Source organism: Bacillus sp. GW821-FHT01G09 (assembly GCF_059422205.1).
Window position 1 is genome coordinate 1 of record NZ_JBWKWL010000007.1, and the last position, 54,819, is coordinate 54,819.

At 42.5% G+C, this 54,819-nt stretch carries 71 protein-coding genes, 1 pseudogene and 2 other annotated features (1 of these 74 only partly in view); of the genes and pseudogenes, 2 read left to right on the top strand and 70 right to left on the bottom strand.

Annotated elements, in window-relative coordinates; translation table 11 throughout:
* Positions 1–401: 401 nt before the first annotated feature.
* A complete protein-coding gene (gene pdaB / locus AC07VD_RS19965) occupies positions 402–1,166 on the top strand; it encodes a polysaccharide deacetylase family sporulation protein PdaB (RefSeq protein ID WP_129092197.1) in 765 nt (254 codons plus the stop codon).
* On the opposite strand, the gene kbaA is transcribed toward pdaB, so the two are convergent.
* Positions 1,167–1,763, bottom strand: a complete 597-nt coding sequence (gene kbaA / locus AC07VD_RS19970; RefSeq protein WP_004399693.1) for a KinB-signaling pathway activation protein — start codon at positions 1,761–1,763, stop codon at positions 1,167–1,169.
* A 109-nt stretch (positions 1,764–1,872) separates the two neighbouring features.
* Between kbaA and gerD the strand changes: the two genes are divergently transcribed.
* Positions 1,873–2,430, top strand: coding sequence for a spore germination lipoprotein GerD (gene gerD / locus AC07VD_RS19975; RefSeq protein WP_003235126.1), 558 nt, complete (start codon positions 1,873–1,875; stop codon positions 2,428–2,430).
* Between the two features lie 35 nt (positions 2,431–2,465).
* Here the strand turns inward: gerD and salA are convergent, their stop codons facing one another.
* The 69 genes and pseudogenes from salA to radA form a co-directional block, all read right to left on the bottom strand.
* Positions 2,466–3,524 carry an iron-sulfur carrier protein/transcriptional regulator SalA gene (gene salA / locus AC07VD_RS19980; protein WP_076458793.1) on the bottom strand — a complete coding sequence of 353 codons (1,059 nt, stop codon included), beginning with the start codon at positions 3,522–3,524 and terminating at the stop codon, positions 2,466–2,468.
* Positions 3,525–3,619: 95 nt separating this feature from the next.
* The gene (gene cwlD / locus AC07VD_RS19985; protein WP_004399672.1) at positions 3,620–4,333 is read right to left on the bottom strand and encodes an N-acetylmuramoyl-L-alanine amidase CwlD; all 714 of its coding nucleotides are present in this window, start codon (positions 4,331–4,333) and stop codon (positions 3,620–3,622) included.
* A 59-nt stretch (positions 4,334–4,392) separates the two neighbouring features.
* Positions 4,393–4,836, bottom strand: coding sequence for a YbaK family protein (locus AC07VD_RS19990; RefSeq protein WP_003235118.1), 444 nt, complete (start codon positions 4,834–4,836; stop codon positions 4,393–4,395).
* Between the two features lie 185 nt (positions 4,837–5,021).
* Positions 5,022–5,789, bottom strand: coding sequence for a class I SAM-dependent methyltransferase (locus AC07VD_RS19995; RefSeq protein ID WP_216996424.1), 768 nt, complete (start codon positions 5,787–5,789; stop codon positions 5,022–5,024).
* A 462-nt stretch (positions 5,790–6,251) separates the two neighbouring features.
* Positions 6,252–6,644, bottom strand: coding sequence for a 30S ribosomal protein S9 (rpsI, locus tag AC07VD_RS20000; RefSeq protein ID WP_004399691.1), 393 nt, complete (start codon positions 6,642–6,644; stop codon positions 6,252–6,254).
* Positions 6,645–6,664: 20 nt separating this feature from the next.
* A complete protein-coding gene (rplM, locus tag AC07VD_RS20005; RefSeq protein WP_003241966.1) occupies positions 6,665–7,102 on the bottom strand; it encodes a 50S ribosomal protein L13 in 438 nt (145 codons plus the stop codon).
* Between the two features lie 161 nt (positions 7,103–7,263).
* On the bottom strand, positions 7,264–8,007 hold the full coding sequence (gene truA, locus AC07VD_RS20010; protein ID WP_342819782.1) for a tRNA pseudouridine(38-40) synthase TruA: 744 nt from the start codon (positions 8,005–8,007) through the stop codon (positions 7,264–7,266).
* 9 nt (positions 8,008–8,016) lie between these two features.
* Positions 8,017–8,814 (bottom strand): energy-coupling factor transporter transmembrane component T family protein, encoded by a 798-nt coding sequence (locus AC07VD_RS20015; protein ID WP_004399656.1) that lies wholly within the window; start codon positions 8,812–8,814, stop codon positions 8,017–8,019.
* Positions 8,811–9,680 (bottom strand): energy-coupling factor ABC transporter ATP-binding protein, encoded by an 870-nt coding sequence (locus AC07VD_RS20020; RefSeq protein ID WP_130573439.1) that lies wholly within the window; start codon positions 9,678–9,680, stop codon positions 8,811–8,813. The genes AC07VD_RS20015 and AC07VD_RS20020 overlap by 4 nt, the downstream gene beginning before the upstream one ends.
* Positions 9,656–10,501 carry an energy-coupling factor ABC transporter ATP-binding protein gene (locus tag AC07VD_RS20025; protein WP_046159978.1) on the bottom strand — a complete coding sequence of 282 codons (846 nt, stop codon included), beginning with the start codon at positions 10,499–10,501 and terminating at the stop codon, positions 9,656–9,658. Before AC07VD_RS20025 ends, AC07VD_RS20020 begins: the two co-directional genes overlap by 25 nt.
* 129 nt (positions 10,502–10,630) lie before the next feature.
* A complete protein-coding gene (gene rplQ, locus AC07VD_RS20030) occupies positions 10,631–10,993 on the bottom strand; it encodes a 50S ribosomal protein L17 (protein WP_003225836.1) in 363 nt (120 codons plus the stop codon).
* 77 nt (positions 10,994–11,070) lie between these two features.
* Positions 11,071–12,015: a DNA-directed RNA polymerase subunit alpha gene (locus AC07VD_RS20035; RefSeq protein WP_003225835.1), complete on the bottom strand. Its 945-nt coding sequence runs from the start codon at positions 12,013–12,015 to the stop codon at positions 11,071–11,073.
* Between the two features lie 176 nt (positions 12,016–12,191).
* Complete coding sequence (gene rpsK / locus AC07VD_RS20040) at positions 12,192–12,587, bottom strand: 30S ribosomal protein S11 (RefSeq protein ID WP_009966385.1); 396 nt, start codon at positions 12,585–12,587, stop codon at positions 12,192–12,194.
* Between the two features lie 20 nt (positions 12,588–12,607).
* Complete coding sequence (rpsM, locus tag AC07VD_RS20045; RefSeq protein WP_003235095.1) at positions 12,608–12,973, bottom strand: 30S ribosomal protein S13; 366 nt, start codon at positions 12,971–12,973, stop codon at positions 12,608–12,610.
* A gap of 22 nt (positions 12,974–12,995) precedes the next feature.
* Complete coding sequence (gene rpmJ / locus AC07VD_RS20050) at positions 12,996–13,109, bottom strand: 50S ribosomal protein L36 (protein ID WP_003156543.1); 114 nt, start codon at positions 13,107–13,109, stop codon at positions 12,996–12,998.
* Positions 13,110–13,142: 33 nt separating this feature from the next.
* Positions 13,143–13,361 (bottom strand): translation initiation factor IF-1, encoded by a 219-nt coding sequence (gene infA, locus AC07VD_RS20055; RefSeq protein ID WP_003156508.1) that lies wholly within the window; start codon positions 13,359–13,361, stop codon positions 13,143–13,145.
* Positions 13,339–13,607 (bottom strand): annotated as a pseudogene (locus AC07VD_RS20060) (ribosome-binding protein ybzG). Before AC07VD_RS20060 ends, infA begins: the two are co-directional and overlap by 23 nt.
* Before the next feature lie 65 nt (positions 13,608–13,672).
* Positions 13,673–14,419: a type I methionyl aminopeptidase gene (gene map, locus AC07VD_RS20065; protein ID WP_003225828.1), complete on the bottom strand. Its 747-nt coding sequence runs from the start codon at positions 14,417–14,419 to the stop codon at positions 13,673–13,675.
* A complete protein-coding gene (locus AC07VD_RS20070) occupies positions 14,416–15,069 on the bottom strand; it encodes an adenylate kinase (RefSeq protein WP_004399686.1) in 654 nt (217 codons plus the stop codon). Before AC07VD_RS20070 ends, map begins: the two co-directional genes overlap by 4 nt.
* Before the next feature lie 54 nt (positions 15,070–15,123).
* Positions 15,124–16,419 carry a preprotein translocase subunit SecY gene (gene secY / locus AC07VD_RS20075; protein WP_024571501.1) on the bottom strand — a complete coding sequence of 432 codons (1,296 nt, stop codon included), beginning with the start codon at positions 16,417–16,419 and terminating at the stop codon, positions 15,124–15,126.
* A 1-nt stretch (position 16,420) separates the two neighbouring features.
* Positions 16,421–16,861, bottom strand: coding sequence for a 50S ribosomal protein L15 (gene rplO, locus AC07VD_RS20080; RefSeq protein WP_003225819.1), 441 nt, complete (start codon positions 16,859–16,861; stop codon positions 16,421–16,423).
* Positions 16,862–16,891: 30 nt separating this feature from the next.
* Positions 16,892–17,071, bottom strand: coding sequence for a 50S ribosomal protein L30 (gene rpmD, locus AC07VD_RS20085; protein WP_003156497.1), 180 nt, complete (start codon positions 17,069–17,071; stop codon positions 16,892–16,894).
* A 13-nt stretch (positions 17,072–17,084) separates the two neighbouring features.
* A complete protein-coding gene (gene rpsE, locus AC07VD_RS20090) occupies positions 17,085–17,585 on the bottom strand; it encodes a 30S ribosomal protein S5 (protein WP_003328273.1) in 501 nt (166 codons plus the stop codon).
* A 24-nt stretch (positions 17,586–17,609) separates the two neighbouring features.
* On the bottom strand, positions 17,610–17,972 hold the full coding sequence (gene rplR / locus AC07VD_RS20095; RefSeq protein WP_003225816.1) for a 50S ribosomal protein L18: 363 nt from the start codon (positions 17,970–17,972) through the stop codon (positions 17,610–17,612).
* Positions 17,973–18,004: 32 nt separating this feature from the next.
* Positions 18,005–18,544 (bottom strand): 50S ribosomal protein L6, encoded by a 540-nt coding sequence (rplF, locus tag AC07VD_RS20100; RefSeq protein WP_004399690.1) that lies wholly within the window; start codon positions 18,542–18,544, stop codon positions 18,005–18,007.
* 29 nt (positions 18,545–18,573) lie between these two features.
* Positions 18,574–18,972 (bottom strand): 30S ribosomal protein S8, encoded by a 399-nt coding sequence (gene rpsH / locus AC07VD_RS20105; protein WP_003241998.1) that lies wholly within the window; start codon positions 18,970–18,972, stop codon positions 18,574–18,576.
* A gap of 31 nt (positions 18,973–19,003) precedes the next feature.
* Complete coding sequence (gene rpsN / locus AC07VD_RS20110; RefSeq protein WP_003156488.1) at positions 19,004–19,189, bottom strand: 30S ribosomal protein S14; 186 nt, start codon at positions 19,187–19,189, stop codon at positions 19,004–19,006.
* A 22-nt stretch (positions 19,190–19,211) separates the two neighbouring features.
* Positions 19,212–19,751: a 50S ribosomal protein L5 gene (gene rplE / locus AC07VD_RS20115; protein ID WP_003225809.1), complete on the bottom strand. Its 540-nt coding sequence runs from the start codon at positions 19,749–19,751 to the stop codon at positions 19,212–19,214.
* 26 nt (positions 19,752–19,777) lie between these two features.
* Positions 19,778–20,089, bottom strand: coding sequence for a 50S ribosomal protein L24 (gene rplX, locus AC07VD_RS20120; protein WP_003156486.1), 312 nt, complete (start codon positions 20,087–20,089; stop codon positions 19,778–19,780).
* A gap of 36 nt (positions 20,090–20,125) precedes the next feature.
* Positions 20,126–20,494, bottom strand: a complete 369-nt coding sequence (gene rplN / locus AC07VD_RS20125; protein WP_003225805.1) for a 50S ribosomal protein L14 — start codon at positions 20,492–20,494, stop codon at positions 20,126–20,128.
* Between the two features lie 40 nt (positions 20,495–20,534).
* Positions 20,535–20,798: a 30S ribosomal protein S17 gene (gene rpsQ / locus AC07VD_RS20130; protein ID WP_003225804.1), complete on the bottom strand. Its 264-nt coding sequence runs from the start codon at positions 20,796–20,798 to the stop codon at positions 20,535–20,537.
* 22 nt (positions 20,799–20,820) lie between these two features.
* Positions 20,821–21,021, bottom strand: coding sequence for a 50S ribosomal protein L29 (gene rpmC, locus AC07VD_RS20135; protein WP_003156482.1), 201 nt, complete (start codon positions 21,019–21,021; stop codon positions 20,821–20,823).
* Complete coding sequence (rplP, locus tag AC07VD_RS20140; RefSeq protein ID WP_003225801.1) at positions 21,011–21,445, bottom strand: 50S ribosomal protein L16; 435 nt, start codon at positions 21,443–21,445, stop codon at positions 21,011–21,013. Before rplP ends, rpmC begins: the two co-directional genes overlap by 11 nt.
* 1 nt (position 21,446) lies before the next feature.
* A complete protein-coding gene (gene rpsC, locus AC07VD_RS20145; RefSeq protein WP_003242001.1) occupies positions 21,447–22,103 on the bottom strand; it encodes a 30S ribosomal protein S3 in 657 nt (218 codons plus the stop codon).
* Between the two features lie 3 nt (positions 22,104–22,106).
* Positions 22,107–22,448, bottom strand: a complete 342-nt coding sequence (rplV, locus tag AC07VD_RS20150) for a 50S ribosomal protein L22 (RefSeq protein WP_003156475.1) — start codon at positions 22,446–22,448, stop codon at positions 22,107–22,109.
* A 16-nt stretch (positions 22,449–22,464) separates the two neighbouring features.
* Positions 22,465–22,743, bottom strand: a complete 279-nt coding sequence (rpsS, locus tag AC07VD_RS20155; RefSeq protein WP_003156472.1) for a 30S ribosomal protein S19 — start codon at positions 22,741–22,743, stop codon at positions 22,465–22,467.
* A 57-nt stretch (positions 22,744–22,800) separates the two neighbouring features.
* Positions 22,801–23,634, bottom strand: coding sequence for a 50S ribosomal protein L2 (rplB, locus tag AC07VD_RS20160; protein WP_003225795.1), 834 nt, complete (start codon positions 23,632–23,634; stop codon positions 22,801–22,803).
* 31 nt (positions 23,635–23,665) lie between these two features.
* Positions 23,666–23,953 carry a 50S ribosomal protein L23 gene (rplW, locus tag AC07VD_RS20165; protein WP_003156467.1) on the bottom strand — a complete coding sequence of 96 codons (288 nt, stop codon included), beginning with the start codon at positions 23,951–23,953 and terminating at the stop codon, positions 23,666–23,668.
* Positions 23,953–24,576, bottom strand: coding sequence for a 50S ribosomal protein L4 (gene rplD, locus AC07VD_RS20170; protein ID WP_004399658.1), 624 nt, complete (start codon positions 24,574–24,576; stop codon positions 23,953–23,955). Before rplD ends, rplW begins: the two co-directional genes overlap by 1 nt.
* A 27-nt stretch (positions 24,577–24,603) precedes the next feature.
* Positions 24,604–25,233: a 50S ribosomal protein L3 gene (gene rplC, locus AC07VD_RS20175; protein ID WP_004399671.1), complete on the bottom strand. Its 630-nt coding sequence runs from the start codon at positions 25,231–25,233 to the stop codon at positions 24,604–24,606.
* A 39-nt stretch (positions 25,234–25,272) separates the two neighbouring features.
* A complete protein-coding gene (rpsJ, locus tag AC07VD_RS20180; RefSeq protein ID WP_003156464.1) occupies positions 25,273–25,581 on the bottom strand; it encodes a 30S ribosomal protein S10 in 309 nt (102 codons plus the stop codon).
* Between the two features lie 236 nt (positions 25,582–25,817).
* Positions 25,818–26,774 carry an alpha/beta fold hydrolase gene (locus tag AC07VD_RS20185; protein ID WP_494721964.1) on the bottom strand — a complete coding sequence of 319 codons (957 nt, stop codon included), beginning with the start codon at positions 26,772–26,774 and terminating at the stop codon, positions 25,818–25,820.
* Positions 26,775–26,872: 98 nt separating this feature from the next.
* Entirely contained in the window at positions 26,873–28,063 is a 1,191-nt protein-coding gene (gene tuf / locus AC07VD_RS20190) for an elongation factor Tu (protein WP_017695827.1), read from the bottom strand.
* Between the two features lie 119 nt (positions 28,064–28,182).
* Entirely contained in the window at positions 28,183–30,261 is a 2,079-nt protein-coding gene (gene fusA / locus AC07VD_RS20195; RefSeq protein WP_003235056.1) for an elongation factor G, read from the bottom strand.
* 53 nt (positions 30,262–30,314) lie between these two features.
* Positions 30,315–30,785 carry a 30S ribosomal protein S7 gene (rpsG, locus tag AC07VD_RS20200; RefSeq protein ID WP_003225784.1) on the bottom strand — a complete coding sequence of 157 codons (471 nt, stop codon included), beginning with the start codon at positions 30,783–30,785 and terminating at the stop codon, positions 30,315–30,317.
* A gap of 41 nt (positions 30,786–30,826) precedes the next feature.
* Positions 30,827–31,243 carry a 30S ribosomal protein S12 gene (gene rpsL / locus AC07VD_RS20205; protein WP_003225781.1) on the bottom strand — a complete coding sequence of 139 codons (417 nt, stop codon included), beginning with the start codon at positions 31,241–31,243 and terminating at the stop codon, positions 30,827–30,829.
* Positions 31,244–31,356: 113 nt separating this feature from the next.
* Positions 31,357–31,605, bottom strand: a complete 249-nt coding sequence (locus AC07VD_RS20210) for a 50S ribosomal protein L7ae-like protein (protein WP_003225778.1) — start codon at positions 31,603–31,605, stop codon at positions 31,357–31,359.
* Positions 31,606–31,783: 178 nt separating this feature from the next.
* Positions 31,784–35,383 carry a DNA-directed RNA polymerase subunit beta' gene (gene rpoC / locus AC07VD_RS20215; protein ID WP_004399688.1) on the bottom strand — a complete coding sequence of 1,200 codons (3,600 nt, stop codon included), beginning with the start codon at positions 35,381–35,383 and terminating at the stop codon, positions 31,784–31,786.
* Between the two features lie 61 nt (positions 35,384–35,444).
* Positions 35,445–39,026, bottom strand: coding sequence for a DNA-directed RNA polymerase subunit beta (gene rpoB / locus AC07VD_RS20220; protein WP_009966326.1), 3,582 nt, complete (start codon positions 39,024–39,026; stop codon positions 35,445–35,447).
* A gap of 245 nt (positions 39,027–39,271) precedes the next feature.
* Complete coding sequence (locus tag AC07VD_RS20225) at positions 39,272–39,877, bottom strand: class I SAM-dependent methyltransferase (RefSeq protein WP_003235045.1); 606 nt, start codon at positions 39,875–39,877, stop codon at positions 39,272–39,274.
* A gap of 89 nt (positions 39,878–39,966) precedes the next feature.
* On the bottom strand, positions 39,967–40,338 hold the full coding sequence (rplL, locus tag AC07VD_RS20230) for a 50S ribosomal protein L7/L12 (protein ID WP_003156436.1): 372 nt from the start codon (positions 40,336–40,338) through the stop codon (positions 39,967–39,969).
* A 45-nt stretch (positions 40,339–40,383) separates the two neighbouring features.
* Positions 40,384–40,884 carry a 50S ribosomal protein L10 gene (gene rplJ, locus AC07VD_RS20235; protein ID WP_003235042.1) on the bottom strand — a complete coding sequence of 167 codons (501 nt, stop codon included), beginning with the start codon at positions 40,882–40,884 and terminating at the stop codon, positions 40,384–40,386.
* Positions 40,885–40,949: 65 nt separating this feature from the next.
* Positions 40,950–41,090, bottom strand: a sequence feature (ribosomal protein L10 leader region).
* 45 nt (positions 41,091–41,135) lie between these two features.
* On the bottom strand, positions 41,136–41,834 hold the full coding sequence (gene rplA / locus AC07VD_RS20240) for a 50S ribosomal protein L1 (RefSeq protein ID WP_003235040.1): 699 nt from the start codon (positions 41,832–41,834) through the stop codon (positions 41,136–41,138).
* Positions 41,835–41,928: 94 nt separating this feature from the next.
* Positions 41,929–42,354: a 50S ribosomal protein L11 gene (gene rplK, locus AC07VD_RS20245; protein WP_003156430.1), complete on the bottom strand. Its 426-nt coding sequence runs from the start codon at positions 42,352–42,354 to the stop codon at positions 41,929–41,931.
* Between the two features lie 167 nt (positions 42,355–42,521).
* Entirely contained in the window at positions 42,522–43,055 is a 534-nt protein-coding gene (gene nusG / locus AC07VD_RS20250) for a transcription termination/antitermination protein NusG (protein ID WP_003225764.1), read from the bottom strand.
* Positions 43,056–43,233: 178 nt separating this feature from the next.
* A complete protein-coding gene (secE, locus tag AC07VD_RS20255) occupies positions 43,234–43,413 on the bottom strand; it encodes a preprotein translocase subunit SecE (RefSeq protein WP_004399676.1) in 180 nt (59 codons plus the stop codon).
* Between the two features lie 33 nt (positions 43,414–43,446).
* Complete coding sequence (rpmG, locus tag AC07VD_RS20260) at positions 43,447–43,596, bottom strand: 50S ribosomal protein L33 (RefSeq protein ID WP_003156421.1); 150 nt, start codon at positions 43,594–43,596, stop codon at positions 43,447–43,449.
* Positions 43,597–43,688: 92 nt separating this feature from the next.
* Positions 43,689–44,345 carry an RNA polymerase sporulation sigma factor SigH gene (gene sigH / locus AC07VD_RS20265; protein WP_003225758.1) on the bottom strand — a complete coding sequence of 219 codons (657 nt, stop codon included), beginning with the start codon at positions 44,343–44,345 and terminating at the stop codon, positions 43,689–43,691.
* A gap of 62 nt (positions 44,346–44,407) precedes the next feature.
* On the bottom strand, positions 44,408–44,920 hold the full coding sequence (gene rae1, locus AC07VD_RS20270; RefSeq protein ID WP_003235032.1) for a ribosome-dependent mRNA decay endonuclease Rae1/YacP: 513 nt from the start codon (positions 44,918–44,920) through the stop codon (positions 44,408–44,410).
* A gap of 6 nt (positions 44,921–44,926) precedes the next feature.
* Positions 44,927–45,676, bottom strand: a complete 750-nt coding sequence (gene rlmB / locus AC07VD_RS20275; protein WP_014478620.1) for a 23S rRNA (guanosine(2251)-2'-O)-methyltransferase RlmB — start codon at positions 45,674–45,676, stop codon at positions 44,927–44,929.
* On the bottom strand, positions 45,660–46,091 hold the full coding sequence (locus tag AC07VD_RS20280; RefSeq protein ID WP_004399685.1) for a mini-ribonuclease 3: 432 nt from the start codon (positions 46,089–46,091) through the stop codon (positions 45,660–45,662). The genes rlmB and AC07VD_RS20280 overlap by 17 nt, the downstream gene beginning before the upstream one ends.
* Positions 46,092–46,094: 3 nt before the next feature.
* Positions 46,095–47,495, bottom strand: coding sequence for a cysteine--tRNA ligase (cysS, locus tag AC07VD_RS20285; protein WP_038427269.1), 1,401 nt, complete (start codon positions 47,493–47,495; stop codon positions 46,095–46,097).
* Complete coding sequence (cysE, locus tag AC07VD_RS20290) at positions 47,492–48,145, bottom strand: serine O-acetyltransferase (protein ID WP_003225749.1); 654 nt, start codon at positions 48,143–48,145, stop codon at positions 47,492–47,494. Before cysE ends, cysS begins: the two co-directional genes overlap by 4 nt.
* Positions 48,146–48,213: 68 nt before the next feature.
* Positions 48,214–48,444: a binding site (T-box leader), on the bottom strand.
* A gap of 2 nt (positions 48,445–48,446) precedes the next feature.
* Positions 48,447–49,898, bottom strand: a complete 1,452-nt coding sequence (gene gltX / locus AC07VD_RS20295; RefSeq protein ID WP_014478617.1) for a glutamate--tRNA ligase — start codon at positions 49,896–49,898, stop codon at positions 48,447–48,449.
* A gap of 90 nt (positions 49,899–49,988) precedes the next feature.
* A complete protein-coding gene (ispF, locus tag AC07VD_RS20300; protein ID WP_003225745.1) occupies positions 49,989–50,465 on the bottom strand; it encodes a 2-C-methyl-D-erythritol 2,4-cyclodiphosphate synthase in 477 nt (158 codons plus the stop codon).
* Positions 50,458–51,156, bottom strand: coding sequence for a 2-C-methyl-D-erythritol 4-phosphate cytidylyltransferase (ispD, locus tag AC07VD_RS20305; RefSeq protein ID WP_124060168.1), 699 nt, complete (start codon positions 51,154–51,156; stop codon positions 50,458–50,460). The genes ispF and ispD overlap by 8 nt, the downstream gene beginning before the upstream one ends.
* 14 nt (positions 51,157–51,170) lie before the next feature.
* Complete coding sequence (locus AC07VD_RS20310) at positions 51,171–52,271, bottom strand: PIN/TRAM domain-containing protein (RefSeq protein ID WP_003235014.1); 1,101 nt, start codon at positions 52,269–52,271, stop codon at positions 51,171–51,173.
* 115 nt (positions 52,272–52,386) lie between these two features.
* Positions 52,387–53,469: a DNA integrity scanning diadenylate cyclase DisA gene (gene disA, locus AC07VD_RS20315; RefSeq protein WP_003225736.1), complete on the bottom strand. Its 1,083-nt coding sequence runs from the start codon at positions 53,467–53,469 to the stop codon at positions 52,387–52,389.
* A 3-nt stretch (positions 53,470–53,472) separates the two neighbouring features.
* Positions 53,473–54,819, bottom strand: partial view of a DNA repair protein RadA gene (gene radA / locus AC07VD_RS20320; protein ID WP_494721965.1) — the 3' portion only. 30 nt of this gene lie beyond the right edge of the window; only the last 1,347 of its 1,377 coding nucleotides appear in the window; its start codon lies off the right edge, out of view; its stop codon occupies positions 53,473–53,475.

A 54,819-nucleotide genomic window follows, 5' to 3' on the forward strand; every position in this document is an offset into this window, starting at 1 on the left:
TTAGGCACGCCGCCAGCGTTCGTCCTGAGCCAGGATCAAACTCTCCGATAAAGTAGTTTGACTGACTACGCACATCGTTGTGCGATTTATAAAAATGAATTAACAGGTACGTTTTGTCTTGTTTAGTTTTCAAAGATCATTACCGCCGCTTAACGAAGCAGCTTTATTACTATAACATTCAGCTTCTTTTAAGTCAACAACTTTTTTCAAAGTACTTAATGAAGCTTTTAGTTGATGTCAGCTGTTTATCAGCGACGAATAATAATATATCACGGATATTATCAAAAGGTCAACACCCAATTTAGGCTGTATGTGAAGAGACATTTTATCGGTTATATTCAATTGTCCATGCTCATAAGATGTAAAACAAGAATGATGGACAAGATAAGGAGGCATCATCAGTGAATCACTTCTATGTGTGGCACATTAAACGGGTGAAACAATTAATTATTATACTTATCGCCGCATTTGCAGCTGCTAGCTTTTTTTATATCCAAAGAGCTGTCCCGCTCCCCGTGTTTTCAACTGACACCGGACCTAAAGCCATTTATAAAGGAGAAACAGACTCTAAAGATATTTCACTTACTTTCGATATCAGCTGGGGTGATGAGAGAGCAGAACCGATACTTAATACTCTGAAAGCAAACGGGATTAAAAATGCAACGTTTTTTCTTTCCGCTTCTTGGGCAGAACGCCATCCCGACACAGTGGCCCGTATCGTAAAGGATGGACATCAAATTGGGAGCATGGGCTACGCTTATAAAAACTATGCCAATTTAGAGAGCAGCGAAATAAAAAAGGACATAAACCGTGCGCAAACAGCCTTTGAAAAGTTAGGGGTCAAAGACATACAGCTATTAAGACCCCCTACCGGCCAATTCAATAAGAATGTTCTAAAGGTCGCAAAGCAATACAATTATACAGTCGTTCATTACAGTGTGAACTCTCAAGACTGGACAAATCCCGGAGTTGAAAAAATCATCGACAATGTGACCAAGCAAGTTTCCGGTGGAGACATTATTCTTTTACATGCCTCCGATTCGGCAAAACAAACAGAAGAAGCATTACCTGATATCATCCATCAGCTGAAAGAAAAAGGATTAAAAAATGTAACCGTGGGTGATCTCATCGCAAATTCTGATGCCAGATCCGCAGAGGTAAAGTAATTACTTTGCTGCAAACTTCGGCAGCATCAGCAATTGGAAGGCATTACATGCCATTAACGGAAAAAGCATTAAATAAAGCCAGTCCTCATCATTTACTCTTAATGCAGGGAACCATTCTAATGCGGTAATCACAACCATCAAAAACAACGATGACACAAATGTTTTCTTAGAGGACTGCTTTTGCTTTATATAAGCTGTAATCACTCCAAAGATCAATAAAAACACCGGTAACCACGCATAGCCAGCCAGCGATTCTCCGCTCTCTCCAAAAAATAAAAAACGCACGTACATTAAATCAAAAGCAACAAACAGGATGAAAAACAACTGCAGCAAATTCCACAAAGAGGAGGACCTTAATATCTCAAGCGCAAACCGATGAACTGTTAAAAACACGAAAAAACCCATTTGGCTGATCACACTGAAAATCATGCCTACACCGATAAACCAAAATAATACAGAGAAAATCTGCCCCGCTTCAAATGTAAGAAACAGCCCTCTATATTCTCCCCATTTTAAAGCAAAACCCACAATACTCGTGATAAGCGCTCCGACAGCTAAAATAGAAAAGAAAAAACGAACTAAACCACGGCTTTTCATTTCTTTATTCATCCCCTCAAAAATCGCGAACAGCGATATTTTGTTATGTATAATTCCAAACAGATGAATCATATTAAAGGTAAGACAAGTATGTGAAAGGAGCTTAAGCATGTCAAAAGCCAAAACGCTATTGATGAGCTGTTTTTTGTTATTATCTGTAACAGCTTGCGCTCCAAAAGACCAAGCAGCGGATATGGACTATGATCAAACCAAAAAAATGGTTGTTGATATATTAAAAACTGATGATGGAAAGAAAGCTATTAAGGAATTATTAAATGATGATGCCATGAATGAAGCGCTGGTGATTGATCAAGATGCAATTAAAGGAACAATAGAAAAAACACTCACATCTAAAAAAGGCGAAGAATTTTGGAAAAACATCTTTGAAGACACTGATTTTGCTGAGGGCTTTGCCAAAACTCTTCAGACAGAGCATGAAAAAGTGATTAAAAAGCTGATGAAGGATCCAGATTACCAGAAGATGCTGATGAGCGTTATGCAGGATCCCGGCATGGATAAAAAGTACAGCCAGCTGGCAAAAAGCCAAGAATTCCGCAGTTATTTAGAAGAGGTTATTAACGAAACACTTTCTAGTCCGCTTTACAAAAAGCAGTTCGAAGATGAGCTGAAAAAAGCAGCAAAAGACACAGCCAAAGAAAGTGAATAAAGGGAAAGCCGGGATCTGAAATCCCGGTTCACCTTTTATACCTGCACTGACATTTTTGCATCTATTTTTTCTGCGATGTCCTGATATATTTCTCCGATTGGATGATTTTCGTCATAAACAGACGGAGCAAATTGGTCCTTATCCCAATCTGGCTGTTTCAATGGGATTCTGCCGAGCAAAGGCACATTTAGTTCCTCAGCCAGTTTATCTCCTCCGCCTTTTCCAAAGACATATTCTCTTTCCCCTGTCTTTGCACTTTCATAATAAGCCATGTTCTCTATGACCCCCACGACCTCATGATCGGTTTTAATCGCCATAGAGCCCGCTCTGGCCGCGACAAAAGCAGCTGTCGGATGCGGCGTAGATACGATGATTTCTTTGCAGCTCGGAAGCATTGTATGTACATCGAGAGCAACATCCCCTGTACCAGGCGGAAGATCAAGAACGATATAGTCTACTTCTCCCCACTCTACTTCATGGAAAAAGTTATTCAGCATTTTGCCGAGCATCGGCCCTCTCCATACGACCGGAGCATTTTCTTCTACGAAAAAGCCCATTGACATGACCTTTACTCCAAAGCGTTCAACAGGAAGAAGTTTCTCTCCTTCAATCGTTGGACGCACAGTGATACCCATCATGTCCGGCACACTGAACCCATAAATATCCGCATCAATTAAACCAACCTTTTTCCCTAGACGAGCCAGAGAAATAGCTAGGTTTACGGACACAGTTGACTTGCCTACGCCGCCTTTTCCGCTTGCTACCGCAAGAAAGACTGGCGGGTTATCCATATTTAATAATGTTTTTTTCTCAGCTGACGGCGCCCGGAATTTAGCAACCGTTTCTTCAGGCAGCTCTTCAAATCGAAGGCCGACTGTCTCAGCTCCTGCCCCTTTTAATACGTTTACGATCTCTTGCTGAATCTGCATTTGTTCTGCAGTTCCTGTTTTTGCAAGAGCGACTTTTACACTGATATGCCGTTTTTCAGGCTTTATTTTAATTTCCTTAACGGCATCCAATTCTCCCAGAGGTCTTTGAAGAAAAGGTTCGCGCATTTCTCCGACTAGTTTTCTTACTTCATCTTCTCTTATCATCGAACCTCACCCTTTTGTGTATTCGTTTACAATTATTATTATATCATACATAAATGGCGGGTGTCTTATGCTTAGAACCACAAGAAAACCCTCCATTACTCCGGAGGGTCTCCTTTTTCTGTGAAATATCGCAAAATGCCTTTATATATGGAAGATGCCACCTTGTCTTGATATTTCGGTTTACCTAGCAACGTTGCTTCACTTGGATTGGATAAAAATCCGACTTCTATAAGCGCCCCCGGTTTGGTGACGTTTTGCATTAAGTAGATACCATGAATCCGCTTTGCTTTCCGGGTTGTGTTTTCCAGATTTCTTCTCAGCTCATCCTGAATGTATTTTGCGACTTTCTCATTTTCCGCATATTTCCCGTAATAAAAGCTTTGGGCTCCGCTCCATTTTTGTGACGGAATCGCATTAAGATGAATGCTGATATAGAGCTCCGCCTCTGAATGGTTTATTAATTTGACTCGTTGTCTTAGATCCTCAGCTTTTCGTCGGCTATAGCCTTTTGTTCCTTCTGGAGCGAGATCAGTATCACTTTCTCTGGTCATGATAACAAGCGCTCCTTGTTCTTGAAGATAATCCCTGACTCTAAAGGCCACTTCCAGGGTAACATCCTTCTCTAACAGCTTTCCGCCGACTGCTCCGCCGTCAGGCCCGCCATGACCTGGATCTAGATAAATGATTTTACCGCTCAAGGGCAGGCTCCACGGCTTCCAAGAGTCGTTATTGCTGAACTGATACTTGAACAGAAATAGTAATATGATGAAGCCTAGCAAAAAACTGAGCCATTTAAGCTTTTTCCTCATCCCTTCCCCTCCCGCTTGTCCGTTATTACATAACTATGGGACAGGGCCGGGAAATATGATTACCGCATGCGAAGCTTACACTGTTTTTCTCTTTGAACAAACCCTGCTGTCCACCAATCTTTAATGAACTTGCGTGCCGCTTCATAAACCGTGTTTTTATCAAATGTTGCGTATTGCTCGTGTATCCAATTATAGAGATAATCAAAAAACTCCATACGAAGCTCTTCTTCTTCTCTTGCAGAGCGGGCACTGATACTCTGCATGGATTCTCCGTAATAGCCGAATATCCCAAAACGCCCGCCTAACAAATAGGCTTCTATAGCAAAATCAATACAGCCTTCGGTAATAATATCTCGTTCATCATGTAAAAATGGAAATAATGGTTCTAAACAATCCTTAACAGACTGGATAATTTGTCTCAGAGAGAGTTCTTTGAGCAAGTTCTTTTCTAATTCAAAATCCTTTTGGCGTTTCACATCCATAAAAGACAGTACTTCTGCCATATAAATTCACTCTCCTTTTACCGATTATTTTGAGGTTTGGATGATGAAACAATGCCCGAATTCGGTTGGAAATTCGCCCAAATGAAGGTGTAAAATCGATAAAAAGTCAGCTTTCCGCAGGATCTGGAACAAATGTTCTGTAAGTAGTTATGAAAAAAGCAGCCCCTCTAACAGGTCGCTGCTTTTCATACTTTCATGCTTCTTGTTGCAGAATATGTATGGATATATTGGTCTAATACAAACCCGCCTTTATCTTCATAAAAACCAGTAACGATAAAACCGGCATCAATTTGGCCTTTGATTTGGTCTTCTAAGGAATGGCCGAATTCCAGAGCCTCATTATTTTCGATCAGTTTTTTCACTTTATGTTTCGGAAGATCTTCTGGGTCAGCGTATGGAATGGAGTGTTTTACTTTTAAAACACCTTGCTGTTCTAATTCTGTATCAAACAGAAATACAACAGGATTGACAAAACCCGAGATTAGAATGCCGTTCCTTTTCAACACACGGTGCGCTTCCTTCCATACCGGGAGGACATTCTCAACAAAAACATTGGCAACAGGATGTACAATGACATCAAATGATTCATCATTAAATACACTTAAATCGTCCATGCTTCCTTTGACAGTGTGTATCGTGAGACCATCTCGCTCAGCAATCATTTTATCCTGATTTAGCTGTTTTTCTGAGTTATCTAGTACGGTGACATCCGCACCTGCGGCTGCCAAAACTGGACCCTGCTGGCCGCCGCCTGATGCTAAACAGAGTACTTTCAGTCCTTTGACAGGCGGAAACCAATCCTTCGGTACATCTTTCATTGGTGTTACCCTTATATCCCAATTGCCTTTTTTTGCTTGTTCGATCACCTGCTGCTCAACAGCAACAGTCCATTCATTGCCTGTTTCTACTTTTTTATCCCAGGCTTTGCTATTATGAGCTACTAACGCATTCATGAATCTTCTCCTTACTTTAATGTATAGAGTATAACAAATATTTCTAGATTGATATCGCTTTCCCTTTGCATATTTAGAAAAAAGTTCATAAAAACGCAAAAAAATCACAAAGGAGATATGTGATTTATATCATCAGATTTACTTTTACTTCGTTACATAAAGCCATTAGCAATGAGAGCTATTGTTTCTCCGGGTTAAGAATCAGCAGTGAACTTTAACGGATGAGATACAGTGGTTAGATGGAGCTGGGCTGATCACATAACGATAATAAACATTGACCGAACTTCCAATTGAATAAGAATGAAAGCTATCATGATTATTACAGTGAGACTGTTTATAAACAAACAATTTGCTTAACCCCGTCAAGCGTCCATTCAGTGTTATTTTTATGCGAAGCTGCCACGTTTTATTGAAAGAAAAAAGCTCCCAACCCAAGGTCGAGAGCTTTTTGAAAACGTAAAATTAACGTTTTGAGAACTGAGGTGCACGACGAGCGCCTTTAAGACCGTATTTTTTACGTTCTTTCATACGAGCGTCACGAGTCAGAAGACCTGCACGTTTAAGAGTTGTACGGTATTCTGGATCTGCTTCAAGCAAAGCACGAGCGATACCGTGACGGATTGCTCCAGCTTGACCAGATAAGCCGCCTCCATGTACGTTTACTAAAACATCATAAGTGCCAGCTGTTTCAGTCAAAGTTAATGGTTGTTTGATATCTTCGATTAAAGCTGCAGATGGGATGTGTTCGCTGATTTCACGATTATTAACGACGATACGGCCTTCTCCTGGAACTAAACGCACACGCGCTACAGAGCTTTTACGACGGCCAGTACCGTAATATTGAACCTGTGCCAAATTGGTAACCTCCTTTTTAATTAACCGCGAAGTTCGTAAACTTCAGGTTTTTGTGCTTCGTGTGGATGCTCAGAACCACGGTATACGTTCAATTTTTTGAACATTTGACGACCTAGAGAACCTTTTGGAAGCATGCCTTTGATAGCAAGCTCAAGCATTTTCTCAGGGTAGTTTGTACGCATTTCAAGAGCAGTTCTTGATTTTAATCCGCCTGGATGTTGAGTGTGACGGTAGTAGATTTTGTCAGTTAACTTTTTACCAGTTAACTCGATTTTTTCAGCGTTGATGATGATCACATGATCTCCAGTATCAACGTGTGGTGTGTAAGTTGGTTTGTGTTTTCCGCGAAGGATAGCTGCAACTTCTGAAGAAAGACGACCTAAAGTCTTGCCAGCAGCATCAACAACTAACCACTTGCGTTCAATAGTACTTGCGTTAGCCATAGGTGTTGTACGCATTGAATTTCCCTCCTAAATGATCTGTCATTTTCAATAAACTTCGATTACGTTCTATTTCACAACACAATAAGTTCCGGGGCTTATCGTGGGGTTGAAATACATACCATATGATATCTTATAACTTTATGCAGACTCTGTCAAGAAAATATTATACACCTGGTTTAGTTGTCATAGTAAACGTTCCATAAATATAGCCCGTGCCCCGGCGCTGTGCGCCCTGCCGCTTCGCGATCCTTCGCTTCCAGCATGGATTTCACCTCATCGGGAGAAATTTTTCCAATACCTGCATCAAGCAAAGTACCCGCAATAATTCTGACCATATTATATAAGAAACCGTTGCCTGTGATCCGCATTTGCAGGCCATCAGCCGTCTCAGTCCAATCAAGTTCGTATATCGTTCTTACCTTGTCCTGCACTTCTGTTTTAGCCGCGCAAAAGCTCGTAAAATCATGTGTCCCTATAAGATGCTTTGCCGCTTCTCTCATGTCCTGCACATTAAGGCGATATGAAAAATGGTAAGCGTAATGCCGTTTAAATACGTCCGGGTGTTTCTCCGTGTATACAAAGTAGCGATATTCTTTTTTGACTGCGCTAAATCGTGCATGGAACCCATCATCCGCAATTTCTGCCTGTTTGACTGCGATATCGTCCGGAAGCAGTGCATTTAAGGCATATGGCCATCTCTCAGCCGGGATAGACAGCGGAGTGTCAAAATGAATCACCTGTCCGGCTGCGTGAACCCCGCTGTCTGTTCTTCCAGACGAAACGACCGGAATTCTGTCTTTTGACTTATGCAGGACAGCCAATGCCTTCTCCAGTTCATCCTGAACCGTTCTTTTGCCCGGCTGAACCTGATAACCGTTAAACAAATGTCCGTCATAAGAAATCGTGCATTTCAGTCTCATACAGCACCTCTAAGCCCTTAAGAAAAATAACAAAGCAGCTAATACAATTAAGCTGACAATGACAGAAGTGTCTTTTCCTGTCCATACAAGCTTTCTATATTTCGTACGTCCTTCTCCGCCTTGATAGCCTCTTGCTTCCATTGCCACCGCAAGCTCTTCGGCGCGTTTAAATGCGCTGACGAAGAGCGGGACAAGAAGCGGGACAATAGCCTTCACTCTTTCTTTGACAGGCCCGCTTGTAAAATCAACGCCTCGCGCCATCTGAGCCTTCATGATCTTATCTGTCTCCTCCATCAGTGTCGGAATAAACCGTAAAGAAATTGACATCATAAGAGCCAGCTCATGAACAGGAAGCTTTAATTTTTTCAATGGGTTCAGCAGCTGCTCCATTCCATCGGTAATCTCAATCGGTGTAGTCGTAAGCGTTAATAAGGTTGTGATTAAAATCAAATAGACGAATCTAAGAGAAATGAATATCCCCTGAACCAGACCGCCCTCATAGACTTTGAAAAAACCTATTTGAAAGATAATCGGTCCTTCATGTGTCATAAGAATGTGAAGAAGGAACGTAAAAAGGACAATCCAGATGATTGGCTTCAGCCCTTTCATTAAAAAAGAGAAAGGAACTCTTGTTAAAGAAACGACGCCAATTGTAAATAAACCAAGCAACGCATATGTCTGAACATTATTGGCTAAGAATACAATGCAGACAAATAAAAAGATCGTGATCAGTTTTGTTCTGGGGTCAAGCCGGTGCACAAGTGAAGTCCCCGGTACATACTTGCCGATAATCATGCTGTCCATCATAAAGTCTTCTCTCCCTGAAAAAGAGCACGGATTTCGGCAGCGGCATCTTCGATTGTGAGCATAGGCTCATTAAATCTCACACCCAGTGCAGCTTCAAGGTGTCTTTGGAATTTTATTGTTTCAGGAAGATCCAGCCCCCAGCCGGCCATCTCTTCACCCTTTAAAAACAGATCACGCGGACTGCCTGATGCTTGTATCGTTCCTTTATGCATAACAATCATTTCATCAGCGTATGCAGCTGCATCCTCCATGCTGTGTGTCACAAGGATCGTCGTCAAGTTCCCACGTTGATGAAGCTCATAAAACATGTCCATAATCTCTTTTCGCCCTCTTGGGTCCAATCCTGCAGTCGGTTCATCCAGAACAAGCACTTCAGGGTCCATTGCAAGTACGCCAGCAATTGCAACTCTGCGCATTTGTCCCCCGCTTAATTCAAAGGGTGACCTGTCCAAAAGCTCTTCTGATAAACCTACAAGCTGCAGCATCTCTCTCGCTTTATGTTCAGCATCCTCTTTTTTAACACCAAAGTTCATCGGTCCGAATGAAATATCTTTAAGAACTGTTTCTTCGAATAATTGATGCTCAGGAAATTGGAAAACGATTCCGACTTTTTTACGAAGTTTTTTCAGATCTTTATTCTTTTTCCCTGCCTGAATGACAGTGCTGCCTAGTGATATCTGTCCCTTCGTCGGCTTCAGGAGACCATTTAGGTGCTGTAGAAGAGTGGACTTGCCAGAGCCTGTATGCCCGATAACGGCTACGTAGCTTCCTTCTTTAATCGATGCATTGATATCATACAGTGCTAGGCGCTCAAACGGCGTCTTCATCTGATAGCGATGCTCTACATCTTTGATTGTAATGTCCACAGCTCTTTCACCAGCCCTTCCTGAGTCAAATGGTTTTCTTCCAAAGCCAGTCCATTTTCTCTTAAAAGCTGGCTAAGCTGGAATGAGAAGGGTAAATCAAGCCCGATTCGAACAAGTTCTTTATTCAATTTAAAAATCTCTTTGGGCGGCCCTTCAGCATATTTTTTACCGCCATTCATGACAATGATCCTGTCTGCTTTTGCTGCCTCATCCAGATCATGTGTAATGGATATGACAGTCGCCATGCCCTGCTCTTTTAAATGTCTTACCGTTTCAAGCACTTCTTCTCGCCCGATCGGATCAAGCATGGATGTTGCTTCATCTAAGATAATAATATCAGGACGTGCGGCAATAACCCCCGCAATCGCAACTCTCTGCTTTTGGCCTCCGGAGAGATGGTGCGGCTCTTGATCGAGAAAATCTTGCATATTCACCTGTTTTACTGCCCAGTCTACTCTCTCAATCATTTCTTCCCGCGGTACACCATTGTTTTCTAAACCAAAAGCCACATCATCGCGAACAGTCGTTCCGACAAATTGGTTATCCGGATTTTGAAAGACCATACCTATCTTCTTACGCACTTCCCAAACAGATTCCTCTGTCAATTGAATCCCGGCAACCTCAATGTCGCCTGATTCAGGAAGAATTAAACCATTCAATGCCCGGGCCAGTGTTGATTTCCCTGAACCGTTATGACCTACGATTGCAAGCCATTCACCCTCATACACCTGCAGGGAGACGCCGTCTAGTGCTCGTCTTTCTGCGTCCTTCCGATATCGAAATACGATATCCTCTACCGATATCAACTGATTTTGATTCATGGAAAACCGGCCTCCTCTCAGCTAATGCTCTGCTTTTCTCTCTATATTAAAAGTTGCAGTATCTAAAAAAAGGGCATAGATCCAGTTAGAAACTGTCCCGCCCTTCTTTAGATACACAAAAATATGTGATTAAACCAATTCGATAATTGCCATTGGTGCTCCGTCACCACGGCGAGGACCAAGCTTCATAATACGTGTGTATCCGCCTTGGCGCTCCTCGTAACGAGTTGCAATGTCAGAGAATAATTTTTGAAGTGCATCTTGGTTATTTTCTTCGTTTGCAACCTCGTTGCGGATGTATGCAGCAGCTTGACGGCGAGCGTGAAGATCACCGCGTTTGCCAAGCGTGATCATTTTTTCAACTACAGAGCGAAGTTCTTTCGCACGTGTTTCAGTTGTTTCGATTCTTTCGTTGATGATCAAATCAGTTGTAAGATCACGAAGCATAGCTTTACGCTGTGCACTCGTACGTCCTAGTTTTCTGTATGACATGTGATGTCCCCTCCTTTATTGGAATGCTGTTTCTGAATAATAAACACACGAAAATCCTAGTTCACAAGGGAAACTAGTCAATCGTCTTTGCGAAGTCCGAGTCCAAGTTCTTCTAGTTTCGCTTTCACTTCTTCAAGTGATTTGCGTCCTAGATTTCGAACTTTCATCATATCTTCTTCCGTCTTGTTCGCAAGCTCTTGAACCGTGTTAATACCCGCACGCTTTAAGCAGTTGTAAGAACGAACAGAAAGATCCAATTCTTCAATTGTCATTTCAAGAACTTTCTCTTTTTGATCTTCTTCTTTTTCAACCATGATTTCAGCATGTTGAGCTTCGTCAGTTAAACCAACGAATATATTAAGGTGTTCAGTTAAAATCTTTGAACCAAGCGCAATTGCTTCTTTCGGTCCAGTGCTTCCATCAGTCCAAACATCAAGTGTAAGTTTATCATAGTTTGCAACTTGGCCTACACGAGTGTTCTCTACCTGATAAGATACACGAGAAACTGGCGTATAGATAGAATCGATCGGAATCACGCCGATTGGCTGATCGTCTCTCTTGTTTGCGTCAGCAGGCGTATACCCACGTCCTCTTTGAGCAGTAAGGCGAACTCGGAAACTCGCATTCTCACCAAGAGTCGCGATATGAAGATCAGGATTTAAGATCTCTACATCACTATCGTGTGTAATATCAGCTGCCGTTACAGTTCCTTCACCCTGTACATCAATTTCTAGCGTCTTCTCTTCATCAGAGTAGATTTTCAATGCAAGCTTTTTAATGTGTAAGATAATCGTTGTAACATCTTCCACAACGCCTTCAATTGTCGAGAATTCGTGCAGTACACCATCTATCTGGATTGATGTTACAGCGGCACCAGGGAGTGAGGATAAGAGGATACGACGTAAGGAGTTACCCAGAGTTGTACCATATCCACGCTCAAGTGGCTCTACGACAAACTTACCAAATTTGGCATCGTCGCTGATTTCAACCGTTTCGATTTTTGGTTTTTCAATCTCGATCATTACTTAAAACCCTCCTTCAAAACGTCGAAACCTCGAATAGAATCATATGAGATTCCATCCGAAATTCCCCATTGTTTAGTCCCGTATGTGCTCAGGCAACGAGTCGGTGCATTCGTTTCATAAATAACTGTATCATAACCCATTATTGACAGGGACACAAAATCTATACAAACAAATTACACGCGGCGACGTTTTGGTGGACGGCATCCGTTATGAGGAACAGGAGTTACGTCTCTGATAGCAGTGACTTCTAGTCCAGCAGCTTGAAGTGCACGGATTGCAGCTTCACGGCCTGAACCAGGTCCTTTAACAGTAACCTCTAGAGTTTTAAGACCATGTTCGATTGAACCTTTAGCAGCTGTTTCTGCAGCCATTTGCGCAGCAAAAGGAGTAGATTTACGAGAACCTCTGAATCCTAAAGCTCCGGCACTAGACCAAGAAATAGCATTACCATGAGTGTCAGTGATCGTAACGATCGTGTTATTGAAAGTTGAACGAATATGAGCAATTCCAGACTCAATATTCTTTTTCACGCGACGTTTACGCGTGTTAGATTTACGAGCAGCAGCCATTGTTTAAGAACCTCCCTTACTTATTTTTTCTTGTTAGCTACAGTACGACGCGGACCTTTACGAGTACGCGCGTTGTTTTTAGAGTTTTGTCCGCGAACAGGTAATCCTCTGCGATGACGGATTCCGCGGTAGCTTCCGATTTCGATCAGACGTTTGATATTAAGAGAAACTTCACGGCGAAGGTCACCTTCTACTTTCAGTTTGTCAATAATATCACGGATTTTACCAAGTTCTTCTTCAGTAAGATCGCGCACACGAGTATCTTCTGAAACTCCAGCTTCTTTTAAGACTTGCTGAGCCGTTGTGCGGCCAATTCCGAAGATGTATGTTAAAGAAATAACAACACGTTTGTCACGTGGGATATCTACACCAGCAATACGAGCCATTCTCTGGGCACCTCCTTATAAATTATCCTTGTTTTTGTTTATGCTTTGGATTTTCACAGATCACCATTACTTTTCCTTTTCTGCGAATAACTTTACATTTTTCGCAGATTGGTTTAACTGATGGTCTCACTTTCATGTGTTTCCAACCTCCTTCAGTTTCCGGAGTGCTTTATTTGTAACGGTACGTAATCCTGCCACGAGTTAAGTCATATGGAGATAATTCTACCGTAACTTTGTCTCCAGGTAAAATGCGAATGAAGTGCATGCGGATTTTACCAGATACATGAGCCAAAACAGTGTGGCCATTTTCAAGTTCAACTTTGAACATCGCGTTTGGCAGTGTTTCGACTATAGTACCTTCCACTTCAATTACATCGTCTTTCGCCATTCAAGTGTTCTCCCTTCTTCAAATCAGTAACTTGCTTTCTGACAAATTTCAAAAGAAGTTTGTCACACGCCCTGTTTCGTTTATACTGTTCTGAACTTCCGGAGATACGCAATCATAAAGGGTTAAATGATTGATATTCTTTTTCTTAGGAGAATGAAATGTACGCTTTTCTCCGTCTGCTGTTAGTACATTGATGATGGTTAAAATTCCAACGACAAGCAGCAAGATGAATTCGGTCTTGCCAATGTTCACCCAAGCTTTCTGCCCTATCAAGCTTGAAAAACATCTGTCTTCGGAATTATTTTCATCATCTAGACTCTCGTCAGTATATCAAAACCCGTTTCCGTAATCGCAATCGTATGTTCAAAATGAGCACACTTTTTCCCATCTACCGTTACAACCGTCCAGTTATCAGCCAATGTTTTCACGTAGCGGCTGCCAGCGTTCACCATAGGTTCAATAGCGAGAACCATGCCAGGTTTAAGCCGTGGTCCTTTGTTGGGCGGACCGTAATGAGGAATTTGCGGGTCCTCATGCAAGTCTTGACCAACACCATGTCCGACATACTCCCTAACAACTGAAAACTGCTCATTTTCGACATACGTTTGTATTGCGTGGGAAATATTCGACAAACGTTCACCTGGTTTTGCTTCCTGCAAGCCTTTATATAAAGACTCCTCTGTCACTTCCAGAAGTTTTTTGTCATCATCGCTGATGTTTCCTACCGGATATGTCCATGCAGAGTCACCATGATAACCATTTAATTTAGCACCGATATCAATACTGATGATGTCACCGTCCTTCAGCACCCTGCTGCCAGGTATGCCGTGAACGAGTTCTTCATTAACTGATACGCAAATGCTCCCGCGAAACCCATTATACCCCTTAAAAGATGGGATTGCACCCTGCTTCTTAATAAAACGTTCGGCAATTTGATCCAATTCTTTTGTCGAGATTCCTGGTTTAATGTGCTTTTTTAACTCTTCATGAGTTAAAGCCACGATTCGCCCTGCTTCCCGCATGATACCAAGTTCACGTGGGGTTTTACAGATAATCATTTTTTTAATCCTCCAAGAAGATCCTTCACATCTGCATACACGTCTTGAATGTCCTGTTGGCCATTCACGTTTGCAAGATAACCTTTCTCTGAATAGAAATCGAGTAAAGGCTGAGTTTGCTTCATGTTTACCTCAAGCCGTTTAGAGACTGTTTCCTCATTATCATCTGCCCGTTGATAGAGTTCGCCTCCGTCTTTATCACAAATACCCGGCGTTTTCGGCGGATTAAAGACTAAATGATAGGTTGTGCCGCAAACACTGCAAATTCTGCGTCCAGTCAGACGTTCCATCAGAACATCTTTGTCGACTTCAATGTTAATGACATAATCAATCGGCTTGCCGTATTCCTCAAGAATTTCTTCAAGAGCTTCGGCTTGAGCGACTGTTCGCGGAAATCCGTCCAGAAGAAAACCTCTTTCACAATCATCTTTGCCAAGTCTCTCTTTTACAATTCCGATTGTGACTTCGTCAGGTACGAGCTCTCCCTTATCAATATAAGATTTTGCTTCGAGTCCGAGTGGTGTTTCTTCTTTCATAGCAGCACGGAACATATCTCCTGTTGAGATATGAGGAATCCCATAATCCTCAACAATTCGTTCGCCCTGTGTGCCTTTACCGGCACCAGGAAGCCCCATTAAGACTAAGTTCATTCGGATTTCCCCCGTCCTCTCTTTATTAAGAGGGAATGGATAAATCCATTTCCTCTAGTTTTTCATAAATCCACGGTAGTTTCGTTTCACCAACTGGCTTTCTAGTTGTTTCATTGTCTCCAAGGCTACCCCGACAACAATTAACAAAGATGTTCCGCCAATTTGTGCACTTTGAGGCAATCCAGCGAATTGAATGAAAAAGATAGGAAGAATGGAAATCACGGCTAAGAATATAGAACCCACAAACGTAAGTCGATACAAAATGCTCGTAATTCTATCTTGAGTCATTTTCCCTGGACGAACCCCCGGGATATAGCCACCCTGTTTTTTAAGGTTATCAGCCATTTGTTCAGGGTTTACCTGTACAAAAGCATAAAAGTACGTAAAGGCAATAATCAACGCAACATATATCGCCATACCCACCGGATGCGTATTATCAAAGTTGTTTTGAATCCACTTTGTCACATCGTTTGTTCCAAAGAATGACGCGATCGTCCGCGGCGTTATCAAAAACGCAACCGCAAAGATTACCGGAATAACCCCTGCAGGATTCACTTTCAATGGAAGGTGTGTAGACTGACCTCCGCCAGCAGGTGAACGACCTGTGCCTTTAGCATATTGAATCGCAATTTTCCGTACGGCTTGCTGAATGAAAATAACTCCAACAATAACTGCTAAAATCGCAATCACAAGAAGTGCGATTTTCACAATATGAATAAACAACTGATCGTTGCTACCGACAAATTGAGTCTCATATATTTGCCCAATTGTTTTTGGAATACTAGACACAATCCCCGCGAAGATAATGATCGATATTCCGTTGCCTACTCCATGAGAAGTAATTTGTTCCCCAAGCCACATTAAAAAGGCAGTTCCGCCAGTGAGTACTAAAGCAATGATAAGATATGTCGATACACCGGATTTTTCGATCAGCATACCGTTTGCCAGATTGTTAAATCCATATGACATACCTAATGCTTGGATGAAACCAAGCACAATCGTAAAGTACCTTGTGAACTGAGCTAATTTACGGCGGCCAACTTCACCTTGCTTAGACCACTCGGTAAACTTCGGTACAACATCCATCTGAAGCAGCTGAATGATGATCGAAGCCGTGATATAAGGAGTAATTCCCATTGCGAAAATGGAAAATTGGTAAAGCGCACCGCCGCCAAATGTATTAAGGAGATCAAAAACACCCATTTGAGACTGCGCCTGTAACGCTTCAGCGTTAACGTAAGGCACAGGAATAAACGCACCTATGCGAAAGACGATAAGCATGAGTAAAGTGAATATGATTTTATTCCTGATATCACTCACACGCATAAAGTTGGAGATTGTTTTAAACAAGTTAGATCACCTCAGCTGTACCGCCAGCAGCTTCAACAGCTTCTTTCGCAGAAGCAGAGAATTTATTGGCTTTTACAGTTAATTTTTTCTCTAATTTACCGTTGCCAAGAATCTTTACTCCTGCATTAAGTTTGCTAATAACACCAGTCTCTAGAAGAAGTTCAGGAGTGACTTCCGTTCCTTCTGCAAAACCGTTCAATTTGTCTAGGTTGACTACAGCGTATTCCTTGCGGTTGATGTTAGTGAAACCGCGTTTAGGAAGACGTTGGAATAAAGGCATTTGTCCCCCCTCGAATCCAGGGCGTACACCGCCGCCAGAACGAGCGTTTTGACCTTTGTGACCTTTACCAGCTGTTTTACCGTTGCCAGAACCAATACCACGACCTACGCGATTACGCGTTTTGCGTGAACCTTCTGAAGGTTTTAATTCATGAAGTTTCATTAGGACACCTCCTTATCCGATCAAATATTTTTATTGTTCTTTAACAGAAACTAAATGAGATACTTTATTAATCATACCACGGATCGCAGCGTTGTCTTCATGAACAACAGTTTGGTTTGTTTTCTTTAAACCAAGTGTTCTTACAGTGACGCGTTGGTCTTCCGGGCGACCGATTACACTTCGTTTGAGGGTAATTTCTAATTTAGCCATTAATGTTCCCTCCTTATCCTAACAGTTCTTCTACAGATTTTCCACGAAGCTTCGCAACGTCTTCAGCACGTTTAAGTTCACTTAAACCTTGAAGTGTTGCACGAATCATGTTGATCGGTGTGTTAGAACCTAAAGACTTAGAAAGGATATCAGCTACACCAGCTAGCTCAAGTACCGCACGTACAGGGCCTCCAGCGATAACTCCAGTACCTTCAGAAGCAGGTTTTAACAAGATGTTACCTGCACCGAAACGTCCGATGATTTCGTGTGGAATTGTAGTTCCAACCATTGGTACTTCAATCAAATTCTTTTTCGCATCTTCAACAGCTTTGCGGATCGCTTCTGGTACTTCTTGTGCTTTACCAGTACCGAATCCTACGTGTCCGTTTTTGTCACCGACAACGACTAGAGCTGCGAAGCGGAAACGACGACCACCTTTAACAACTTTCGCTACGCGGTTAACCGTAACTAAGCGTTCTTCTAACTCTAATTTGCTTGGGTCAATACGACGCATAATCATGTGTCCCTCCTTCTTTTATTAAAATTTAAGTCCAGCTTCACGAGCGGCATCAGCCAAAGCTTTTACACGTCCATGGTATAAGTATCCGCCACGGTCAAATACTACGTCAGAAATGCCTTTTTCAGCAGCGCGTTTTGCAACTAATTCTCCAACTTTAGTAGCAGCAGAAGTATCTCCAGTGCTTTCAACGTTCAAGTCTTTATCGAGAGTAGATGCACTAGCAAGTGTTACACCATTTACATCATCGATGATTTGAGCGTAAATGTGCTTGTTAGAACGGAAAACGTTCAGGCGCGGTCTTTCAGCAGTACCGGAAAGTTTAGCGCGAACACGAGCGTGTCTTTTAAGACGAGCAGCATTTTTGCTAGTTTTCGTAATCATCTAGGTCACTCCTTTCTTCACTTTAAGCGATCTTACTTAGCAGATTTACCTTCTTTACGGCGAACAACTTCACCTTCGTAGCGGATTCCTTTACCTTTGTAAGGCTCTGGAGAACGTACAGCGCGGATGTTAGCAGCAATAGCTCCTACGCGTTCTTTGTCTGTACCTTTTACAACTACTTTTGTTTGAGAAGGAACTTCGATTTCGATGCCTTCTTCAGGAACGATCTCAACAGGATGAGAGTATCCAACGTTTAAAACAAGTTTATTTCCGGATTTAGAAGCACGGTAACCGACACCGACTAATTCCAAACCTCTTTCAAATCCTTTAGATACACCTTCAACCATGTTGCCAAGCAGACTACGAGTCGTACCATGCAGGGCACGGTGCTCTTTTTGATCAGAAGGACGAGCGACTGTAAGCACATTGTCCTCTACTTTAATCTCCATATCAGGGTGAAACGTACGAGTTAATTCTCCTTTTGGTCCTTTCACAGCTACAGTGTTGTTATCATTTAACGTTACTGTAACATCAGAAGGAATCTCAAGTAGCTTCTTACCTACACGAGACATACCAAACACCTCCATTCATGTTAAACTTCTTACCAAACGTATGCTAGAACTTCTCCACCAGCTTGTTTTGCACGGGCTTCTTTGTCCGTTAAAACACCTTGTGATGTAGAAATAATCGCGATTCCAAGACCGTTAAGTACGCGAGGTACTTCATTAGATTTAGCATAAACACGCAAACCAGGCTTGCTGATTCTTTTAAGACCAGTGATAACGCGCTCGTTGTTTTGTCCGTATTTCAAGAAAACGCGGATGATACCTTGTTTGCTGTCTTCTACGAACTCAACGTCACGAATGAAACCTTCACGCTTTAAAATTTCAGCAATTTCTCTTTTCAATTTAGAAGCAGGAATTTCAAGCTTCTCATGACGTACCATGTTTGCATTGCGAATACGAGTTAGCATATCTGCAATTGGATCTGTCATAACCATTATATAATTACCTCCTTCCCTTTCTTGGGGATTACCAGCTGGCTTTTTTCACGCCAGGAATTTGTCCTTTATATGCAAGCTCACGGAAACAAATACGGCAAAGTTTAAATTTACGAATGACTGAATGCGGACGTCCGCAGCGTTCACAGCGTGTGTACTCTTGTACTTTAAACTTTGGTGTACGTTGTTGTTTCGCAATCATAGACTTTTTAGCCACGATTTCGCCTCCCTTTCATTGATTATTTCTGGAACGGCATACCTACTTGAGTTAATAGCTCACGAGCTTCTTCGTCAGTATTAGCTGTTGTTACGATAACGATGTCCATTCCGCGAACCTTTGTTACTTTATCGTAGTCAATTTCAGGGAAGATTAACTGTTCTTTGATACCAAGTGTGTAGTTGCCGCGACCGTCGAAAGATTTTTTAGAAACCCCGCGGAAGTCACGTACACGCGGTAAAGATACAGAAATAAGTTTATCAAGGAAATCATACATGCGCTCTCCGCGAAGAGTTACTTTCGCACCGATAGGCATTCCCTCACGAAGACGGAATCCAGCAATTGATTTCTTCGCACGAGTAACGACAGGTTTTTGACCTGCGATAAACGTTAATTCTTCAACAGCACTGTCGATTGCTTTGGCGTTTTGAACAGCGTCACCAACACCCATGTTGATTACGATTTTTTCGATTTTAGGCACTTGCATGACTGAATCATAATTGAACTTAGTCATTAAAGCAGGTGCAATTTCTTTATTGTACTTTTCTTTAAGGCGGTTCATGAGATAGACCTCCCTTCCTTTTAATACTATTTATCTAGAACTTGCCCAGATTTTTTTGCTACACGAACTTTTTTGCCATCTTCCACTTTGTATCCTACGCGAGTCACTTCACCTGTTTTAGGATCGAGCGGCATAACGTTTGATACATGAATTGGCGCCTCTTGATTAGAAATACCGCCTTGAGGGTTAGCTTGAGTTGGTTTAGAGTGTTTCTTTACCATGTTAACACCTTCAACTAAAACGCGGTCCTTTTTAGGGAAAGCAGCAAGGATTGTTCCTTGTTTGCCTTTATCTTTACCAGAGATAACCATAACTTTATCGCCTTTTTTTACATGCATCCTGATCGCACCTCCTTGAGTAAGGCATTTATTTCATTAGATAACTTCTGGAGCTAGAGAAACAATTTTCATAAAGTTGTTTTCACGCAATTCACGAGCAACTGGTCCGAAGATACGAGTTCCGCGTGGGCTCTTGTCGTCACGGATGATAACACATGCATTCTCATCGAAGCTGATGTATGAACCGTCACTTCTGCGCGCTCCGCTTTTAGTGCGAACGATAACAGCTTTTACGACTTCACCTTTTTTGACAACGCCTCCTGGTGTTGCTTGTTTAACCGTGCAAACAATTACATCACCAATGTTAGCTGTTTTACGTCCAGAACCACCAAGAACTTTAATAGTAAGTACTTCACGTGCGCCAGAGTTGTCAGCTACTTTTAAACGAGTCTCTTGTTGAATCATTATTTGTTACCTCCCTTCGGAAAAAGAATTCCGAACTTTATTAGATAATAACAGCTTCTTCGACAACTTCAACTAGACGGAAACGCTTAGTTGCAGACAAAGGACGAGTTTCCATAATCTTAACGATGTCACCGATTTTAGCTTGATTATTTTCATCATGTGCTTTGAATTTTTTTGAGTATTTTACGCGTTTACCGTAAAGTGTATGTTTTTTGTATGTCTCAACAACAACAGTAATGGTTTTATCCATTTTGTCAGAAACAACACGGCCTTGGTAAACTTTGCGTTGGTTACGTTCGCTCATGCTCACGACCTCCCCTCAGTGATTATTTATTAGCAGCAATTTCTCTTTCACGAATCACAGTTTTCATGCGCGCGATAGCTTTGCGCACTTCACGAATGCGAGCAGTATTTTCAAGTTGTCCTGTCGCTAATTGAAAGCGAAGATTGAAAAGTTCTTCTTTAAGAGACTTTACTTTTTGTTCAATTTCAGCAGTGGTAAGGTCACGAATTTCATTAGCTTTCATTTGATTCACCACCAATTTCTTCACGTTTTACGAACTTCGTTTTAATTGGCAATTTGTGAGATGCAAGGCGAAGCGCTTCACGAGCAACCTCTTCAGACACACCAGAAATTTCAAATAAAACTTTGCCCGGTTTTACAACAGCTACCCAACCTTCTGGAGCCCCTTTACCGGATCCCATACGTACCTCAAGTGGTTTAGCAGTGTAAGGTTTAGAAGGGAAAATTTTGATCCAAACTTTACCGCCACGTTTCATGTAACGAGTCATCGCAATACGTGCAGCTTCGATTTGACGGTTAGTAATCCAAGAAGCTTCAAGAGCTTGGATACCGAATTCTCCGAAATGTACTTCAGTACCGCCTTTCGCACGGCCACGCATTTTTCCGCGATGCTCTCTGCGATATTTAACGCGTTTTGGTAATAACATATTATTTTCCTCCTTCCTCAGTTTTCTTCTTAGTAGGAAGAACCTCTCCACGATAGATCCAGACTTTTACACCAAGCTTACCGTAAGTAGTATCAGCTTCAGATGTTGCATAGTCAATGTCCGCACGCAATGTGTGCAATGGAACAGTTCCTTCACTGTAGTATTCAGAACGAGCGATATCTGCACCGCCAAGACGACCAGAAACCATTGTTTTCACACCTTGTGCTCCAGCACGCATAGTACGTTGGATTTGTTGTTTCTGCGCACGGCGGAAAGAAACACGGTTTTCTAATTGACGAGCGATGTTGTCAGCAACTAACTGTGCATCAAGATCTGCTCTTTTGATTTCAAGAATGTTAATGTGTACACGCTTGCCAGTAAGGCTGTTAAGGGCTTTGCGAAGTGCTTCGACTTCAGAACCGCCTTTACCGATAACCATACCAGGCTTAGCTGTGTGGATCGTAATGTTAACGCGGTTTGCTGCACGCTCGATTTCTACTTTAGAAACAGAAGCGTCAGAAAGGCGTTTGCTAATGTATTCACGAATTTTTAAATCTTCGTGCAGGAAGTCAGCGTAATCTTTACCAGCGTACCACTTAGATTCCCAATCACGAATGACTCCGATACGAAGACCGACTGGATTTACCTTTTGACCCACTACTTATCCCTCCTTCTTTTCTGATACAACGATTGTAATGTGGCTCGTACGTTTGTTGATTTGGCTCGCACGTCCCATAGCACGTGGGCGGAATCTTTTTAACGTAGGGCCTTCGTCAACGAATGCTTGAGATATAACCAGGTTGTTAGCGTCCATTTCATAGTTATGCTCAGCATTTGCAATAGCGGATTTTAATACTTTCTCGATAATTGGAGAAGCAGCTCTTGGTGTAAGGTTCAAGATTGATACTGCCTCACCTACTTGCTTGCCTCGAATCAGGTCCATTACTAGACGTGCTTTACGAGGAGCAATACGGACTGTTCTTGCAACAGCTTTAGCTTGCATTTAAAAGCCTCCTCTCTTAGCGTCTTGTTTTTTTGTCATCACTTGCATGACCTTTGTACGTACGAGTTGGAGCGAATTCACCCAACTTGTGCCCTACCATATCTTCAGAGATGAATACAGGCACGTGTTTACGTCCGTCATAGACTGCGATTGTGTGACCAATAAACTGTGGGAAAATAGTAGAACGACGAGACCAAGTTTTTACGACTTGTTTCTTGTCAGTTTCATTTAATTTCTCGATTTTAGTCATCAAGTGTCCATCGACAAATGGTCCTTTTTTTAAGCTGCGAGCCATTTTGGAACCTCCCTTCGTGATTGCACTACGGTCCGAAAAGAACCGTAGACAACCCCGTTATTTATTTTTACGACGACGTACGATAAATTTATCGGATTTGTTCTTTTTCTTACGAGTCTTGAATCCAAGAGTTGGTTTGCCCCATGGAGACATTGGTGATTTACGTCCGATTGGCGCACGTCCTTCACCACCACCGTGTGGGTGATCGTTAGGGTTCATTACAGAACCACGAACTGTAGGACGGATGCCTTTCCAGCGAGAACGTCCAGCTTTACCAATGTTGATAAGTTCGTGCTGTTCGTTACCTACTTGACCGATAGAAGCACGGCAAGCAGAAAGGATCATGCGAACTTCACCAGAGTTAAGACGTACAAGAACGTATTTACCTTCTTTACCAAGAACCTGAGCAGATGTACCAGCTGAACGTACAAGCTGTCCGCCTTTACCAGGTTTTAATTCAATGTTATGCACAACTGTACCAACAGGGATGTTGATAAGTGGAAGTGCATTACCTACTTTAATGTCAGCTTCAGGACCTGACATGATTTCAGTACCTACTTGAATTCCTTTAGGAGCAAGAATGTAACGTTTTTCTCCGTCTGCATAGTTGATTAGAGCGATGTTAGCTGAACGGTTTGGATCGTATTCAACTGTAGCAACGCGTCCAGGTATACCATCTTTATCGCGTTTGAAGTCGATAACACGGTATTGGCGTTTATGTCCGCCACCTTGGTGACGTACAGTCAATTTACCTTGGTTGTTACGTCCGCCTTTTTTGTGAAGGGGAGCAAGCAAGGATTTTTCCGGCTTGTCAGTCGTGATTTCAGCAAAATCTGAAGTTGTCATGCCACGACGTCCATTAGAGGTCGGTTTATACTTTTTAATCGCCATTTTGAATTTCCCTCCTTCTTTTTACAGATAATTAAGCTTCAAAAATTTCGATTTCTTTGCTGTCTGCAGTAAGTTTTACGATCGCTTTTCTGCGACGGCTAGTCATACCAGTGTAGCGTCCGACACGTTTTGATTTGCCTTTGTAGTTCATGATGTTGACTTTGTCAACTTTCACTCCAAAGATGCTTTCAACCGCGTCTTTCACTTCTGTTTTGTTAGCTCTTACATCAACTTCAAAAGTATATTTCTTTTCAGTCATTAAATCGGCAGAACGTTCAGTAATGACGGGGCGCTTTAGAACATCACGAGGATCTTTCATTATGCAAGCACCTCCTCTACTTTTTCAACCGCTGCTTTTGTAATCAGAAGCTTCTCGTGGTTGACAACGTCTAAAACGTTGATTCCGTTAGCTTCAACAACAGTAACTCCAGGAATGTTGCGAGCAGATAATGCTACTGCTTCGTTTGCATCCGCAGTTACGATTAAAGCTTTTTTCTCAACAGATAATCCTTTAAGGATAGCTGCCATTTCTTTTGTTTTAGCCGTATCAAGAGTAAGATCTTCAAGAACGATGATGTTGTTGTCGATCACTTTAGAAGACAATACTGATTTGATTGCCAAGCGGCGAACTTTTTTAGGTAATTTATAAGAATAGCTGCGTGGTGTTGGGCCGAATACGACACCACCTCCGCGCCATTGCGGTGAACGGATTGAACCTTGACGGGCACGTCCAGTACCTTTTTGACGCCATGGTTTACGACCTCCGCCGCGTACTTCAGAACGATTTTTTACTTTGTGAGTTCCTTGACGTAAGGAAGCTCTTTGCATAAGAATAGCGTCGAATACAACACTCTCATTTGGTTCGATACCAAATACAGAAGCGTTTAATTCGATGTCACCAGCAGTAGAACCGTTTTGGTTGTATAATGCTACTTTTGGCATAATCAATTTCCTCCTTTCCTAAGAGAATTATTTAGATTTAACAGCACTTTTAACAGTGATTAAAGATTTCTTCGCACCAGGTACGTTACCTTTGATCAAAAGAAGATTGCGTTCTGCATCAACTTTTACGATTTCAAGGTTTTGAACAGTGATTTGCTCTCCGCCCATACGTCCAGGTAATAATTTACCTTTGAATACACGGTTAGGATCTACAGGTCCCATTGAACCAGGACGACGGTGGTAGCGTGAACCGTGAGACATAGGTCCGCGAGATTGTCCGTGGCGCTTGATCGCACCTTGGAAACCTTTACCTTTAGATACTCCTGTTACATCTACGATTTCTCCAGCAGAGAAAATTTCAACCTTGACTTCCTGACCAACTTCATACGCATCCATTTCCACTCCGCGTAATTCTTTAACGAAGCGCTTAGGAGCAGTTTCCGCTTTTGCAACGTGCCCTTTTTCAGGTTTGTTAGAAAGCTTTTCACGCTTGTCGTCAAAACCAAGCTGGATTGCTTCGTAACCGTCGTTTTCAGCTGTTTTCTTTTGAAGAACAACGTTTGGAGCAGCCTCGATAACAGTTACCGGAATAAGATCACCATTCTCAGCGAATACTTGCGTCATACCAATTTTTCTTCCTAAGATTCCTTTGGTCATTCGTCACACCTCCTATTAAGATCATTCTATATTTTAGAATTAAAGTTTAATTTCGATATCGACACCAGATGGTAAGTCTAATCGCATAAGAGCATCAACAGTTTGTGGTGTTGGGTTCACAATGTCGATTAAACGTTTATGTGTACGCATTTCAAATTGCTCACGAGAATCTTTGTATTTGTGCACCGCACGAAGGATTGTGTAAACTGATTTTTCAGTTGGCAACGGAATCGGACCAGATACGCTGGCACCAGAACGTTTTGCCGTTTCAACAATCTTCTCTGCAGATTGATCAAGGATTCTATGATCATATGCTTTCAAACGAATACGAATTTTTTGTTTTGCCATTATTTTCCCTCCTTTTCGCCTACATCACGTTAGACAGTTCTCCGTGAGAAAAACCTGAACACCTTGCCATGGCAAAGCGGCCGGGTGTGTCAGCAACCTCTCACTTCATCGCAGTCAAAGACCAACATACACCATTATACAGAAAATAGGCGCATGTTGCAAGACTTATTTAAAATATGCATGGTTTGCACACTTTTTTTATTATACAGGGGTTTTTCTTATTTATCAAGGATCTATCATAAATGGTGTCGTGCATGCCGACTTAATGTGTTCGCGAATAATGATGGCTCCTCAATATGCGGGGTGTGAGCTGAATTCTCAAATTGAAACCAGCGCTTTTCAGGTGCCTCAAGTTCTTGATAATACTGTTTCGATATTTCTGCAGGAACAATTAAGTCATGTTTCCCTGAAATGAAAACACACGGTACTTTAATAGAAGGAACTGATGTAAAAGCATTAAACCGGTACAACTCATCAGTTAAATGTTTTTTACTGAAGCGCAATCCATTAAGGAAGCTGTGCATGTTCCGCACTCCATACTCATTACCAGTAAGCATTTGAAATAATACAGCTAGAGATTGACGATGACGGTGAGTGAATCCTCCCCTGGTTAGCTCAACACAAAACCGATAGATAAGGTGCTGGATATCCTGCTTCCAAGGCGGAGCACCAATGAAACGTGTGAGGAAAGATAATATGCTGGCTTTTTTTGATTCGGAAATTTCACGAATATGTTGATAAGCAGTTGATTCTTCATCTTGCGGGTTAACAACCTGGCTGATTCCATAATACGTGTAAAATAAATCAGGACGCTGCTGCAGCACATGAAGCGCCAGTATTGATCCCCAAGAATGACCGGCTAGGTAAAGTTTTGATTTTGAAAAATGAGCTAAAAGCCATTGAGTGACTTGGATTGTATCTTTAATGAAGTGATTTATTGTCATAGAGTGATGCGAAATTCGCTTAGAATAAGAAAGCCCCGATCCTCTCTGATCCCAATGAACTACTGTAAAATACTGTTCCAGCTCTTTTTGATAATGTCTAACATATCCGATTTGCGACGTTCCCGGCCCGCCATGTAAAAAAAGCAGCAATGGATTTTTCACGTCAACTCCATTAATCATCAGCATTTGCTTTGTATTTCCAATGCTTAGTTCTTTCATGATTGCGATTGATTTCTTTTCAGGAATCATAAATATTAACCCCTCGAATATGATAGATCCTATTATACAAGAAAAAGATAAGCAAACAAAAAACGAGACCCGCAGGGGTCTCGTTTAAAATCATACTATTACTCAGTGATTGTAGAAACAACGCCTGAACCAACAGTACGTCCGCCTTCACGAATAGAGAAACGAGTTCCTTCTTCGATAGCGATTGTAGAAATAAGTTCAACGTTCATTTCAGTGTTATCTCCAGGCATAACCATTTCTACGCCTTCTGGAAGATGGATGATACCAGTTACGTCAGTTGTACGGAAGTAGAACTGAGGACGGTAGTTAGAGAAGAATGGAGTATGACGTCCACCCTCTTCTTTAGAAAGAACGTAAACTTCAGCTTTGAATTTGCTGTGTGGAGTGATTGTACCTGGTTTAGCAAGTACTTGACCACGTTGGATTTCTTCACGAGATACACCGCGAAGAAGGGCACCAATGTTGTCACCAGCTTCAGCGTAATCAAGAAGCTTACGGAACATTTCAACACCTGTAACAGTTGTTTTCTTGTTCTCATCTTGAAGACCGATGATTTCAACTTCGTCACCGACTTTAACTTGTCCGCGTTCTACACGGCCAGTAGCAACTGTACCACGACCAGTGATTGAGAATACGTCCTCAACTGGCATCATGAATGGTTTTTCAGTGTCGCGTTCTGGAGTTGGGATGTACTCATCAACCGCATCCATAAGTTCGAAGATTTTCGCTTCGTACTCAGCGTCACCTTCAAGAGCTTTAAGAGCAGAACCTTTGATTACTGGTACATCATCACCAGGGAAGTCGTATTCGCTAAGAAGATCGCGAACTTCCATTTCAACTAGTTCAAGAAGCTCTTCGTCGTCTACCATGTCGCATTTGTTTAAGAATACAACGATGTATGGTACACCAACGTTTTTAGAAAGAAGGATGTGCTCACGAGTTTGTGGCATTGGGCCATCAGCAGCAGATACTACAAGGATAGCTCCGTCCATTTGCGCAGCACCAGTGATCATGTTTTTAACATAGTCAGCGTGTCCTGGGCAGTCAACGTGTGCATAGTGACGAGTTTCAGTTTCGTACTCAACGTGTGCAGTAGAGATTGTGATACCGCGCTCACGTTCTTCTGGAGCACCATCAATTTGATCGTACGCCATAGCTGTACCTTTACCAGATTTCTTATGAAGTACTGTTGTGATAGCAGCAGTTAAAGTTGTTTTACCATGGTCAACGTGTCCAATTGTACCAATATTGGCATGTGATTTGGAACGGTCGAATTTTTCTTTAGCCATTCTAAAATCCTCCTTAAGAGCTTTTAATTAGTAATGTATAGAGTGATAGGAAGTGAAAGAAAGCTTTCACTTCCTCATCTTACAATAGTAGTTATACTTGAGTTAAGAGGCAAAATCAATTATTCGCCTTTATTTTTTTTGATAATTTCTTCTGCGACGCTCTTCGGCACTTCTTCGTAGTGATCCATGTGCATAGTGAACGTACCGCGACCTTGCGTATTAGAACGAAGTGCAGTAGCGTAACCGAACATTTCAGCAAGAGGAACCATAGCGCGAACAACTTGAGCGTTACCGCGTGCTTCCATACCTTCTACGCGTCCGCGACGTGAAGTGATATCACCCATGATATCTCCCATGTATTCTTCTGGAATAACCACTTCTACTTTCATGATTGGTTCAAGAAGAACTGGGTTACATTTGCTGACTGCATTTTTCAATGCCATAGAAGCAGCAACTTTAAATGCCATTTCGTTTGAGTCAACATCATGGTAAGAACCGTCGAAAAGTTTAGCTTTAATGTCGATAAGCGGGAAGCCTGCTAGTACACCATTTTCAAGTGCATCTTCCAGACCTGCTTGAACAGCTGGGATATATTCACGAGGAACGACCCCACCGACAATCGCATTTTCAAATTCAAAGCCAGCGCCTTCTTCGTTTGGTTCGAATTCGATCCAAACGTGTCCGAACTGACCGCGTCCACCAGACTGACGTACGAATTTACCTTCAACTTTTGCACCGGTACGGAATGTTTCACGGTACGCAACTTGAGGAGCACCAACATTGGCTTCTACTTTAAATTCGCGTTTCATACGGTCAACAATGATATCAAGGTGAAGTTCACCCATACCAGAGATGATCGTTTGGCCAGTTTCTGGGTTTGTTTGAGTACGGAATGTAGGATCTTCTTCAGCAAGTTTCGCTAAAGCGATACCCATTTTATCTTGGTCAGCTTTTGATTTAGGCTCAATAGCAACGTCGATAACTGGTTCTGGGAATTCCATTGACTCAAGGATAACAAGATCCTTCTCATCACATAGAGTATCTCCAGTAGTTGTATCTTTTAGACCTACAGCAGCTGCGATATCCCCTGCGTATACAGTAGAGATTTCTTCACGGCTGTTAGCGTGCATTTGAAGAATACGTCCAACACGCTCACGTTTGCCTTTAGTAGAGTTTTTCACGTATGAACCAGAATCAAGTGTTCCAGAGTACACACGGAAGAACGTCAACTTACCAACGTAAGGGTCAGTCATAACTTTAAATGCTAATGCAGAGAATGGCTCTTCGTCAGAAGAATGACGCTCAATCTCTTCATTTGTATCAGGACGTGTACCTTTGATTGCAGCAACGTCAGTTGGTGCAGGAAGGTAGTCAAGAACAGCATCAAGTACTAGTTGAACACCTTTGTTTTTGAAGGCAGAACCAACAAGAACAGGGTAGAATTCAACATTTAATGTACCTTTACGAATTCCTGCTTTTAACTCGTCAATTGTGATTTCTTCACCCTCAAGGTACTTATCCATAAGCTCTTCATCAAGCTCACATACAGCTTCAATAAGGCTGTTGCGAAGCTCTTCAGCTTGCTCTTTGTACTCTTCAGGGATCTCTTTTGCATCAGAACGAGTTCCGAGGTCATCTTCGTAGAAATACGCAACGTTTTCTACAAGGTCGATGATACCTTCGAAGTTATCTTCAGCACCGATCGGCAATTGAATTGCATGAGCGTTTGCTTGAAGACGGTCTCTTAAAGTTCCTACAGAGTAAAGGAAGTCTGCACCGATTTTGTCCATTTTGTTAACAAAAACGATACGCGGTACTCCATAAGTTGTTGCCTGACGCCAAACAGTTTCTGTTTGAGGCTCAACGCCTGATTGCGCGTCAAGTACAGCAACAGCACCATCAAGTACACGAAGAGAACGTTCAACTTCAACTGTGAAGTCTACGTGTCCTGGAGTGTCGATGATGTTTACGCGGTATCCTTTCCACTGTGCAGTTGTCGCAGCGGAAGTGATTGTGATACCACGTTCTTGTTCCTGCTCCATCCAGTCCATTTGTGAAGCTCCTTCATGAGTTTCACCAATTTTGTGGATACGACCAGTATAGAACAAGATACGTTCTGTAGTAGTCGTTTTACCGGCATCGATGTGAGCCATGATACCGATATTACGAGTTTTTTCTAAGGAGAACTCTCTTGCCATTGGGTAATTTCTCCTTCCTTATTAGGAAATTGTGTTTTGTTAATCTATAAATCCTACCAGCGATAGTGAGCAAATGCTTTGTTTGCTTCAGCCATCTTATGAGTGTCTTCACGTTTCTTAACAGCAGCACCAGTGTTGTTAGCTGCGTCAAGGATTTCGTTAGCTAAACGCTCTTCCATCGTTTTTTCTCCGCGAAGACGAGCGTAGTTAACTAACCAGCGAAGTCCAAGAGTCGTACGACGTTCAGGACGAACTTCTACAGGAACTTGGTAGTTCGCACCACCTACACGGCGTGCTTTTACTTCAAGTACAGGCATGATGTTTTTCAATGCTTGTTCGAAAACCTCCATTGCATCATTGCCAGTACGTTCTTTAATGATATCGAATGACTTGTATAGGATTGTTTGAGACTTACCTTTTTTACCATCGATCATCATTTTGTTGATTAAACGAGATACAAGCTTAGAGTTGTAAATCGGATCAGGTAAAACATCTCTTTTTGCTACAGGACCTTTACGTGGCATCTGAATATCCTCCCTTCATCAATTATGCGTATTTTCGTATATTATTTTGCTTTAGGTTTTTTCGTACCGTATTTAGAACGGCCTTGTGCACGATTTTCAACTCCAGCAGTATCAAGCGCACCACGAACGATGTGGTAACGTACCCCTGGTAAGTCTTTTACACGTCCGCCGCGGATAAGTACAACACTGTGCTCTTGCAGGTTGTGACCGATACCAGGAATGTAAGCAGTAACCTCGATTCCGTTAGTCAAACGAACACGAGCATATTTACGAAGTGCTGAGTTCGGTTTTTTCGGTGTCATTGTACCAACACGAGTACATACCCCGCGTTTTTGTGGAGAAGATACGTTAGTGTGCTCTTTTTTAAAGCTGTTGTATCCTTTGTTAAGTGCAGGAGACTTTGAGTTTTCTACTTTACTCACGCGTCCTTTGCGAATTAGCTGATTAATTGTAGGCATGAATTTTTCCTCCCTTCATTACGTTTTATAACCCACATACCCAGGTGGTTCATCAAAAGGCAAAAAACAATGTCTTTACACAAGATGGAAACTTACGCAAAAACAAAAGTACGTTATAAAATAATGGCAACAGCGGCTGCTCCTACCTCAATTCCGCAGGCTTTGCCGAGCTTTTTCATGGATTCAACCATTGAGACAGAGATACCTTGATCTTCAGCAAGTGAAACAACACTTGACGTGAGTATCGGATCTGCGTCTTTTGCAACGACTACTTCCTTTACTGAACCTCGCTTTAGAGCTTTCACTGTTTGCTTCGTACCAATAATAATTGATTTGGCCTGTGATACTTTATCATAAGACATAAACATATCCTCCAAAGTAACAGGTTTATTTCGAGCACCTTGGTTATATTATCATTCTAGGAGACGAATGTCAACAAGGTATGACATTTTTTAGATTCGTTCTTCTCATAGAGTGACTTTTTCATAAATATATCTGCTGAAAGACTGTTTTTGCAGTCTTTCAGCAGAGTTAAATCAGTTATTCAACCGGGACCATATCGTCAGTCGGCTGAACATTTGATACTGGTTTTACTTTACGGTATTTCATCATTCCTGTACCAGCTGGAACAAGCTTACCGATGATAACATTCTCTTTCAAGCCGAGAAGCTCGTCACGCTTACCTTTGATCGCTGCATCTGTAAGGACACGTGTTGTTTCCTGGAAGGAAGCAGCAGATAAGAATGAATCAGTTTCAAGAGATGCTTTTGTAATACCGAGTAAGACAGGACGGCCTGTAGCAGGTCGATTGCCTTCAAGCAATACCTTTTTGTTCGCTTCAGTAAATTGGTGAATATCAAGCAATGTACCTGGAAGTACATCAGTGTCACCGGCATCAATCACGCGTACTTTGCGAAGCATCTGGCGAACCATTACTTCTACGTGTTTATCACCGATTTCAACACCCTGCATACGGTAAACCTTTTGAACCTCATGGAGAAGATACTCTTGAACAGTTGTCAGGTCAGTTACTTTAAGAAGTTCTTTCGGATCGATTGAACCTTCTGTCAGTACTTGGCCTCGAGTAATTTTATCTCCTTCCGCTACTTTCAGGCGGGAGTTGTAAGGTGCCGTATAAGAACGTGTTTCCACTGCGCCTTGAACCACAATTTCCTGTTGCTTATCACGAACTTCATTGATTTCAACGACTGTACCGTCGATTTCTGTAATTGTTGCCTGACCTTTCGGATTACGCGCTTCGAAAAGCTCTTGGATACGCGGAAGACCCTGTGTGATATCGTCTCCGGCAACCCCGCCTGTATGGAATGTACGCATTGTTAACTGTGTACCAGGCTCACCGATTGATTGGGCAGCAATGATTCCGACAGCTTCACCGACTTCAACATCGGAGCCAGTTGCAAGATTTCGGCCATAGCATCGTTTACATACACCATGAGGCGTATTACATGTGAAGGCAGACCGGATCCATACTTCTTCAATGCCGGCTTCGACAATCTCCAGTGCTTTATCTTCATCGATCAGTTCGTTTTCATTCACAAGCACTTCACCTGTTTCAGGGTGCTTCACTTGTTTTCTTGCAAAACGTCCGATTAAGCGTTCTTCTAAGCGCTCAATTGTTTCGGTTCCTTCTTTAAGAGGCTTAGCAAGAATGCCTCGGTCAGTTCCGCAATCAGTTTCACGGATGATAACATCCTGCGCAACGTCAACGAGACGGCGTGTAAGGTAACCTGAGTCAGCAGTTTTAAGAGCGGTATCGGCAAGACCTTTACGCGCACCATGTGTGGAGATAAAGTACTCCAATACTGTCAGACCTTCACGGAAACTTGATTTGATCGGCAACTCAATGATACGTCCAGCCGGGTTGGCCATCAGGCCGCGCATTCCGGCAAGCTGCGTAAAGTTAGATGCGTTACCACGGGCACCAGAGTCACTCATCATGTAGATCGGGTTGAGTTCATCAAGTGATTTCATCAGTTTGCCTTGGATAACGTCTTTTGCAGCACTCCAGATAGAGATGACTCTCTCATAGCGTTCTTCTTCAGTGATAAGACCGCGGCGGAACTGCTTCATAACGTTGTCAACTTTGCTTTGCGCTTCTTCAAGAATTTCTTGTTTATCATCGAGTACGACGATGTCAGAAACCCCAACTGTAATACCAGCTTTTGTTGAATATTTGAAACCTAGGTTTTTCATGCGGTCAAGCATTTTAGACGTTTCCGTAATATGGAATCGTTTAAAGATTTCCGCGATGATTTTACCCAGAATGCCTTTTTTAAACGGCGCATTGATTGGCTGCTGTGCGATAACAGCTTTAACGTCAGCACCTTTTTCTAAGAAGAAACGGTCAGGTGTTTTCTCTTCAATGTTGCTCTTCGTTGGTTCATTCATGTAAGGGAATGATTCCGGAAGAATTTCATTGAAGACAAGCTTACCGACAGTTGTAATTAACAATTTTGAGCGCTGTTCTTCGGTAAATGTCACATTCTTAAGTGAGTTAGCTGCAACAGCTACTCTCGTATGAAGGTGAACATATCCGTTTTGATAAGCAAGAAGCGCTTCGTCTGTATTCTTGAAGACCATGCCTTCACCGACAGCACCAGCACGCTCAAGTGTCAGGTAATAGTTACCTAGTACCATATCCTGAGACGGTGTTACAACCGGTTTACCATCTTTAGGGTTCAAGATGTTTTGAGCAGCAAGCATCAAGATGCGTGCTTCAGCTTGTGCTTCAGCAGATAATGGTACGTGAACCGCCATTTGGTCACCGTCAAAGTCAGCGTTGTAAGCTGTACATACGAGCGGGTGAAGACGGATTGCGCGTCCTTCAACAAGCGTTGGTTCAAACGCCTGGATACCTAATCTGTGAAGAGTAGGGGCACGGTTCAGCAGTACCGGGTGCTCCTTAATAACTGATTCTAGTACATCCCAAACTTCAGGCTGTACGCGCTCAATTTTGCGTTTCGCACTCTTAATGTTGTGAGCAAGACCTTTTTCAACAAGTTCTTTCATAACGAAAGGTTTGAAAAGTTCAAGTGCCATTTCCTTCGGTAATCCGCATTGGTACATTTTCAAATGAGGACCAACAACGATTACAGAACGTCCGGAGTAATCGACACGTTTACCAAGAAGGTTTTGACGGAAACGTCCTTGCTTCCCTTTCAGCATGTGAGAAAGAGATTTTAACGGTCTGTTACCAGGACCTGTTACAGGGCGTCCGCGGCGGCCGTTGTCAATTAGGGCATCGACAGCCTCTTGAAGCATACGCTTTTCGTTTTGAACAATGATGCTAGGCGCACCAAGGTCCAAAAGGCGTTTCAAACGATTGTTACGGTTGATGACACGACGATAAAGGTCATTCAAATCAGAAGTCGCAAAACGTCCGCCATCTAGCTGAACCATCGGTCTAAGCTCCGGAGGAATAACAGGAAGCACATCAAGGATCATCCAAGAAGGCTTGTTTCCTGAGTTACGGAAGGCTTCTAAAACTTCAAGACGTTTGATCGCACGAGTACGGCGTTGTCCTTGTGAAGTTTTCAGCTCTTCTTTTAACATATCAACTTCTTTTACAAGATCGATATCTTGAAGAAGTTTATGAATTGCTTCAGCACCCATAGATGCTTGGAATTTATTACCGTATTTATCAAGATAAGCACGATATTCTTTCTCAGACAGAAGCTGTTTCTTTTCAAGCGGTGTATTCGCCGGATCAGTTACAACGTAAGAAGCAAAGTAAATGACTTCTTCTAAAGCACGAGGTGACATATCCAGCACAAGACCCATACGACTTGGAATACCTTTGAAATACCAAATGTGGGAAACTGGGGCAGCCAGTTCAATGTGCCCCATTCTCTCACGACGGACTTTAGCCCGTGTTACTTCGACTCCGCAGCGGTCACAAACTACGCCTTTATAACGAACTCGCTTGTACTTCCCGCAATGACATTCCCAGTCCTTAGTCGGTCCGAAAATGCGTTCGCAGAATAGACCGTCCTTTTCAGGTTTTAACGTACGATAGTTTATCGTTTCAGGCTTTTTCACTTCACCAAAAGACCATGAACGGATTTTATCTGGTGAAGCAAGACCGATGTTCATATACTCAAAATTGTTCACATCTAGCAAGGGGCCTACCTCCCTTTTTATCTTCGGATTAACCGATGTCACTTGCCTTTATAACTAGAGATTATTCTTTTGTTACTACATCGCGTTCAACGTCTGCAGATGCTGTTTCTTCCGGCTCTTCATCACCTGATAATGCCAGGCCGTCAGCTTGTTTCGCATCTTCTTCGTCTTCTAAATCTCTCATTTCTATTTCTTCTTCATCACCAGAAAGGATTTTGACATCCATACCTAAGCTTTGAAGTTCTTTGATTAATACTTTGAATGATTCCGGAACACCTGGTTCAGGAACATTGTCGCCTTTAACGATGGCTTCGTATGTTTTCACACGTCCAACCACGTCATCAGACTTAACAGTCAGAATTTCTTGAAGAGTGTAAGCCGCACCGTAAGCTTCAAGTGCCCAAACCTCCATCTCACCAAAACGCTGTCCGCCAAATTGCGCTTTACCGCCAAGAGGCTGCTGCGTAACAAGTGAGTAAGGGCCTGTAGAGCGTGCATGAAGTTTATCGTCAACCATGTGAGCTAGTTTGATCATGTACATGATACCGACAGATACACGGTTATCAAACGGCTCTCCAGTACGTCCGTCGTAAAGCACTGTTTTGGCGTCACGAGACATGCCGGCTTCTTCAAGTGTTTCCCAGACATCCTCTTCTCGCGCTCCGTCAAATACAGGAGATGCAATGTGAATGCCAAGGTAACGAGCGGCCATACCCATGTGAAGTTCCAATACCTGCCCGATGTTCATACGTGATGGTACGCCCAGCGGGTTAAGCATGATATCAATTGGTGTGCCGTCAGGAAGGTAAGGCATATCCTCTTCAGGAAGAATCTTAGAGATAACACCTTTGTTACCGTGACGACCGGCCATTTTATCCCCTTCAGAAATCTTACGTTTCTGAACGATATATACGCGTACTAACTGGTTAACACCTGGAGGAAGTTCGTCTCCGTCTTCACGGTTGAAGACTTTAACGTCATGGATAATTCCGCCGCCGCCATGAGGCACACGAAGAGAAGTATCACGAACCTCGCGGGCTTTCTCGCCAAAGATGGCGTGAAGAAGGCGTTCTTCTGCAGTCAGTTCAGTTACGCCTTTAGGCGTTACTTTACCAACAAGAAGATCTCCGTCTTTTACTTCTGCCCCAATACGGATGATTCCGCGGTCATCAAGATTGCGAAGCGCATCTTCACCGACGTTTGGAATATCGCGAGTGATTTCTTCAGGTCCAAGTTTCGTATCACGTGCTTCTGATTCGTATTCTTCAATGTGGATAGATGTATAAACATCATCCTTCACTAGGCGTTCACTCATGATGATGGCATCCTCATAGTTGTAGCCATCCCATGTCATGAAGCCGACCATTACGTTACGGCCAAGTGCAAGTTCACCAAGCTCCATAGAAGGACCGTCAGCAAGGATTTCTCCTTTTACCACTTCATCGCCGACACTTACGATCGGACGCTGGTTGTAGCACGTACCTTGGTTAGAGCGGACAAATTTCAGCAGGCTGTATTTATCCAGGTTTCCTTTTACTTTTTGACCGTCTACTTCTTCATAACGGCGAACCCAAACGTTTTTCGCTTCTACGCGTTCAACGATACCAGGGTGTTTACAAATAACAGCGGCACCAGAGTCTTTTCCTGATACGTATTCCATACCAGTTCCAACAAATGGCGCTTCCGGCTGCATCAAAGGCACAGCCTGACGCTGCATGTTCGCTCCCATGAGGGCACGGTTGGAGTCATCGTTTTCTAAGAACGGGATACATGCTGTCGCAGCAGATACAACCTGCTTAGGCGATACATCCATGTAGTCTACACGATTTCTGGAAACAACGGTGTTCTCCCCGCGGAAACGAGCTACGATGCTGTCATCAATAAAGGCGCCTTCGTCATCAAGACGAGCATTCGCTTGAGCGACAACATAGTTATCCTCTTCATCAGCAGTTAAGTAATCGATTCTGCCCGTTACCTTCCCTGTTTCAGGGTCAACGCGGCGATATGGCGTTTCAATAAAGCCAAAACGGTTTACTTTTGCATAAGATGATAGTGAGTTGATCAAACCGATGTTCGGGCCCTCAGGCGTTTCAATCGGACACATACGGCCATAGTGGGAGTAGTGAACGTCACGCACTTCCATTCCGGCACGCTCACGTGTCAATCCGCCCGGTCCTAATGCTGACAGACGACGCTTGTGCGTTAATTCAGCAAGCGGGTTCGTCTGATCCATGAATTGAGAAAGCTGTGAGCTTCCAAAGAACTCTTTAATGGACGCAATAACAGGACGAATATTGATCAGCTGCTGAGGCGTAATTGTATTCGTATCTTGAATTGACATTCTCTCACGAACCACACGCTCCATACGGCTTAAACCGATACGGAATTGGTTCTGGAGAAGCTCACCTACAGAACGTAAACGGCGGTTTCCAAGATGATCGATATCATCTGTGTCGCCTACTCCGTGCAGCAGGTTGAAGAAGTAGCTGATTGAAGAAATAATATCAGCAGGCGTGATGTTTTTAATCTCTTCTTCGATGTAAGCATTGCCGATTACATTAATAACCTGTTCTCCTTCTTGATCAGTCGGAGCAAAGATTTTAATTGATTGAAGAGTCACTTCATCTTCAACAACGCCGCCATTCGGATACAGCTTTCTGAAACCGATTCCGTTTTCTAAGTATGGCAGTACTTTATCAAGTGTTCTTCTATCAAGAATCTGACCTTTTTCAGCAAGGATTTCTCCTGTTTCAGGATCAACAAGCGTTTCAGCAAGTCTCTGATTGAAGAGGCGATTCTTAATATGAAGTTTTTTATTAATTTTATAGCGTCCTACATTGGCAAGATCGTATCGTTTCGGATCAAAGAAACGAGAATCAAGCAAGCTTTTCGCATTTTCTACTGTAGGCGGCTCTCCAGGACGGAGACGCTCGTAAATTTCCAGCAACGCTTTGTCGCTGTTTTCTGTGTTATCTTTATCAAGCGTATTTCGCAGGTATTCGTTTTCTCCTATGAGATCAAGAATCTCTTGATCGGAGCCGAAGCCGAGAGCACGCAAAAGAACCGTAACCGGCAACTTACGTGTGCGATCAATGCGGACATAAACAACATCTTTCGCATCAGTTTCGTATTCTAACCATGCGCCACGGTTTGGAATGACAGTTGCGGTAAAACCTTTTTTACCGTTTTTGTCTACTTTACCACTGAAATATACACTTGGAGACCGAACAAGCTGGGAAACGATAACGCGTTCCGCACCGTTAATGATAAAAGTACCTGTATCTGTCATAATAGGGAAATCACCCATGAAGACATCTTGGTCTTTTACCTCTCCAGTTTCTTTGTTAATTAAACGAACCTTCACTCTTAGCGGAGCTGAGTAAGTCACATCACGTTCTTTTGATTCCTCTACAGGATATTTAGGCTCACCTAAACTATAATCAATGAACTCAAGAGAGAGGTTACCAGTGAAATCCTCAATTGGTGATATGTCTTGAAACATCTCTCTAAGACCCTCATCAAGAAACCACTGATAAGAAGAGGTTTGAATTTCAATGAGATTTGGTAATTCTAACACTTCGCTAATGCGAGCATAGCTTCTGCGCTGGCGGTGTCGTCCATACTGAACTAGTTGACCTGTCAACTGATTCACCCCTCAAATCATGCGTATTATATGTGTAATAAGCATTTCTTCCAAAGAAAGAAAATACTTTTACAAGACAAAAGAAAAAAGGGTTTCTAATTAAGAAAACCACATCCAAAAACAAATACCGATTTTATTAGCATTTCCATACTTGTATAATTTATACATAGATATTGACAATTCATCATATCAAGCAAAATATATACATTGGCATTTTACAATATTAACATAGTTAAAATACCGAGTCAAACTTTTTTTGCTTTTATGATATAATAGCCTTTCTTTTTTTGAACGACAGAAACTTCATCAAACAGTTCCTCGAGCTTTTCAATGGCCGAAGGCGCGCCTTGCTTTTTCTGTATGACGATCCACAACTCACCTGAAGCTTTTAAGTGTTCAGCGCTTTTCTCAAAGATAGCATGGACAACTTTTTTTCCGGCTCGGATTGGGGGATTTGTAAGAATAGAAGCAAATGTTTGAGCAGAATCAACGTTTGAAAACAAATCGCTTTGATAAATCTTAACGTTTGTTATTCCGTTTTGTTCCGCATTTTCATTTGATAGTTCTACGGCTCTCTCATTAACGTCAATCATGTGGATAGTCCGGTCTTTAAAGTCGCTGGCGAGCGATAAACCAATCGGGCCGTATCCGCAGCCTACATCCAAAATGCCGCCCTCAACCTCAGGCTCTTCAAAAGAATCAATCAGCAGGCGGGAGCCGAAATCAACTTCTTTTTTAGAAAAAACCCCGCTGTCGCTGGTAAACGTGAAATCTTTATTCCGAAGCCTAAAAGACCAGGTTTGCTTGTTGCTTTTCACTGAAGGTTTTTCTGAATAATAGTGCTCACTCATTATTAGAACCTCCTTTTTTCACGGCTTAAAGAATGGCAAAGAAAAAGCTCGCCTCATAAAAGCGAGCTTCCCCTACAGGTAAGTGAAGATTACTTAACTTCTACAGAAGCGCCAACTTCTTCAAGTTTAGCTTTAAGCTCTTCAGCTTCTTCTTTAGCAATACCTTCTTTAAGTGGTTTTGGAGTGTTGTCAACAAGTTCTTTAGCTTCTTTCAAGCCAAGACCAGTGATTTCACGTACAACTTTGATAACTTTGATTTTTTGAGATCCTGCACCAGCAAGGATAAGATCGAATTCGCTTTGCTCTTCAGCAGCTCCGCCTGCAGCAGCTCCGCCAGCTACAGCTACAGGAGCAGCAGCAGTTACGCCAAATTCTTCTTCGATTGCTTTTACTAGGTCGTTCAATTCAAGTACAGTTGCTTCTTTAACGGAAGCAATGATTTCTTCAATATTTAAAGCCATTTGTAATTCCTCCATTTTGTTTTAATTTATGAAAAACTGATTAGATTAAGCGCCTTGTTCTTCCTTTTGTTCTGCCACAGCTTTTGCAGCAAGAGCAAGGTTGCGAACTGGAGCTTGAAGTACGCTAAGCAACATAGAAAGCAAGCCTTCGCGTGATGGAAGTTCAGCAAGAGCTTTCACTTCTTCAACAGTAGAAACTTTACCTTCGATAACGCCAGCTTTGATTTCAAGAGCTTCGTGATTTTTAGCGAAGTCATTAAGAACTTTAGCCGGAGCGACAACATCTTCAGTGCTGAATGCGATCGCGTTCGGTCCAGTTAAGAAATCATTCAAACCATTAAGCTCAGCTTGTTCAACCGCACGGCGAGTCATCGTATTTTTGTAAACTTTGAACTCAACGTTAGCTTCGCGAAGCTGTTTACGAAGTTCAGTTACTTCAGAAACGTTAAGTCCGCGATAGTCAACGATGATCGTTGATTTACTTTCTTTCAGTTTAGAAGCAATTTCTTCAACAACAACTTTTTTTGTTTCAATTGCGCTGCTCATGGTTACACCTCCTGTAGATTCTTGTGTAACACTTATACCGTTAGGTGATCACGACTGAGACGACGGATTCCATATAAAAAGCCTCCATGAGACATGGAGGCTGTATATACAAGCATACGTAACGTAATAGCTGTGATAATATACACCTCGGTAGGATAATTAAGCGGTTAGGCCCCTACTGTCTACGGTATAAATGATATTCTATTTTACAACATTTTGAATAATATCAGAATGTTGATGTCATGTCAATATTATTTTACGTTAAAAGTTGAAGAGTCTACTTTGACACCAGGTCCCATAGTAGAAGTTACAGCAACGTTTTTCACGTAAACGCCTTTAGCTGCAGCAGGTTTAGCTTTAAGGATTGTATCGTACATTGTTGTGAAGTTCTCAACAAGTTTTTCATCCTCGAAAGAAACTTTACCGATAGGCACATGAATGTTTCCAGCTTTATCAACGCGGTATTCAACTTTACCAGCTTTGATTTCGCCGATCGCTTTTTCAACTTCGAAAGTAACTGTACCAGTTTTAGGGTTTGGCATTAAACCTTTTGGTCCAAGTACACGACCGATTTTACCAACTTCACCCATCATGTCAGGTGTAGCTACGATTACATCGAAATCGAACCAGCCTTGTTGAATTTTGTTGATGTAGTCAGTATCGCCTACGAAATCTGCACCAGCAGCTTCAGCTTCTTTCGCTTTTTCGCCTTTTGCGAAAACGAGAACGCGCTGAGTTTTACCAGTTCCGTTTGGAAGCACAACTGCTCCACGGATTTGCTGGTCGTTTTTACGAGGGTCAACCCCTAAACGGAAAGCCACTTCAACTGTAGCGTCGAATTTAGCTGTGTTTGTTTTTTTAACGAGAGCTACTGCTTCAGAGACGTCGTAAGCTTTAGAACGGTCTACAAGCTTAGCAGCTTCAACGTACTTTTTACCTTTTTTAGCCATTTTAAAATTTCCTCCTTATGTGGTTATAGCGGAATAACCTCCCACGAATAAGGGTTGCGAACTTGTTAAAACTCGCAACCCGACAAGAAACAAATTAATCCTCGATTACAATACCCATACTGCGGGCAGTACCTTCAACCATGCGCATTGCCGCTTCAACGTCTGCTGCGTTTAAGTCAGGCATTTTCGTTTCAGCGATTTCGCGTACTTTATCGCGCTTAACGGTTGCCACTTTATTACGGTTTGGTTCACCAGAACCAGACTCAATTCCAGCTGCTTTTTTAAGCAATACTGCAGCAGGTGGAGTTTTTGTAATAAATGTAAATGAACGGTCTTCGTAAACCGAAATTTCAACAGGAATGATTAAACCAGCTTGGTCAGCTGTACGAGCGTTAAACTCCTTACAGAATCCCATGATGTTAACACCGGCTTGACCAAGTGCAGGTCCAACTGGTGGTGCTGGGTTAGCTTTTCCAGCAGGAATTTGCAATTTTACAACTTTAACTACTTTTTTAGCCACGAGACACACCTCCTTAAGTCCGTGATGTGGTAATAGGGTAAACCCTCCCACTCAAGGTTTCATTCTTTATATGAATGACGAAATATCATGCTAGTTGCCTTGGATAAGTCCAAGACGTACCTTTGCTATATTATCATTTATATATAGCAATTTCAAGTTTTTTCACATTACAATTTATCGATTTGGGTAAATTCCAGCTCAACCGGCGTTTCACGGCCGAACATATTAACGAAAACTTTGACCTTGCTTTTATCATAATCAATCTCTTCAATTGATCCTGTAAAGTTAGCAAAAGGTCCGTCTATTACTTTCACTGTCTCTTTCAGTTCAAAGTCAATATCAGTTTTGCGTTCATCCATGCCCATTCTCTTCAGAATGGTTTCTGCTTCGCCCGGAAGAAGCGGCGTCGGTTTTGAACCTGACCCGGCAGATCCTACGAATCCAGTAACGCCCGGCGTGTTTCGGACAACATACCAAGAGTCGTCTGTCATTACAATTTCAACAAGCACATAACCAGGGAACACTTTCTTTTTCACGACTTTTTTCTTGCCGTTTTTGATATCCGTTTCTTCTTCTTCGGGTACGACTACACGGAAAATTTTATCCTGCATCCCCATTGATTCAACACGTTTTTCCAAGTTGGCTTTTACTTTATTCTCATAACCAGAGTACGTGTGAACAACATACCAATTCTTTTCCATTCTATTCAGGACTGTCCAGTCCTTCCCTCCCCGCATTTGGTTTTAGTGAATTACCATAACGCTTCAAAAAATAGGCGGCAAGCCTATGATAACTATCATTTTAAGCCACAATAAAAAACCCGCTGAACGGGTTTTGGCAAGTAATATTATGATCTATTATAGCACGTATTGCTGATCATTATTCAACTATTAAACGAATTAATTGAGAAATTCCTGTGTCAAGGAGGGCAAAAAAGATAACAAAAAAGATAACTGTTGAAATTACCGTAATGGTATAACGCGTTAACTCTTTTCCTTTAGGCCAGCTTACCTTTTTCATTTCTTTCCCAACATCTTTAAAGAATTTCATAATACGCATGTAAAAGACCTCCACAATTTAAAAGCGCAAAAACTATTTTGTTTCAAGATGAGCTGTATGTGAATTGCAAGTACTGCAGTATTTCTTTACTTCTAATCGCTCAGCCGCTGATGCAGAGCTCTTCATTGTCGTATAATTACGGTTTCCGCATGTCTTGCATGCTAACGTAATCTTTTTTCTCATGTCATTACACCTTTTTCTAAATAGACATTAGTTCTTATCTTTAGTAACATATCATAGTCAGAAAAATACTGTCAATATAGCATAAATTCCTATTACAAACTGATTTCGCGAATTTCCAAGTACTTCTCCAGCTTGCGTTTCACACGCTGAAGGGCATTGTCGATCGATTTCACATGTCGGTTCAGTTCATCAGAAATCTCTTGGTAACTTCTCCCATCGAGATATAAGACGAGTACTTTTCTCTCTAAATCACTTAATAGTTCTCCCATTTTCATTTCAATATCATCAAATTCTTCCTGATTAATGATCATTTCCTCAGGATTTAAGGTTTTCGCTCCTGAAATGACATCCAGCAGCGTTCGGTCTGATTCTTCATCAAAAATCGGTTTATCTAATGAGACGTAGGAATTCAAAGGAATGTGTTTCTGGCGAGTAGCTGTCTTTATTGCGGTAATAATTTGGCGGGTAATACATAATTCTGCGAAAGCTTTGAATGAGGTAAGCTTGTCCTCTTTGAAGTCACGAATAGACTTATAGAGGCCTATCATGCCTTCCTGAACAATATCCTCTCTGTCCGCCCCTATTAAGAAATAGGATCTTGCTTTTGCCCGAACAAAGTTTCGGTACTTCGTAATCAAGTAATCTAACGCATCACTGTCCCCAACATGAACCTTTTCAATGACCTGCTCGTCCTCCAACTGGCAAAACTGCTCTTTGTTGAATTTTCCCTTGTTGTTCTGTAGATTCACTCCGATCCCCCCGGCGCACGTAGATAGAAATATTATACAGTATTGGGCAAAAAAGCGTCAACTTAATCTAAGTCTCCCCGCCTCCACTTTTCAAACGTTTTCAAAACCTCTTCCGATAAAGCAATTTTACCCGCCGGCTTTTCGGAAGTGATTTTTCTTACCCGTCTCTCTATTCGCCTTTCAATCGTTTCTACCTCTCTCAAAAGCTCCCGGGCCGATTTCCGCAATGCCCCCTGTCCGAAAATCGCCCACTGCTCAGTATAGTCAGAGGTCGCAACGTGAATTTGAGTCGCAATATTATTCAAAGCCTGAGCGAGCTTTTCTATCCGCTCATCAGCCGTCTCATTTTCTTTTGTAAAAATTACTTCAACTCTATGGTTGGTCTGTTTTTTCTCAAGCCCTTTTACGAGATGCGCGTCAAAAACAACAATAACCCTGTTTCCTGTATACGATTGATATTCCGCCATTTTCTGAATCAGTACGTCTCTCGCCTCTTCAAAACTGTTCGCTTTTAAATCCTTCAGCTGCGGCCAGGCTCCAATCATGTTGTACCCGTCTACTAACAGGATATCCATGGGTCTTTATTCTCCCACAGGGTTTCGTTTCCGGTAGACTTCATACATCAAAAGACCAGCCGCGACAGATGCATTTAGTGAAGTTACCTTTCCGGCCATCGGGAGTTTAATGAGAAAATCGCACTTTTCCTTCACAAGGCGGCCCATCCCTTTTCCTTCACTTCCGATGACTAGAGCCAAAGGCATATTGCCGTCCATATTACGGTAATCCTCACGCGCGGACGCATCCGTTCCGACAACCCAGATTCCCCGCTCTTTCATCTCTTCTAACGTCCGTGCCAAATTGGTGACTCTTGCTACAGGAATGTGCTCAATTGCTCCTGTTGAAGCTTTTGCCACTGTTGTTGTCAGCCCGACAGCTCTCCGTTTTGGAATGACGATGCCATGAGCGCCGACCGCATCTGCTGTCCTCATAATGGAACCAAGATTATGAGGGTCTTCAAGCTCGTCCAGAATGAGGAAGAAAGGCTGTTCATTTTTTTCTTCGGCTGCTTTATATAAATCGTCCAGTTCTGCATATTCATACGCTGCAACCTGTGCCACTACGCCCTGATGCTGTCCTGTCACCATTTGATCGAGTTTTTTTCTCGGGACGTATTGAATCGTGATTCCCTGCTTTTTGGCAAGCTCAATCACTTGCTGTGCTTGTCCCTTTACGGTGTTTTCCGCCATCCACAGCTTATACAGCTTCCGATCAGATTTTAACGTCTCGATCACTGCATTTTTCCCTATGACGTAATCATGTTGCTGACTCATTTGTTTTCCTCCCTGACGTCCCGAATTGTATAGCTTCGGCTACGAGCTGACTAAGTCGTTCCTCTTTTTTCTCTAGAAAAAGGTAGCCCAGAAGCGCTTCAAATGCTGTACTGTAGCGGTACGTCTGAACATCTGTATTTTTAGGTGTTGTCCCTGACTTGGCATTTCTACCTCTTTTCAGCACCGCTTCCTCTTCTTCCGTAAAAAATGATTGATTCTGCAGAAAAAATAGGATCTCAGCCTGTGACTTTGCTGAAACAATCCGGCTTGATTTCTTATGAAGATCATTTGGTTTGGTAAAGCCCTGCTTAAGCAGGTGATGCCTGACATACACTTCAAAAATGGCATCACCTATATAAGCAAGCGCAAGACCGTTAAGCTGCTTAGAATCTTTTATCGTATCAAATTCAAGCATCTGTTATTCTCCCCGTTTCCAGCGAGTGCCTTGAGCCGTATCTTCAAGAATGATATTCATGCTTTTCAGCTGGTCGCGGATCTGGTCTGACAATGCAAAATCGCGATTCCGGCGCGCTTCATTTCGCTTTTCGATTAAGTCTTCAATCTCTTGATCGAGAAGTTCCTGCTCACCCAACGAAAAACCGAGGACAGAAACAATGCGGTCAAACATCTCAATAAACGCCGTAATCACATGATCAGCCGTATGATCTTTCTGAAGATAATAATTGGCGTGTTTCGCTAAGTCAAACAAGACTGAAATGGCATTCGCCGTATTAAAATCATCGTCCATCGCTTCTTCGAATGCATTGCGGTGTTCTTCAACTTTTTCAAGCCATTGATCGTCATCTTCGGTTAAATTCGTACTGCTGTTCAGACGGTGCTGAAGATTGCTGTACGCTGTTTTTAAACGGTTGAACGCGCTTTTCGTATTCTCCAGAAGCTCTTCTGAATAGTTAATCGGGTGGCGATAATGAACAGATAGCATAAAGAATCTCAAAAGCTGCGGATCATGCTGTTTAATGATGTCATGGACAAGCACAAAGTTGCCTAGTGATTTTGACATTTTTTCATTATCAATATTGATATAACCATTATGAAGCCAGTACTTCGCAAACGTTTTGCCTGTTAGCGCCTCAGATTGCGCAATTTCGTTTTCATGGTGAGGGAATGTTAAATCCTGTCCGCCCGCATGGATATCAATCTGGTCACCGAGATACTTTTTCACCATTGCTGAGCACTCAATGTGCCAGCCCGGACGTCCTTTCCCCCAAGGGCTATCCCAAGAGATTTCTCCTTCTTTTGCCGCTTTCCACAGTGCGAAATCAAGAGCATCTTCTTTTTTCTCGCCGACTCGGATGCGTGCACCTGATCTAAGTTCATCGATTGATTGCTGAGAAAGCTTTCCGTACCCTTCAAACGCTCTGGTTTTGAAATATACGTCACCTTCTGATTCATATGCGTAGCCCTTTTTCACGAGCTGATCTACGAATTCGATAATGGCATCCATGTTCTCCATTACTCGCGGATGAAGGTCGGCTTTTCGGCAGCCGAGCGCACCTACGTCTTCAAAGTATGCTTTAATAAAACGCTCTGAAATGGTGGGTACATCCTCACCGAGTTCATTTGCCGCTTTAATTAATTTATCGTCTACGTCTGTGAAGTTAGAGACATACTGCACATCATAGCCTTTATACTCTAAATAGTTTCGAACCGTATCGTAAACGATTGCCGGACGCGCGTTCCCGATATGAATGTAATTGTAAACCGTGGGTCCGCATACATACATTTTCACTTTTCCCTCTTCAAGAGGAACGAATGTTTCCTTCTGTCTAGTCAATGTATTATAAAGTGTGATTGTCATTTTTGATTGATCCTTTCTTTTCTGTCTTCAAGTTCTGCCTTCAGCTCTAAAATCTGCTGTTCCAAAGACTTAAAGCGGTCAGCAACTGGATCGGGCAAATCCTGATGGTTTAAATCGCGTCTTACTTTCTTGCCATTTTGTACAACGACCCGTCCAGGGATACCGACAACTGTTGAAAAATCAGGAACATCATGCAGCACTACTGAACCAGCGCCAATCTTTGAGCCTTCACCGACCGTAATAGAACCGAGCACTTTAGCACCTGTGGCTATCAATGCGTCATCTTTAATCGTTGGGTGCCTTTTTCCCTTTTCTTTCCCCGTTCCCCCGAGGGTAACCCCCTGAAAAACGGTTACGTTATTGCCGATTTCACATGTCTCCCCAATGACAACCCCCATGCCGTGGTCTATGAAAAATCTTCTCCCGATTGTAGCGCCGGGGTGGATTTCTATCCCGGTAAAAAATCGGCTTACTTGAGATATAAGGCGTGCAAGGAAATAAAATTTTCGTTTATATAAAGCATGTGCAATCCGATGCGCCCATATAGCATGTAAACCGGAATAAGTTAAAATCACTTCAAAATAGCTTCTTGCTGCGGGATCTTGATCGAACACAGTATCAATGTCTTCTTTGAGCATTCTAAAAAACACATGCTTCCCCCCGTTTCTCTATCTGATTTCCTCTACCCAATAAAAAAAGCGTCTCTGCATGTAAACATGACAGAGACGCTTTAACCGCGCGGTTCCACTCTGTTTGAAAAGCAGACTTCTGCTCTCCCAACTTCAGCCTGTAACGGCGGCGGCCGCCTTTGAATACTGATTTCAAAAAACGTTCTTCAAAGGTCTTAAGGGCGCACTTCTAAAACCCGGCTCATGGATCTCTCTCAGCCAATGAAGATCCTTTCTGTAATGGCCTAAAGCTTTATACTCTTCCCTGTCAACAATCATTTATTTAGATATTCTTTAAACGCTGAATTGCAGTCTCTTTACCGATCAATTCAATTGATTGCGGCAGTTCCGGACCGTGAGTTTGCCCTGTTACAGCAACACGAATCGGCATAAACAGTTTTTTCCCTTTATGGCCAGTTTCTTTCTGCACTGCTTTGATTGATGCTTTGATATTATCCGGAGTGAACTCCTCAAGCTCTTCAAGCTTCGCTGCGAATGTGCTGAGCACTTCAGGAACCTGTTCTTCTTCCAGAACAGCTTTCGCTTCTTGATTATACTCGATCTCATCCGTAAAGAACAAATCAGTCAGCTCAACGATTTCCGCACCGTAGCTTAATTGCTCATGATACAGGGAAATCAGTTTACGAACCCACTCTTGTTCTTCAGCAGAAAGCTCAGTGCCAACTTTGCCCGCTTTTTGCAAATGCGGAAGCGTCAGTTCAACAACCTGATCAAGATCCAGCTTCTTCACATATTGGTTGTTAACCCATTTTAGCTTATGCATATCAAACAAAGCTGGTGATTTAGATAAACGATTTACATCAAAAATTTCAATAAACTGCTCTTTTGTGAAAAGCTCTTCTTCTCCAACCGGTGACCAGCCTAGCAGTCCGATAAAGTTGAACAGCGCTTCTGGCAGGTAGCCAAGCTCTTTGTACTGCTCGATGAATTGAATAATGGATTCATCACGTTTGCTGAGCTTTTTACGGCTTTCGTTTACAATCAGCGTCATGTGTCCGAACTGAGGAATATCCCACCCGAATGCTTGATAGATCATAATCTGTTTCGGTGTGTTAGAAATATGATCCTCACCGCGCAGCACGTGTGTCATTTTCATTAAGTAGTCATCAATAGCTACCGCGAAGTTATAAGTAGGCGTTCCGTCCTTTTTCACAATAACGAAGTCGCCGATGCCATCTGATTCAAAAGAAATTTCACCTTTTACGATATCATTAAAGGCGATGATTTTTCCTTCCGGCACGCGGAAACGAATACTTGGTTTTCTGCCTTCGGCGATAAATTTCTCCTGTTCTTCCTGAGTCAGGTCTCTGTGTTTTCCGGAATAACGAGGCATTTCTCCGCGGGCAATCTGTTCTTCACGCTCTTTTTCAAGCTCTTCTTCCGTACAGTAACATTTATAAGCAAGCCCTTTTTCAAGAAGCTCTTCATAGTACACTTTATAGATATCGTTACGCTCGGACTGACGGTATGGGCCGTACTCTCCTCCGACATCCACACTCTCATCCCAGTCAATACCTAGCCACTTCAGATAATTCAGCTGGCTTTGTTCTCCGCCCTCAATATTGCGCTTTTTATCAGTATCCTCAACTCGAATGATAAACTTACCGCCTTGATTGCGGGCAAATAAATAATTAAAAAGCGCCGTTCTGGCATTTCCAATATGCAAATGTCCGGTTGGACTCGGTGCATAACGGACGCGTACTTCGTTTCCCATTTTCAAATACTTCCTTTCATGTCATGTATGGCCTCAGGCAAAAATGTATGAATCTATTCTACCACCAAATAGACCCGGCATCAAAACAAGTTAGCCTTTTTGTATCAGTACTGTCGCCTGAGCCGCTATTCCTTCCGCCCGGCCTGTAAATCCAAGCTTTTCTGTCGTTGTTGCTTTTACATTTACTTGAGAAACATCTGCCTCAAGGCCTTCAGCAATTCTTTTTCTCATATCTTCTATGTACGGCAGCATCTTCGGCTTTTGCGCTATGATGGTGCAATCAATGTTCCCAAGGACATACCCCTTCTGTTTCACGATTCCCCAGACATGCTGAAGTAATTTGAAAGAATCTGCGTCCTTGAACTCGGGATCTGTGTCAGGAAAATGCTTGCCGATGTCTCCTTCACCCACAGCTCCCAGGCAGGCGTCAGCGACGGTATGCAGCAAAACGTCTGCATCAGAGTGGCCAAGCAGCCCTTTTTCGTACGGGATTTCAATTCCGCCAATAATGAGAGGACGGCCCTCCACTAATTGATGCACATCAAATCCTTGTCCAATTCTAAACATGTTTATTCCCACTTTCTGATTCCATGATAGCTTCAGCTGACGTCAAATCGTCTGGCGTCGTCAGCTTAATATTTGTATAGCTGCCTTCTACAACACGGACCGAACCGCCCTCCATCTGTTCAACGAGGCTGGCGTCATCCGTCCCTAAAAATCCCTTGCGCTCGGCCTCAGCGTGAGCCTTCATCAATAAAGAAAGACGAAAAGCTTGTGGCGTTTGGACAGCCCACAAGCTTGAACGTTCAATCGTCTCACTGACTTGTAAATCTTGAACGCGTTTAATCGTATCTTTTACCGGAACAGCAAGGATGGCCGCTCCTGTCTGTTCCGCCTCTGCGATCAGTTCGTCAATTTGTTCATGTTTTATAAATGGGCGGGCACCGTCATGTACAAGGACAATCTTTTCCCGCTTTACGGCTTTCAGCCCCTTATACACACTGTGCTGACGCTCATCTCCGCCTGCAACAAGCTCAATTGAAGTTTGAAACGGGTAATCGGACAGCAAGTGTTGAAAGTGCTCCCGCTCCTGATCGTTAATCACCAAAATGATTTTATCGCACTGCCGGTGGCTGTCAAACACTCTTAACGTGTGTATGATCACCGGGTCTCCCTTCAGCTCAATGAACAGTTTATTTCTCCCTGCCTTCATCCGCTTTCCCTGTCCGGCTGCAGGAATCACCACATCATAACTCATTGTTTCTTCTCCCTTTACAGCGCCTTCTCCAACAGCTTAGGCTTCGCAAAAATCATTCGTCCCGCTGCTGTCTGCAGCACACTTGTGACGAGTACATCAATATGCTTGCCGATATAATTCCGTCCTTCTTCAACGACAATCATCGTACCGTCATCCAAGTAGGCAACTCCCTGATTATGCTCTTTCCCGTCCTTAATGACCTGAACATTCATTTCCTCGCCAGGAAGCACAACAGGCTTGACCGCATTGGCTAGGTCATTAATGTTTAATACTGCTACCTTCTGAAGCTCGCACACTTTATTTAAATTAAAATCATTCGTCACAACGACCCCGGATGTCAGCTTAGCAAGTTTGACGAGCTTGCTGTCAACCTCCTGAATATCTTCAAAGTCGCCTTCGTAAATTTCAACTTCAATGTCTAATTCTTTCTGAATGCGGTTCAGGATATCAAGACCGCGGCGTCCTCTGTTTCGTTTTAAAACATCTGAAGAGTCTGCAATATGCTGCAATTCCTCAAGGACAAACTGCGGAATCACGATAACTCCCTCTAAAAAACCAGTCTGACAAATATCTGCTATTCTCCCATCAATAATAACACTAGTGTCCAAAATTTTCAGCTTCTTGTCTTGAACCTCATGTTCTTCATCAGCTGTTCCTTTTTTCTTTTGCATTCTGGCGGAAATGGAAAACAGGCTGATCAATTCATCCTTTTTCTTAAAGCCCACCTGGAAGCCGAGATAACCGAGGAAGAAAGCCAAAAATACAGGAATTATTGTGCTGAATATGCGGTAAGGTATATTGTCTAAAGGAATAACATTTACGATAAGATAAGCAATTATAAGTCCAAAAACTAAGCCAAGACTTCCAAATAACAAATCTGGAACCGGCGCTTTTAACAATGAATCCTCTATCCACTTCACCCAGTTCACAACGTATTCTGTACCCCATATACTGATGAGAAAAAAGATAATTGCTCCTATTGCCGCAGACGTATATGCGTTTGTTATTAAAGGTATGTCCTGTATATTTAACAGTACAAACAATTCAGGTATCAAAAATATACCAACAACGCCGCCAAAAATAATGAAGAACGCCTGAACTATTCGTTTTAACATACCCCCACCTCCTTTTTTAACATTTTAATTTCACAAAGTCTTATGCATCCTACGAATATCAGAATAAACAAAAACCAACATTAATATACCCGTATTCATAAGGTTTTAACCGAAATCACAGTTGTCTGTCTAAATAATGCTTCTCTTGCAGGCGTTTTAATCCTTTTTTGATTTTTTGGGCTCGTACTTCACCGATTCCCTCTACTTCATCTAATTCTTCTGCACTCGCCTCAATAATCCTTGGTAGGACTCCAAATGCTTCTACAACATTTTCAACAATCGGCATCGGAAGACGCGGTATCTTATTTAACAGCCTGTATCCTCTCGGCAATACATAATCATCAAGATTAGTAGAAGCAGGGTAACCGAGAAGCTTATACACAATGGAATCATCCAGCAGATCATAACTGGACATATCCTGCAGCTCCTTCAAGAGAACAAACGGATCTTTAATCTTTTCTTTTACATAGTCCTTAATAAATAAAGCGGCCTCTTCTTCCATATCCGTAATCAATTCAATGACTTGCAGTTTGATCAGATGCCCTTCTGTCCCCAGCTCTTTGATATACATATTAATTTCGTTTTTGATTCTCAGTACCATTTCATAACGATGCATGACAGACAAGACATCACTGAAGGTAACAAGTTCCTCAAACTCTAACGCGTTCAGTGCATTAATCGTTTTATCGAGGATTGTCTTATATTTTTCAAGTGTTTGAATGGCTTGGTTCGCCTTGGTTAAAATAAATCCTATGTCTTTTAGTGTATACTTCATGTTTTCCTGATATAACGTTATGACATTTCTTCTTTCAGAAATAGCGATTACAAGACAGCCAGTTTGCTTAGCTACTCTTTCGGCAGTTCTGTGCCGCATTCCTGTTTCTGATGAAGAAATTGTGGCATCTGGCATCAGCTGAGTATTCGCGTAGAGGATCTTTTGACCAGAATCACTTAAAATGATCGCTCCATCCATTTTAGCCAGCTCATATAAATGCGCCGGAGAAAAAGCCGTGTTTATGTGAAAGCCGCCGTCCACCACTTCTTTTACTTTATCATTATATCCAACAACAATCAGACCGCCTGTATTTGCTCTCAAGACGTTTTCCATCCCCGCTCTGAGCGGTGTACCCGGAGCAACAAACTGCAATATAGATGACAGGTCTAACTCGTGTTTCGCCCCTTTTTTCTCTTTTTCCATCTATTATCCTCCTAATGAAGTACGAAGCGCTTCTGCAACATTTGCTACTCCGATAACCTCAATCCCTTTTGGTTTTGTCCATCCATCCAGATTTGCCGCGGGTATGATCATGCGTTTAAAACCAAGCTTTGCCGCTTCTTTCACACGCTGTTCAATTCTTGAAACCCGCCGGACTTCTCCGGTTAATCCCACTTCTCCAATAAAACAATCTGCAGGATTTGGAGGTGTGTCTCTAAAGCTTGATGCGATACTAATCGCAATGGCAAGATCAATTGCCGGTTCATCAAGCTTAACGCCGCCAGCCACTTTCAAATAAGCATCCTGATTTTGCAGCAGCAGTCCAACTCTTTTTTCTAACACAGCCATTAACAGAGAGACCCTGTTATGGTCTATTCCCGTTGCCATACGCCTTGGGTTGCCAAAGCTTGTTGGCGAGATGAGCGCCTGAATTTCAACGAGAATCGGTCTAGTGCCCTCCATAGAGGCAGTGATACTCGAGCCTGCGGAACCAGCAGAGCGTTCTTCTAAGAAAATTTCCGAAGGATTCAAAACCTCAGTGAGCCCCTCTTCCCGCATTTCGAAAATGCCCATTTCGTTTGTAGATCCGAAACGGTTTTTTACAGCCCGCAAAATACGGAAAGTATGGTGGCGTTCTCCTTCAAAATATAAAACAGTGTCAACCATATGCTCCAACAGTCTCGGACCTGCAATAGACCCTTCTTTCGTCACGTGCCCTACGATAAAAATCGGAATACCTTTTGTTTTTGCAATTTTCATCAGCTCAGCGGTACACTCTCTGACCTGCGACACACTGCCTGGAGCCGATGTAATATCGCTTTGGTAAACCGTTTGAATAGAGTCAACAACGACAAACGCTGGATTCATCTCTTGTATAGCAGACGAAATATACTCCATATCGGTTTCAGATAAAACATGCAGTGACGGATTATTAATGCCGAGACGGTCTGCTCGCAGCTTCGTTTGCTTTACAGATTCTTCTCCCGAAATATACAGGACACTGTTTGATGAGCCTGATAATTGAGCGGAAACCTGCAGTAATAGCGTTGACTTTCCGATACCAGGATCACCGCCAATTAAAACGAGGGAGCCTTTAACGACACCTCCGCCGAGTACTCTGTTAAACTCGCCAAGCTGGGTTTTGACGCGGGGTTCTTCTGATGTTTCGATTGATGTAATAGGTGAAGGTTTCTGTACAGTTTGAACAGAATGAGAAAAAGCCGCTCTCCGATTGGCCGATGCTTTTTTAATCATTTCTTCCACCATTGTATTCCAAGCACCGCAGCCCGGACATTTCCCCATCCATTTTGGAGACTCGTAGCCGCAGGATTG

What these genes read in the sequence shown, in the direction of transcription:
- kbaA (WP_004399693.1), bottom strand. Translation starts at nt 1,763, where the DNA reads ATGAAAAGCCGTGGTTTAGTTCGTTTTTTCTTTTCTATTTTAGCTGTC.
- gerD (WP_003235126.1), top strand. Translation starts at nt 1,873, where the DNA reads ATGTCAAAAGCCAAAACGCTATTGATGAGCTGTTTTTTGTTATTATCT.
- salA (WP_076458793.1), bottom strand. Translation starts at nt 3,524, where the DNA reads ATGATAAGAGAAGATGAAGTAAGAAAACTAGTCGGAGAAATGCGCGAA.
- cwlD (WP_004399672.1), bottom strand. Translation starts at nt 4,333, where the DNA reads ATGAGGAAAAAGCTTAAATGGCTCAGTTTTTTGCTAGGCTTCATCATA.
- AC07VD_RS19990 (WP_003235118.1), bottom strand. Translation starts at nt 4,836, where the DNA reads ATGGCAGAAGTACTGTCTTTTATGGATGTGAAACGCCAAAAGGATTTT.
- AC07VD_RS19995 (WP_216996424.1), bottom strand. Translation starts at nt 5,789, where the DNA reads ATGAATGCGTTAGTAGCTCATAATAGCAAAGCCTGGGATAAAAAAGTA.
- rplM (WP_003241966.1), bottom strand. Translation starts at nt 7,102, where the DNA reads ATGCGTACAACACCTATGGCTAACGCAAGTACTATTGAACGCAAGTGG.
- truA (WP_342819782.1), bottom strand. Translation starts at nt 8,007, where the DNA reads ATGAGACTGAAATGCACGATTTCTTATGACGGACATTTGTTTAACGGT.
- AC07VD_RS20015 (WP_004399656.1), bottom strand. Translation starts at nt 8,814, where the DNA reads ATGATGGACAGCATGATTATCGGCAAGTATGTACCGGGGACTTCACTT.
- AC07VD_RS20025 (WP_046159978.1), bottom strand. Translation starts at nt 10,501, where the DNA reads ATGAATCAAAATCAGTTGATATCGGTAGAGGATATCGTATTTCGATAT.
- rplQ (WP_003225836.1), bottom strand. Translation starts at nt 10,993, where the DNA reads ATGTCATACAGAAAACTAGGACGTACGAGTGCACAGCGTAAAGCTATG.
- AC07VD_RS20035 (WP_003225835.1), bottom strand. Translation starts at nt 12,015, where the DNA reads ATGATCGAGATTGAAAAACCAAAAATCGAAACGGTTGAAATCAGCGAC.
- rpsK (WP_009966385.1), bottom strand. Translation starts at nt 12,587, where the DNA reads ATGGCTGCTGCTCGTAAATCTAACACGCGTAAACGTCGCGTGAAAAAG.
- rpsM (WP_003235095.1), bottom strand. Translation starts at nt 12,973, where the DNA reads ATGGCTCGTATTGCTGGTGTAGATATCCCACGTGACAAACGTGTTGTT.
- rpmJ (WP_003156543.1), bottom strand. Translation starts at nt 13,109, where the DNA reads ATGAAAGTGAGACCATCAGTTAAACCAATCTGCGAAAAATGTAAAGTT.
- infA (WP_003156508.1), bottom strand. Translation starts at nt 13,361, where the DNA reads ATGGCGAAAGACGATGTAATTGAAGTGGAAGGTACTATAGTCGAAACA.
- map (WP_003225828.1), bottom strand. Translation starts at nt 14,419, where the DNA reads ATGATTATCTGTAAAACCCCACGTGAACTTGGTATCATGCGGGAAGCA.
- AC07VD_RS20070 (WP_004399686.1), bottom strand. Translation starts at nt 15,069, where the DNA reads ATGAACTTAGTCTTAATGGGGCTTCCTGGTGCCGGTAAAGGCACACAG.
- rplO (WP_003225819.1), bottom strand. Translation starts at nt 16,861, where the DNA reads ATGAAACTTCATGAATTAAAACCTTCAGAAGGTTCACGCAAAACGCGT.
- rpmD (WP_003156497.1), bottom strand. Translation starts at nt 17,071, where the DNA reads ATGGCTAAATTAGAAATTACCCTCAAACGAAGTGTAATCGGTCGCCCG.
- rpsE (WP_003328273.1), bottom strand. Translation starts at nt 17,585, where the DNA reads ATGCGTCGTATTGACCCAAGCAAATTAGAGTTAGAAGAACGCTTAGTT.
- rplR (WP_003225816.1), bottom strand. Translation starts at nt 17,972, where the DNA reads ATGATTACGAAAACTAGCAAAAATGCTGCTCGTCTTAAAAGACACGCT.
- rplF (WP_004399690.1), bottom strand. Translation starts at nt 18,544, where the DNA reads ATGTCTCGTGTAGGTAAGAAGCTACTTGAGATTCCTTCTGATGTTACA.
- rpsH (WP_003241998.1), bottom strand. Translation starts at nt 18,972, where the DNA reads ATGGTTATGACAGATCCAATTGCAGATATGCTAACTCGTATTCGCAAT.
- rplE (WP_003225809.1), bottom strand. Translation starts at nt 19,751, where the DNA reads ATGAACCGCCTTAAAGAAAAGTACAATAAAGAAATTGCACCTGCTTTA.
- rplX (WP_003156486.1), bottom strand. Translation starts at nt 20,089, where the DNA reads ATGCATGTAAAAAAAGGCGATAAAGTTATGGTTATCTCTGGTAAAGAT.
- rplN (WP_003225805.1), bottom strand. Translation starts at nt 20,494, where the DNA reads ATGATTCAACAAGAGACTCGTTTAAAAGTAGCTGACAACTCTGGCGCA.
- rpsQ (WP_003225804.1), bottom strand. Translation starts at nt 20,798, where the DNA reads ATGAGCGAACGTAACCAACGCAAAGTTTACCAAGGCCGTGTTGTTTCT.
- rpmC (WP_003156482.1), bottom strand. Translation starts at nt 21,021, where the DNA reads ATGAAAGCTAATGAAATTCGTGACCTTACCACTGCTGAAATTGAACAA.
- rplP (WP_003225801.1), bottom strand. Translation starts at nt 21,445, where the DNA reads ATGTTATTACCAAAACGCGTTAAATATCGCAGAGAGCATCGCGGAAAA.
- rplV (WP_003156475.1), bottom strand. Translation starts at nt 22,448, where the DNA reads ATGCAAGCTAAAGCTGTTGCAAGAACAGTCCGTATTGCTCCTCGTAAA.
- rpsS (WP_003156472.1), bottom strand. Translation starts at nt 22,743, where the DNA reads ATGGCTCGCAGCTTAAAAAAAGGACCATTTGTCGATGGACACTTGATG.
- rplB (WP_003225795.1), bottom strand. Translation starts at nt 23,634, where the DNA reads ATGGCGATTAAAAAGTATAAACCGACCTCTAATGGACGTCGTGGCATG.
- rplW (WP_003156467.1), bottom strand. Translation starts at nt 23,953, where the DNA reads ATGAAAGATCCTCGTGATGTTCTAAAGCGCCCCGTCATTACTGAACGT.
- rplD (WP_004399658.1), bottom strand. Translation starts at nt 24,576, where the DNA reads ATGCCAAAAGTAGCATTATACAACCAAAACGGTTCTACTGCTGGTGAC.
- rplC (WP_004399671.1), bottom strand. Translation starts at nt 25,233, where the DNA reads ATGACCAAAGGAATCTTAGGAAGAAAAATTGGTATGACGCAAGTATTC.
- rpsJ (WP_003156464.1), bottom strand. Translation starts at nt 25,581, where the DNA reads ATGGCAAAACAAAAAATTCGTATTCGTTTGAAAGCATATGATCATAGA.
- AC07VD_RS20185 (WP_494721964.1), bottom strand. Translation starts at nt 26,774, where the DNA reads ATGATTCCTGAAAAGAAATCAATCGCAATCATGAAAGAACTAAGCATT.
- tuf (WP_017695827.1), bottom strand. Translation starts at nt 28,063, where the DNA reads ATGGCTAAAGAAAAATTCGACCGTTCCAAATCACATGCCAATATTGGT.
- fusA (WP_003235056.1), bottom strand. Translation starts at nt 30,261, where the DNA reads ATGGCAAGAGAGTTCTCCTTAGAAAAAACTCGTAATATCGGTATCATG.
- rpsG (WP_003225784.1), bottom strand. Translation starts at nt 30,785, where the DNA reads ATGCCACGTAAAGGTCCTGTAGCAAAAAGAGATGTTTTACCTGATCCG.
- rpsL (WP_003225781.1), bottom strand. Translation starts at nt 31,243, where the DNA reads ATGCCTACAATTAATCAGCTAATTCGCAAAGGACGCGTGAGTAAAGTA.
- AC07VD_RS20210 (WP_003225778.1), bottom strand. Translation starts at nt 31,605, where the DNA reads ATGTCTTATGATAAAGTATCACAGGCCAAATCAATTATTATTGGTACG.
- AC07VD_RS20225 (WP_003235045.1), bottom strand. Translation starts at nt 39,877, where the DNA reads ATGAGTGAGCACTATTATTCAGAAAAACCTTCAGTGAAAAGCAACAAG.
- rplL (WP_003156436.1), bottom strand. Translation starts at nt 40,338, where the DNA reads ATGGCTTTAAATATTGAAGAAATCATTGCTTCCGTTAAAGAAGCAACT.
- rplJ (WP_003235042.1), bottom strand. Translation starts at nt 40,884, where the DNA reads ATGAGCAGCGCAATTGAAACAAAAAAAGTTGTTGTTGAAGAAATTGCT.
- rplA (WP_003235040.1), bottom strand. Translation starts at nt 41,834, where the DNA reads ATGGCTAAAAAAGGTAAAAAGTACGTTGAAGCTGCTAAGCTTGTAGAC.
- nusG (WP_003225764.1), bottom strand. Translation starts at nt 43,055, where the DNA reads ATGGAAAAGAATTGGTATGTTGTTCACACGTACTCTGGTTATGAGAAT.
- secE (WP_004399676.1), bottom strand. Translation starts at nt 43,413, where the DNA reads ATGCGTATTATGAAATTCTTTAAAGATGTTGGGAAAGAAATGAAAAAG.
- rpmG (WP_003156421.1), bottom strand. Translation starts at nt 43,596, where the DNA reads ATGAGAAAAAAGATTACGTTAGCATGCAAGACATGCGGAAACCGTAAT.
- rae1 (WP_003235032.1), bottom strand. Translation starts at nt 44,920, where the DNA reads ATGGATATCCTGTTAGTAGACGGGTACAACATGATTGGAGCCTGGCCG.
- rlmB (WP_014478620.1), bottom strand. Translation starts at nt 45,676, where the DNA reads ATGAGTCAGCAACATGATTACGTCATAGGGAAAAATGCAGTGATCGAG.
- AC07VD_RS20280 (WP_004399685.1), bottom strand. Translation starts at nt 46,091, where the DNA reads ATGCTTGAATTTGATACGATAAAAGATTCTAAGCAGCTTAACGGTCTT.
- cysS (WP_038427269.1), bottom strand. Translation starts at nt 47,495, where the DNA reads ATGACAATCACACTTTATAATACATTGACTAGACAGAAGGAAACATTC.
- gltX (WP_014478617.1), bottom strand. Translation starts at nt 49,898, where the DNA reads ATGGGAAACGAAGTACGCGTCCGTTATGCACCGAGTCCAACCGGACAT.
- ispF (WP_003225745.1), bottom strand. Translation starts at nt 50,465, where the DNA reads ATGTTTAGAATTGGACAAGGATTTGATGTGCATCAATTAGTGGAGGGC.
- ispD (WP_124060168.1), bottom strand. Translation starts at nt 51,156, where the DNA reads ATGAGTTATGATGTGGTGATTCCTGCAGCCGGACAGGGAAAGCGGATG.
- AC07VD_RS20310 (WP_003235014.1), bottom strand. Translation starts at nt 52,271, where the DNA reads ATGTTAAAACGAATAGTTCAGGCGTTCTTCATTATTTTTGGCGGCGTT.
- disA (WP_003225736.1), bottom strand. Translation starts at nt 53,469, where the DNA reads ATGGAAAAAGAGAAAAAAGGGGCGAAACACGAGTTAGACCTGTCATCT.